This window comes from Bacillus sp. NTK034 (assembly GCF_017303275.1).
In the GTDB taxonomy this organism is placed as follows: domain Bacteria; phylum Bacillota; class Bacilli; order Bacillales; family Cytobacillaceae; genus Cytobacillus.
In genome coordinates this window covers 1-57,671 of sequence record NZ_JAFKOJ010000009.1, presented here as the reverse complement: position 1 = coordinate 57,671, position 57,671 = coordinate 1, and the positions used below count along the sequence as shown (strand labels likewise).

The 57,671-nt window shown below is 39.9% G+C and carries 48 protein-coding genes and 2 pseudogenes (1 of these 50 running past the window's edge); 9 read left to right on the top strand and 41 right to left on the bottom strand.

All coding sequences use genetic code 11. From position 1 onward, the window contains the following. Both JI665_RS21815 and JI665_RS21810 read left to right on the top strand, forming a co-directional pair. Positions 1-68 carry the end of an ABC transporter ATP-binding protein gene (locus tag JI665_RS21815; protein WP_206844099.1) on the top strand. The gene continues 739 nt to the left of window position 1, outside the view, so 68 of the gene's 807 nt are visible here — the last part of the coding sequence; the start codon falls outside the window, past its left edge; its stop codon occupies positions 66-68. 17 nt (positions 69-85) lie between these two features. After that, complete coding sequence (locus JI665_RS21810; protein ID WP_206844096.1) at positions 86-910, top strand: ABC transporter permease; 825 nt, start codon at positions 86-88, stop codon at positions 908-910. Between the two features lie 95 nt (positions 911-1,005). Here JI665_RS21810 and JI665_RS21805 read toward each other — a convergent pair. Next, positions 1,006-1,236: pseudogene (locus JI665_RS21805) on the bottom strand (protoheme IX farnesyltransferase); the annotation flags it as partial. Positions 1,237-1,310: 74 nt separating this feature from the next. On the opposite strand from JI665_RS21805, the gene JI665_RS21800 reads away from it, so the two are divergent. Next, positions 1,311-2,252: a branched-chain amino acid transaminase gene (locus JI665_RS21800; protein ID WP_244671279.1), complete on the top strand. Its 942-nt coding sequence runs from the start codon at positions 1,311-1,313 to the stop codon at positions 2,250-2,252. A gap of 277 nt (positions 2,253-2,529) precedes the next feature. Here JI665_RS21800 and cyoE read toward each other — a convergent pair whose 3' ends face one another. The 11 genes from cyoE to JI665_RS21745 all read right to left on the bottom strand — a co-directional run bounded on the left by cyoE (position 2,530) and on the right by JI665_RS21745 (position 12,238). Next, on the bottom strand, positions 2,530-3,447 hold the full coding sequence (cyoE, locus tag JI665_RS21795) for a heme o synthase (RefSeq protein ID WP_206844094.1): 918 nt from the start codon (positions 3,445-3,447) through the stop codon (positions 2,530-2,532). A gap of 257 nt (positions 3,448-3,704) precedes the next feature. After that, positions 3,705-4,445, bottom strand: coding sequence for a hypothetical protein (locus JI665_RS21790; protein WP_206844092.1), 741 nt, complete (start codon positions 4,443-4,445; stop codon positions 3,705-3,707). A 197-nt stretch (positions 4,446-4,642) separates the two neighbouring features. Next, the gene (locus JI665_RS21785) at positions 4,643-4,960 is read right to left on the bottom strand and encodes a hypothetical protein (protein WP_206844090.1); all 318 of its coding nucleotides are present in this window, start codon (positions 4,958-4,960) and stop codon (positions 4,643-4,645) included. A gap of 148 nt (positions 4,961-5,108) precedes the next feature. Next, positions 5,109-5,318, bottom strand: a complete 210-nt coding sequence (locus tag JI665_RS21780) for a hypothetical protein (RefSeq protein WP_206844087.1) — start codon at positions 5,316-5,318, stop codon at positions 5,109-5,111. Positions 5,319-5,445: 127 nt separating this feature from the next. Beyond that, positions 5,446-6,093: a malonate decarboxylase holo-ACP synthase gene (locus JI665_RS21775; RefSeq protein ID WP_206844085.1), complete on the bottom strand. Its 648-nt coding sequence runs from the start codon at positions 6,091-6,093 to the stop codon at positions 5,446-5,448. After that, a complete protein-coding gene (mdcD, locus tag JI665_RS21770; RefSeq protein WP_206844083.1) occupies positions 6,087-7,778 on the bottom strand; it encodes a biotin-independent malonate decarboxylase subunit beta in 1,692 nt (563 codons plus the stop codon). Before mdcD ends, JI665_RS21775 begins: the two co-directional genes overlap by 7 nt. Continuing rightward, on the bottom strand, positions 7,756-8,067 hold the full coding sequence (locus JI665_RS21765; protein WP_009333922.1) for a malonate decarboxylase subunit delta: 312 nt from the start codon (positions 8,065-8,067) through the stop codon (positions 7,756-7,758). The genes mdcD and JI665_RS21765 overlap by 23 nt, the downstream gene beginning before the upstream one ends. 18 nt (positions 8,068-8,085) lie before the next feature. Continuing rightward, positions 8,086-8,955, bottom strand: a complete 870-nt coding sequence (locus JI665_RS21760; protein WP_206844081.1) for a triphosphoribosyl-dephospho-CoA synthase — start codon at positions 8,953-8,955, stop codon at positions 8,086-8,088. A 19-nt stretch (positions 8,956-8,974) separates the two neighbouring features. Beyond that, positions 8,975-10,621 carry a malonate decarboxylase subunit alpha gene (gene mdcA, locus JI665_RS21755; protein WP_206844078.1) on the bottom strand — a complete coding sequence of 549 codons (1,647 nt, stop codon included), beginning with the start codon at positions 10,619-10,621 and terminating at the stop codon, positions 8,975-8,977. A gap of 28 nt (positions 10,622-10,649) precedes the next feature. Beyond that, positions 10,650-11,576 carry a malonate decarboxylase subunit epsilon gene (gene mdcH, locus JI665_RS21750; RefSeq protein ID WP_206844076.1) on the bottom strand — a complete coding sequence of 309 codons (927 nt, stop codon included), beginning with the start codon at positions 11,574-11,576 and terminating at the stop codon, positions 10,650-10,652. Then, entirely contained in the window at positions 11,573-12,238 is a 666-nt protein-coding gene (locus JI665_RS21745) for a GntR family transcriptional regulator (protein ID WP_206844074.1), read from the bottom strand. The genes mdcH and JI665_RS21745 overlap by 4 nt, the downstream gene beginning before the upstream one ends. Before the next feature lie 287 nt (positions 12,239-12,525). Between JI665_RS21745 and madL the strand changes: the two genes are divergently transcribed. Together madL and madM are read left to right on the top strand one after the other, a co-directional pair. Continuing rightward, positions 12,526-12,939: a malonate transporter subunit MadL gene (gene madL / locus JI665_RS21740; protein ID WP_206844073.1), complete on the top strand. Its 414-nt coding sequence runs from the start codon at positions 12,526-12,528 to the stop codon at positions 12,937-12,939. After that, on the top strand, positions 12,920-13,684 hold the full coding sequence (madM, locus tag JI665_RS21735; protein ID WP_206844071.1) for a malonate transporter subunit MadM: 765 nt from the start codon (positions 12,920-12,922) through the stop codon (positions 13,682-13,684). The genes madL and madM overlap by 20 nt, the downstream gene beginning before the upstream one ends. A 92-nt stretch (positions 13,685-13,776) precedes the next feature. On the opposite strand, the gene JI665_RS21730 is transcribed toward madM, so the two are convergent. The 7 genes from JI665_RS21730 to JI665_RS21700 form a co-directional block, all read right to left on the bottom strand. Further along, entirely contained in the window at positions 13,777-14,340 is a 564-nt protein-coding gene (locus JI665_RS21730; RefSeq protein ID WP_206844069.1) for a competence protein ComK, read from the bottom strand. Between the two features lie 152 nt (positions 14,341-14,492). Then, entirely contained in the window at positions 14,493-15,527 is a 1,035-nt protein-coding gene (locus JI665_RS21725) for a DNA sulfur modification protein DndB (RefSeq protein WP_206844067.1), read from the bottom strand. Next, complete coding sequence (locus JI665_RS21720; RefSeq protein ID WP_206844065.1) at positions 15,524-16,618, bottom strand: DNA sulfur modification protein DndB; 1,095 nt, start codon at positions 16,616-16,618, stop codon at positions 15,524-15,526. Before JI665_RS21720 ends, JI665_RS21725 begins: the two co-directional genes overlap by 4 nt. Before the next feature lie 645 nt (positions 16,619-17,263). Continuing rightward, positions 17,264-18,946 (bottom strand): M28 family peptidase, encoded by a 1,683-nt coding sequence (locus JI665_RS21715; protein ID WP_206844062.1) that lies wholly within the window; start codon positions 18,944-18,946, stop codon positions 17,264-17,266. 190 nt (positions 18,947-19,136) lie between these two features. After that, a complete protein-coding gene (locus tag JI665_RS21710) occupies positions 19,137-20,561 on the bottom strand; it encodes a YfcC family protein (RefSeq protein ID WP_244671278.1) in 1,425 nt (474 codons plus the stop codon). Positions 20,562-20,578: 17 nt separating this feature from the next. Then, positions 20,579-21,787 carry a M20 family metallopeptidase gene (locus JI665_RS21705; protein ID WP_206844059.1) on the bottom strand — a complete coding sequence of 403 codons (1,209 nt, stop codon included), beginning with the start codon at positions 21,785-21,787 and terminating at the stop codon, positions 20,579-20,581. A 183-nt stretch (positions 21,788-21,970) separates the two neighbouring features. Then, positions 21,971-22,882 carry a LysR family transcriptional regulator gene (locus tag JI665_RS21700; RefSeq protein ID WP_206844057.1) on the bottom strand — a complete coding sequence of 304 codons (912 nt, stop codon included), beginning with the start codon at positions 22,880-22,882 and terminating at the stop codon, positions 21,971-21,973. 419 nt (positions 22,883-23,301) lie between these two features. Here JI665_RS21700 and JI665_RS21695 point away from each other — a divergent pair, with 419 nt between their 5' ends. Further along, a complete protein-coding gene (locus JI665_RS21695) occupies positions 23,302-23,769 on the top strand; it encodes a hypothetical protein (protein ID WP_206844054.1) in 468 nt (155 codons plus the stop codon). A 46-nt stretch (positions 23,770-23,815) separates the two neighbouring features. On the opposite strand, the gene JI665_RS21690 is transcribed toward JI665_RS21695, so the two are convergent. The 9 genes from JI665_RS21690 to JI665_RS21650 form a co-directional block, all read right to left on the bottom strand. Next, the gene (locus JI665_RS21690) at positions 23,816-24,937 is read right to left on the bottom strand and encodes a hypothetical protein (RefSeq protein ID WP_206844052.1); all 1,122 of its coding nucleotides are present in this window, start codon (positions 24,935-24,937) and stop codon (positions 23,816-23,818) included. A gap of 17 nt (positions 24,938-24,954) precedes the next feature. After that, on the bottom strand, positions 24,955-25,977 hold the full coding sequence (locus JI665_RS21685) for a Nif3-like dinuclear metal center hexameric protein (protein WP_206844049.1): 1,023 nt from the start codon (positions 25,975-25,977) through the stop codon (positions 24,955-24,957). A gap of 419 nt (positions 25,978-26,396) precedes the next feature. Continuing rightward, positions 26,397-26,759: a Na-translocating system protein MpsC family protein gene (locus JI665_RS21680; protein ID WP_206844046.1), complete on the bottom strand. Its 363-nt coding sequence runs from the start codon at positions 26,757-26,759 to the stop codon at positions 26,397-26,399. Between the two features lie 144 nt (positions 26,760-26,903). Beyond that, the gene (locus JI665_RS21675) at positions 26,904-28,109 is read right to left on the bottom strand and encodes a metal-dependent hydrolase family protein (RefSeq protein WP_206844043.1); all 1,206 of its coding nucleotides are present in this window, start codon (positions 28,107-28,109) and stop codon (positions 26,904-26,906) included. 70 nt (positions 28,110-28,179) lie between these two features. Continuing rightward, a complete protein-coding gene (locus tag JI665_RS21670; RefSeq protein ID WP_206844040.1) occupies positions 28,180-29,310 on the bottom strand; it encodes a M24 family metallopeptidase in 1,131 nt (376 codons plus the stop codon). A 26-nt stretch (positions 29,311-29,336) separates the two neighbouring features. Continuing rightward, on the bottom strand, positions 29,337-30,752 hold the full coding sequence (locus JI665_RS21665; RefSeq protein WP_312886277.1) for a sodium:solute symporter family protein: 1,416 nt from the start codon (positions 30,750-30,752) through the stop codon (positions 29,337-29,339). A gap of 161 nt (positions 30,753-30,913) precedes the next feature. After that, positions 30,914-32,098 carry a metal-dependent hydrolase family protein gene (locus JI665_RS21660; RefSeq protein ID WP_206844034.1) on the bottom strand — a complete coding sequence of 395 codons (1,185 nt, stop codon included), beginning with the start codon at positions 32,096-32,098 and terminating at the stop codon, positions 30,914-30,916. Positions 32,099-32,209: 111 nt separating this feature from the next. Next, on the bottom strand, positions 32,210-33,787 hold the full coding sequence (locus JI665_RS21655; RefSeq protein ID WP_206844030.1) for a PucR family transcriptional regulator: 1,578 nt from the start codon (positions 33,785-33,787) through the stop codon (positions 32,210-32,212). Positions 33,788-33,970: 183 nt separating this feature from the next. Then, positions 33,971-34,567: a LysE family transporter gene (locus tag JI665_RS21650; protein ID WP_206844028.1), complete on the bottom strand. Its 597-nt coding sequence runs from the start codon at positions 34,565-34,567 to the stop codon at positions 33,971-33,973. Between the two features lie 112 nt (positions 34,568-34,679). Between JI665_RS21650 and JI665_RS21645 the strand changes: the two genes are divergently transcribed. Together JI665_RS21645 and JI665_RS21640 are read left to right on the top strand one after the other, a co-directional pair. Beyond that, positions 34,680-35,237, top strand: coding sequence for a helix-turn-helix domain-containing protein (locus JI665_RS21645; RefSeq protein ID WP_206844026.1), 558 nt, complete (start codon positions 34,680-34,682; stop codon positions 35,235-35,237). A gap of 351 nt (positions 35,238-35,588) precedes the next feature. Continuing rightward, the gene (locus JI665_RS21640) at positions 35,589-36,059 is read left to right on the top strand and encodes a DinB family protein (RefSeq protein WP_206844024.1); all 471 of its coding nucleotides are present in this window, start codon (positions 35,589-35,591) and stop codon (positions 36,057-36,059) included. Between the two features lie 96 nt (positions 36,060-36,155). Here the strand turns inward: JI665_RS21640 and JI665_RS21635 are convergent. From JI665_RS21635 to dcm, 9 genes and pseudogenes are all read right to left on the bottom strand, one after another. Further along, positions 36,156-36,623: pseudogene (locus JI665_RS21635) on the bottom strand (DinB family protein); the annotation flags it as partial. A gap of 173 nt (positions 36,624-36,796) precedes the next feature. Then, positions 36,797-37,696, bottom strand: coding sequence for a formyltetrahydrofolate deformylase (purU, locus tag JI665_RS21630; RefSeq protein WP_206844019.1), 900 nt, complete (start codon positions 37,694-37,696; stop codon positions 36,797-36,799). Between the two features lie 419 nt (positions 37,697-38,115). Continuing rightward, a complete protein-coding gene (locus JI665_RS21625; RefSeq protein ID WP_206844016.1) occupies positions 38,116-39,219 on the bottom strand; it encodes an ABC transporter permease in 1,104 nt (367 codons plus the stop codon). After that, positions 39,219-40,484: an ABC transporter permease gene (locus tag JI665_RS21620; protein ID WP_206844015.1), complete on the bottom strand. Its 1,266-nt coding sequence runs from the start codon at positions 40,482-40,484 to the stop codon at positions 39,219-39,221. Before JI665_RS21620 ends, JI665_RS21625 begins: the two co-directional genes overlap by 1 nt. 13 nt (positions 40,485-40,497) lie before the next feature. Then, positions 40,498-41,430 (bottom strand): ABC transporter ATP-binding protein, encoded by a 933-nt coding sequence (locus JI665_RS21615; RefSeq protein ID WP_206844011.1) that lies wholly within the window; start codon positions 41,428-41,430, stop codon positions 40,498-40,500. A gap of 117 nt (positions 41,431-41,547) precedes the next feature. Then, complete coding sequence (locus tag JI665_RS21610) at positions 41,548-42,180, bottom strand: response regulator transcription factor (protein ID WP_206844009.1); 633 nt, start codon at positions 42,178-42,180, stop codon at positions 41,548-41,550. A 214-nt stretch (positions 42,181-42,394) separates the two neighbouring features. Beyond that, positions 42,395-43,516, bottom strand: coding sequence for a sensor histidine kinase (locus JI665_RS21605; protein WP_206844007.1), 1,122 nt, complete (start codon positions 43,514-43,516; stop codon positions 42,395-42,397). 76 nt (positions 43,517-43,592) lie between these two features. Further along, complete coding sequence (locus JI665_RS21600) at positions 43,593-43,883, bottom strand: hypothetical protein (protein WP_206844005.1); 291 nt, start codon at positions 43,881-43,883, stop codon at positions 43,593-43,595. A 204-nt stretch (positions 43,884-44,087) separates the two neighbouring features. Beyond that, complete coding sequence (dcm, locus tag JI665_RS21595; RefSeq protein ID WP_206844003.1) at positions 44,088-45,344, bottom strand: DNA (cytosine-5-)-methyltransferase; 1,257 nt, start codon at positions 45,342-45,344, stop codon at positions 44,088-44,090. Positions 45,345-45,811: 467 nt separating this feature from the next. Between dcm and JI665_RS21590 the strand changes: the two genes are divergently transcribed. Continuing rightward, positions 45,812-47,446 (top strand): Sau3AI family type II restriction endonuclease, encoded by a 1,635-nt coding sequence (locus tag JI665_RS21590; protein WP_206844002.1) that lies wholly within the window; start codon positions 45,812-45,814, stop codon positions 47,444-47,446. A 368-nt stretch (positions 47,447-47,814) separates the two neighbouring features. Here the strand turns inward: JI665_RS21590 and dptH are convergent, their stop codons facing one another. The 4 genes from dptH to JI665_RS21570 all read right to left on the bottom strand — a co-directional run bounded on the left by dptH (position 47,815) and on the right by JI665_RS21570 (position 57,298). Beyond that, positions 47,815-53,130, bottom strand: a complete 5,316-nt coding sequence (gene dptH, locus JI665_RS21585; protein ID WP_206844000.1) for a DNA phosphorothioation-dependent restriction protein DptH — start codon at positions 53,128-53,130, stop codon at positions 47,815-47,817. Beyond that, entirely contained in the window at positions 53,111-54,487 is a 1,377-nt protein-coding gene (dptG, locus tag JI665_RS21580; protein ID WP_206843996.1) for a DNA phosphorothioation-dependent restriction protein DptG, read from the bottom strand. The genes dptH and dptG overlap by 20 nt, the downstream gene beginning before the upstream one ends. Position 54,488: 1 nt before the next feature. Continuing rightward, positions 54,489-56,669, bottom strand: coding sequence for a DNA phosphorothioation-dependent restriction protein DptF (dptF, locus tag JI665_RS21575; protein ID WP_206843994.1), 2,181 nt, complete (start codon positions 56,667-56,669; stop codon positions 54,489-54,491). A gap of 404 nt (positions 56,670-57,073) precedes the next feature. Next, positions 57,074-57,298: a hypothetical protein gene (locus JI665_RS21570; RefSeq protein WP_206843992.1), complete on the bottom strand. Its 225-nt coding sequence runs from the start codon at positions 57,296-57,298 to the stop codon at positions 57,074-57,076. Positions 57,299-57,671 lie beyond the last annotated feature (373 nt).

Genomic DNA, 57,671 nt, shown 5'->3' with positions numbered 1-57,671 from the left:
TTTTAAAGCAAATAGATTATATTTGGTCTTTGATAGAAAAAGAATCTACTAAACAAGGTTTTCATTAAAGGGAAAGGAGCGGGCCATGGCAAACACTGAAATTACTCAGGAAACAAGGAAGCTCATAAAGGAAAAGCCAAAAGTTTTAAGAAAGAAAGACTTTACTATCGTGATAAGTGTCTTCTCGGTTGCTTTATTTATATTAGGGTGGGAATTAGTTTCGAAAAAAGAATGGATTGATCCACTGTTTGTCAGTTCTCCTTCCGAGATATTTCAAGCTGCTGTTGTAATGGTGCAGGAACCTGCATTTTGGAGCAATATGGGCGTAAGCGGCTATGAGTTTGCAATAGGCTTTGTTTTCGCCGTCCTTATCGGGATACCTATTGGTGTACTTTCGGGCTGGAATAAAATTTTTAATGCCATTGTAAACCCTTTTATTTCCGGATTATACGTTACACCAAAAGTAGCTTTATTACCTGTAATCGTTATTGCATTAGGAAGTGGGGTTGAATCCAAAATGCTGATTGTCTTTTTGATGGCATTCTTCCCAATTGTTTTAAATGCACAAAAAGCAATGCAAACACTGGATCAAAACTTGATAAAAGCCGCTCGCACCTTTACAGCCAGCGAGTTTCAAGTTTTTAAAACGATTGCTTTGCCTTCGACTGTTCCGTTTTTATTAGCAGGTATCCGTTTGGGTATTGGTCAAGGTTTGATCGGGGTAGTAGTCGGTGAATTATTTGCTTCATCTGCAGGTATTGGTTTTCAATTAACCATTGATGGCCAGAATTTACAAACAGCCAGAATGTTCGTTGGGATATTTGTTATTACGATAACTGGTCTTATCCTTTCTGGATTAGTTGGATTATTAGAGAAACATTTTTCTTCATGGCGGCCGCAAAATGATTAACTCTGAGTAATAAACTATGCCCCTCTCAAATTTGAGAAGGGCTTTTTAGTGACTTAATTACAATATAAATCTACTATATCCGCAGCTTGATGCTTTTACAAATCAAAAATAATCCCCATCATTGAGTAAATAATAACCGTCGAAAACAGGACTGTCATATGAACAAGCTAAAAGATAAACAGTGATTTTGCCCATTTTTCCGGGTCCATCCGTTTATAGCCGTACACACTGAGCGCCAGCCAGGCAATTCCCAAAAGCAGGGCCACCAGCATAAGGCCAATGCTTAAGGAGCCTAACAGGAAACTGATTCCGATCAAAACATTCAATCTGGATATAGGGTCTCTTATCCCCTTTTGCATATTGGTTTGTTAGGAATAATCCTGACTGACCAAATATATAAATGAAGAAAATATATTATTATTGGTGGGATAATAAAATGAGGTATGTTTTTGACCAGGGGGAAATTCTAGATGAATCTAAGGTTTCAGTTAGCATAAGAAATAAAGGTCTAAATTATGGATTAGGATGCTTCGAGGGAATTAGGGCTTACTGGAATGAATATCAAAAACAATTATTCATTTTTCGAATTTGGGATCATTATAAACGCTTAAATGAATCTGGAAATTCTCTACATATACAAGTTCCTTATACACCAATACAATTAATTAAATGGACAATCCAGTTATTAAGACAAAATAATGTCCGGGAGGATGTATATATACGGCCTATGTGCTTTAAGGGGGCAAATACACTGCGTCCTGATTTAACAGATCCTTTTAATAGGGTTACAATTTATTGCACAGCATTTGAATATAAACCTAAGCCGGCCTTAAAGGTTTGTGTTTCTTCATGGAGCCGTACAGGTAATAATATGATTCCGCCTCAGGCAAAATCAACGGGAAATTATTTGAATTCTGGATTGGCAACTACGGATGCACTTTTAAATGGTTTTGATGAAGCTATATTTTTAACGGATGAAGGAAATGTAAGTGAGGGGCCAGGAGAAAATATTTTCATCGTGAAAAATAACAGGTTAATTACCCCGCCAATATCCGATAATATACTCGCAGGGATTACGCGAGATACTGTCATTCAAATTGCTAAAAATCACTTATTTCTCTCAGTTTCTGAACACAGTCTGTCAAGAACGGAACTATACTCTGCTGATGAAGTGTTTTTCACTGGCACAGCAATAGAAATCAAACCTATAATTAATATTGATCATAGGAAAATAGGAAAAGGGATTGAAGGGGATTTGACTAAAAAAATTCGCTTTCATTATGAAAATATTGTGAGAGGAAACAATCCCCATTATTTAAGCTATTGTACACCGGTGTATTAACACTTAAAATCTTTAGTATTTCGCTTAATTTTATTAGAATATCATTTAAGTAATGGATATTTTGGAAGTTCCCTTCTCGTCAAAATAAGGGTGCAAACCTTTCTTAAGCTTGATTCATTAGATAGTCCTGTTTTATAAGTCACCCTTTCTCCCCTGATAAAACCACAAGAAAAAGCGTTAATCTTAACGATTAACGCTTTTCAATAATCTAAATCCATTCAATTGACAACCTTTTCTATGGAGTCTATAGCCATTATTCCCCATAAAAATCTAAAAGTTATAAATCAAAAATAATCCCCATAATCGAGTAAATAATAACCGTTGAAAACAGGACTGTCATATGAACAAGCGAAAAGATAAACAGTGATTTTGCCCATTTTTCCGGGTCCATCCGTTTATAGCCGTACACACTGAGCGCCAGCCAGGCAATTCCCAAAAGCAGGGCCACCAGCATAAGGCCAATACTTAAGGAGCCTAACAGAAAACTGATTCCGATTAAAATGATTAAATATATATTCGTCTGGATATATGTTCTTCTGACACCCTTTACAACGGGCAGCATCGGAACGTTTGCCGCTTTATATTCATCATGCTTCCGAATGGCAATCGCATAGAAGTGCGGCATTTGCCAAATGACCGTGATGATAAATAGGCCAAGGATCGCAGGATGCGTGATATCCGGATGGATGGCAGCCCAGCCAATCAGCGGCGGCATCGCACCGGAAATGCTTCCGATCTCCGTATTGTAAATGGTTCTTCGCTTGCTCCACATCGTATATGGGACCACATAAAAAAATAGCCCCAAAAACCCGAGGAAGCCCGCTAAAGGAGTCGTGAAGGCAAGAGCGAGAATTCCAAAAACAGACATGAAGGCACCAAGCCACAAAACCTGTTTTGGCTTGATTTCCCCTGTGACAGTTGGTCTGCTTTGGGTCCGCTTCATAATCGAATCGATGTCACGGTCATATAAATTATTAAAAGCCCCGGCTGCCCCCATTACCAGGCTTGAGCCAATAAAGGCCAGTAAAATCTCAGGCAGCTTCTCCAGAAGGCCGAAGTCGTAGGTATATAAGGCCAATGTTAATCCTGCAAACATCGGGATCAGGTTAGATTTGATAATCCCTGTCTTGACTGTTAGTGCGAGGATCTTTGATAAAGGCCGTCCCTGCATTTTAAGGGTTGCTTCCTCTTTCATGATCGATCTATTCCCCTTTTATTGATTATCTCTCATCTCTATCTAAAAAAATACTAATTAGATTAACAGTATACACTTATTATAACAGGAGTTGCCACTTAATGATTTCTGAAAAATCACAGTGCTGAGTCCTGATGGCAAATTGAAAAGAGAACCTTGCTCAGATGCATAGTTCTCTTTGTCCATTCTACCATTATTCACATTGTAAAGGGGATTATAATCGTGACATCTTTGTATCGCTTTACTGGATACGCAGTCTAAAAAATAATTCCCCCCTCGCCTGCTGCAATTTCTTCACGTTCTGCCTTCTGCATATAACTTTCTTTTTCAAAGGTATGGATATACCTGCTTAATTTATAATAGCCAATATCATTGACCGTATAGAAAACAACTGTCGGATTTCCATTTTGATAGAAGAAATGAGGATGCAGGATATCGGGAATTTCATTCAGTTCATCCCATGGGTGAATGAAATTCAAGTAATCTTCAATGCTGGAATCTGTATCTGCATCGTCTATTTCAGAAAGCATTTCTACCTTGTAATCATCCGTAAACGGCAATATCCGATCCTGTCCCCAGGAACAGCCATGCCACATTGCCCCAAATTCATGAAGCTCATGCCATGCAATCGCCGCCTGCAGATAAGATAATGGAGACCTGTCACCATCAATCGCACCCATAAAATCATCCAGGGCCATTTCAGGCTTAGGAGGACCAAGAAACATTTCATCTAAACGGTCACAGTTGTCAGGATGAGGAAATTCCTCTGAAGCTGGGATCGCCCAGACAATGCCATTGCCATTTCCTCCGCTGAAATATTGATAGCCTCTTAGCTTGTATTCTTTCTTTATCTTTAATTGAGAGAAGCCATGAATAATATACTCTGGATTTTCAGCCGAAATGCTCCAGCCGTCTGTTGGTTCAATTCGGTCATCTGCAGAATTCACAAGCAGATTAGGTTTAGCCGCTGAGGCTGTGAAAATGGTGAGGTTTTTCATGTGTTATTATCTCCCTTTAATTTGTGATGTTATCCTCTTTGTTCTTAATTATATTACGTAGGCCTATTAAATTTTCAGATGGGTGGATGTAAAACTAAAACACCTTACCTTTTGTCCTAAACGGTACATGAAGGTCAGGTGTTTATTTTGGAAAAAATATTTTTGATGAAGAAGCGAAGAAGAATTTATGGAGAGGTTCATTGATTGTTCAATTTATAAATCTGCCTGGAGTGTTCAGAAATCTTTTGGTCATAATATGCAAGGTCATGCTTCGTAGCCACGGATGCATTAATATCAGTAATCTGTTCAATTGCCTGGTCAGCCTTTGCATCAATAACAGACAATTTTTCATTCGCTTCGGTTATGTTCACATTTGTAGCAGCTACACTGCGAATCAATTGCTGTATTAGGTCTTCATGCCTTTTAAGGTCTGCTGTAAGCCTTTTGTCCATAGAGATAACTTTATTATCTAATGATTCAAGCTTATTCAGGATTAAATTAAGCGTTTTATCCAATTCTATCACCTCCTTTAAGACAAATTATATCAGGTTTACTGGAAATGTGTCGAAGCTTCTCATGAATACCTGATTCTAAATTGGTGTCTCCAGGATTTTAATTGGGGAGGTGATATGCTGACTGGGTACAAATAATCGTATTCATTATTTAAAAATTAGTGGAAGCATATAATTCAGATGACCGCGCAGAGGTTAGCAGGAAATACTCGTAATCTTCAACCTTAAGCTCTTCCCTGTTAATCCTGGTTTCTTCCTTCACCTTTCCCTCTCCAGCAGACTCCATACCCGGCCTTATAAATCTGTTTGTCAAGAAGAGGGTGATGAGAAGGGCAAAAATGATCAGCAAATTTCTTTTCATAATTGTTTAGACCCCTTGCATGTTAAATTTTTACTTTTGATTAATTCGCACATCCCTTTAAAACAGCTATCCGGCAGTTAAAGAAATTGAAGGATTGCTAAAGCTCTAAAAAACCCCTCTTAATTTACTAAGAAGGGTTTTTCAACAGTTCCATTGGGTTATTCAATTCACTTTTCCAAGGGTTTTCACAGAGTATTGGTCCAAATTTTGTTTTTACCAGCATGGTGGCCGAACCATTTGCATATTCCAATAAAGAAAACGAACCTGCGGGCGTTTCAGCCTGTATATCAACTCTTGAAGGGCAGCTCTTCATTGCATTCATTATTTCTGCTGCTGTATGAATAGGGATCGGATCAGGAGCATGCAGGATAATATCAAGATCGCTCTCCGCTGTTACAGTCACATTTCCGGTGGCCAGTTCAAACCCGGCACTTCCCCCTGGCCCCCATACAAGCTTATGTTTTGCCAATATCTCACTTGCTATTGTAAGAGATACGAATACAGGTGATGGCTTCTTATCCCAAAGAGTGCTTTCGATTAAATCCTGAGGCTTGATTTGGTAAATCAACGCATCATCTGGTATAAAGGCACCGAATCTTTCATTCCTTGCCCTCCCCCTAATCCCAACAGCGATCTGCTCTTTCGGAGCATGCGCCCTCCGGACAACCACATATGGTGCCACGTTCAGTGCTTGAATCGCCCAGTCCGGTATTGGTGAGTGGCTTATGAGATGCTTTGCGTCAATCTTCAATAAGTCATGCGGCTCGATCACCATTGGTCCGCCAGCATCTTTCTGACTAAAATGGAAGCGGATCTTCCTCCTTCTTTGGCATAATCCGAGGAAAGCCTGCCGCTCAAATCACGCGGACTATTTTTTATATCCTCAATGGCTGCCTGAATCCTGTTAAAGATTACATCACGGTCAGCTTCCCCTGGTGCGTCAGCATTTATATCGGAAATTAGTTCATGGAGCGCGCCCAATTTTTCAAATGACCGGATATCATAAGCCATTGACGGCACTTTTTTGGTTGCTTCTTCAAGCTCTTCAATGGTTCTCTGCGTGATTCTTGCAGCTGATTTCTTGGACATCACATGGACATTGACGCCTTCATCATCCAAGGCGATTAATCGGTTCGCCTGCAATCCATGAGATAAAAAGGCACCTGAAATAGCCTTTCCTGGAATAAAAGCAATGACCGGATGGCCGGCCAATCTTGCTGTTGCATAGGCATCAACAGCTGCAGCACATGCCTGATGGATTCCCAAAAGCTCTTCACGGTACCCATAAGCCTGGCTTGGAACATCAACGACCGCTACAATTGCTCGTTTTTCTTCTTTATATTTATCTTCTTCGATCGCGTCACGGACATGCTTGGCGATCATCCATCCCTGCTCCAGGCCAAATTCACCAGAGCGGGCTCGAGGGAATCGGCTTGATTCATCCGGGACAACTGCCAGGAAACGAACTGATTCATTGTTGATTTTTGAATCGGAACATAAAACCGAAGGAACTGCACTGATGTTTTTGCTGCCGGCAGACAAAAGGTTAAACCATCTATGTCCCCTGCTTTTGATTTTTACAACATGATTCTTATTTTCTCTATCATAATCCTCTAAATGATAATAGTCAGATTCTGCCCACAAATCCTTCACTTTCTGAGGAGTGAGCACGGCTGAAGTATTGATAGAGCGAAGAAAAGAAAGATATTTTTCAACCTGTGAGCTTCTTGGCTTTTCCACAGGTCCCCGCAGGATCTCAGACAATATTGCTTTTCTGAAAGAGGCGATGTCATCCTCGGCCTCAATATCGGCAAATCCGGAAGCCACCCTTTGTCTGCCTCCAATCGTGCTCCAAATCTGCTGGCGGTCAGTTGAATCAAACTCCTGTATCCCCGCTTCCTGCTCGATTACCTCTGGCCCATTTAATCCAAGCCGTCCTTCACGGGTAATGATTAACGTGCTGCATAATCCTGCGTTAATGGACATCCCGCCAAACGCGCCAATTTTCCCGGGAATGACTCCAATAACAGGCACGTATTCCCTTAATGCCACGATCGCCGCGCCTATTTCGACAATGGATAAAAGGCCATAGTTGGCTTCCTGGAGTCTGACACCCCCTGTATCAAAGATAAAAATGGGGTAGATGGTATGACCGGACTTATTTTCATCAAGTGCCCTTTCTAAAGCACCAGCTATCTTCGCACCGGAAACTTCTCCAATACCGCCTCCCTGAAAGCTGCTTTCTATGGAAATGACGAGTGCTGGCTTTCCCTCAATCTTACCTTTGCCGATCACAACCCCATCATCACTTTGGGGAACAATTCCCTGAGGTTCCAGATGTGGGGATTCAAGACCTTCAAATGGTCCCACTAGCTCCCTGAATGTGCCTTCATCCATAAGCACTCTTGCCCGCTCTCTGCCTCCGCACTCTACAAAGCTATTTTTTAATGTATCCAGCATTTCTGCCCACCTCCAATGCCTGTGAGAGCCTCAATGAGACAACGCCCGGAGTTGCCCCAAAATCATTGATTTTAATGTTTGCTGAAATAGCATGATGGCTGAAAAACCGTTCTAATACCTTTTCCCATATTTGATTGAAGCCGGTTGTACCAGTACGGACTGTTACATCTGCATATCCCTGGTCGGATGGCTCCATTAAAATCTCCAGGTCGCCTGATCCTACAACTCCCACATGGGCATTTGATTCAAGCATTTGAGTTGCTGGAAAGCGAAAGTTCAATTTCTCCATTCGGCAGCTCTCCTTCTGCTAAATTTGTAAAGCTTCTAATCTCTTAGACTCTCTTTTCGAATTCTGATCCAGATAATCCAGGAATATGGCAGCGGCAAGCAAATCAGCGCTTCCGCCTGGTGATACATTCATGCTGCATAACAATTGATCCAATTGTTCCAACAGCTGCCATCCTTTGTCGGCAGAAATCCCTCCTGCCATTACTATTTCCTTTGCATAAGCTTTTGTGATTTCGAGGGCTTCCGCGCCTCCCCTATGCAAAATACATGTGTCATTTAGCTCTGCCATCAGTCCGATAAGTACGTTTAGCCTGCAAAAATCCTCTTTCAGACCTCTTTCTCTTGATTCAGCAAGAGCTGGCAGCGCTATCTGTCTGATATGGGGAAAACCTTGCTCGGCCTCTCCCCTTGCTCCGCCCACTCCATACCTTGCTTTAACCCGGCTGCCATTTGTTTTATCAGGTAGCAGGTTACGATCTTCATATAGAGCAATCTTTCCTGCCTGAACAGCTACCTCTTTGCCTGGGCTTTCTCCCAGGTCCATTGCAGCACTTGAAACCAGGAGGCCTAATGCCCATATTGCTCCTTTATGGGTATTTACGCCACCCGTGGCCAGGAACATCTCCTGTTCACCCCGCCTGCCAATCATGGCGATCTCTTCGCGCAGCTCCTGAGAAGGGGTCCGATTAAAGCTTGTTTCAGCTATTTTCCTGAATGTATCTTCAAGTGCAATAGCTGACCGGATCAATGTGCTTAAAGACATATCTCTATGCGAGCCTGAGCTTTTCTTATCAACCAGTCCTGGTTTTGGCGTGAGCTCAGCCTCTTCAATGAGTGATTGTACGGCCAGCTTTCCAAGATATAGGCTGTAAGATTCTAAGTCTTTCATTGTTCCCTTCAGCCTCCTTTTACCAGCTTCTGAATTTGGCAGGCGGTTCATATAACCCTTCCGACCATTCCACAAGCTCCTCTACATTTTTGGCAGCCAGCAGGGATCGTTTTGCATCGGTTCTTCTAATGCCGAGATCCTCAGGAAGAGCGATTAACCCTTCTCTTCTTAATTTTTCCGTCGCCTTTATATCATGCTTCAGGCCAATTGGGGTCACACCGGCAATGGCTGCGATGGCCTGTCTCCGCTCCTCCATGCTGTCCGTTTTATATAGATAGGCAATGCCCTCTTCGGTGACTATATGTGTCACATCCTGCCCATAAATCATGACAGGTGCTGTTTCAAGGCCTATATCTGCTTTAGCGCCAACAGCATCCAGCGATTCAACAAATACAGGTTTATTTCCGTTTTGGAAGGTTTCTACTACCTGAACAACCAATTTTCTTCCGCGTGCAAGCGGGTCATTGTCCGTCATCATGTCAAGCCATGCCTGAGAAGAATGGCGCCTTCCTCCCGGATCATGTCCCATGTTCGGCGCTCCCCCAAATCCGGCGAGGCGCCCTCTCGTTACGGTTGAAGAATTCCCTGCTTCGTCAATCTGCAGGCTGGAGCCTACAAATAGATCAACTGCATACTGTCCTGCAAGCTGGCAAAGTGTCCGGTTTGAGCGCAAGCTTCCATCATGCCCGGTAAAAAACACATCACGCCGGGCAGCAACGTATTTTTCCATGCCTACTTCTCCGCCAAAACAATGGACACTCTCTACCCATCCGCTTTCAATAGCAGGGATGAGTGTAGGATGAGGATTCAATGCCCAGTGCCTGCAAATTTTCCCCTTCAGGCCTAAGGATTCACCGTAGGTAGGGAGAAGCAGTTCAATCGCGGCAGTATTATAGCCAATCCCGTGATTCAGAGATTTTACTCCGTGCTTTTCATAGATTCCCCTTATGACCATCATGGCCTGCAGAATCTGAATATCAGTAATATGGCGAGGGTCCCGTGTAAATAGCGGCTCAAGCTGATAAGGCTTGTCAGCAACAACGACAAAATCAATCCAGGAGCCTGGAATGTCTACGCGAGGCAATTCATCAGTCAGTTCATTCACCTGTGCAATGACAATTCCGCTGCTGAAGCCTGCTGCTTCAACAAGAGTCGGTGTTTCCTCCGTATTGGGACCTGTATATAAGTTGCCTTCTGAATCAGCTTTATCCGCAGCGACTAAAGCCACTGAAGGAATCAAATCAATGAAGAGTCTTCCATATAACTCTACATATGTATGAATCTCTCCCATTGTCAGCTTCCCATCTTCAAGCATTTGCGCCATCCTGAGACTTTGCGGGCCGGCATATGAGAAGTCCACTTTGCTGGCAATGCCGTACTCAAATATATCGAGATGTTCAGGTCGGGAAATGCTGGACATGATCATATGCAAATCGAATAATTTTTTCGGGTCAGCCTGAGCAAGAGCAGCTGAAAGAAAGGATGCCTGTTTTTGATTGTTTCCTTCAAGCACCACCCGATCCCCCGGCATAATCAGTGTTTCGAGAGCCTCGACAATTTGGCTGGTTGGAATAATTCGATTGCTGGTGATGCCCTTCATTCCCTCTAATCGTTTTTGCTTGGCTTCAAGACGTGTATTCCACGATCGCTGTTTGGCAGCCTGCATGATAAATTCCCCTCTCTATAAAAATATTTTAAGAACAAAATCTCTTTGCCAGGAAAAGACAATTATCTAACCCGTTTTCATCCACTGAGACTGATCGGGCACCAGGCAGTGTTCTTTTATTTAAAGTGGTCAGGACATTCCCTGGAGGCATTTCAATTAAAAGCCTTGTGCCATGCTCACAAAGCAAGGAGCTGATTTCATACCAGCGGACTGGATTCGAAACATTATAAGCGAGGTCTTCTCGAATTTGCTCCGAATCCCGTAATAGCCTTGCTGTCCGATTTGCGGCATATGGGATAAACGGGGCCCGGATAGGGACAGAAGCAAGCTTTTCATATAAGGAATCACCGACTGAATTCAACAAAGGACAATGTGATGGCACACTTACATTCAGAAGCTCGGCCGTTCTTGCACCGCGTTGACCGGCTTGATCAAGAACCTTTTTGATGGCTGGAATGGAGCCGGAAATGGTTACTTGATCTGCTGCATTAATATTCGAGGGATATACCGGGTTCTCTACTGAAGAAATGGCTGCAGCGATTTCCTTTACAGTAATGGCATCAAAACCTGTAATCACTCCCATCCCATAGCCCGATGGAAAAGCATGTTCCATCAGCTCTCCTCTTAGCTTTACAATCTCCAAAGCATCGGTAAAATCCATCGCCCCGCACATAACGGCAGCTCCAAAGGCTCCGGCTGAATGGCCTGCAGCAAAATCCGGCTTCACCCCTTCTGCTTTAAATGCTTTTGATACAGCCACTGACGCAATAAGCAAAGACAATTGAACTGAAACAGTGGACTTTAAGGCTTTGGCAGTATCAAGATCCAAGACATTTTCACCGATTACTTCTCTTGCTTCCTGCAGTACTTCAAGAGCGGCTGGATGTTCCGGCAGACTGTGCAGCATACCATTTTTTTGGGAGCCCTGGCCGGGAAATACGAATGCAAGCTTCATTTCTTTTCCTCCCGCTTGCCCATCTTTCGTTTCATGCTGGCTATTACATCCTGATTATGCCTTGTAAGCAAATCTGCTGCCTCTGCTATTTTCTCCTCCTTTAAAAGACCAATTAACAATTCATGTTCACGCACTGACTTTTCAATATTCCCCTGGCTGGCAAATGAAAGGCTCTGTATTCTCAGTAATGGCCATCCAAGCCGGGAATACATGGTCTTAATCGTTTCACTTTGACTCATTTCTACAAGAGCAGTATGAAACGAGTGGTTCAGCTGCGTGTATTGATGAACATTCGTAACATCGGCCATCTGGTCAAAAAGTTCTTTCATTTTTTTCAGCCTATCCTGATCGATTCCGTTTCTGCTTATTCTATCCATAGCCATTGACTCCAGCATGATCCGAATTTCCAGCAAATCATAAATTTCATTTTCCGTATATTCCTTAACAATGGCTCCTTTTCGGGGTATCCTTTCCACGAGCCCTTCAATCGAAAGCAAGTAAATGGCCTCTCTAACTGGTGCACGGCTTGTTCCATACTCTTCAGCATAAATATGCTCAATCAATTTATCACCAGGAACCAGCTCTCCCTTTATAATTTGGTCGGTGATATGCTCTGCTATATGATTTGATAATGCATTTTGATTAAATTTATCCGCTTTCATGACACTGTCTCCTTCAGTGTAAAAATGTTTGGTCGACTGTCGATTTTAATTATAACGTTACATTTTCAATAATTCAATATTTTAAGAAAATTGTAAAAATTAATTGACTTATTCTTTTCATTCGTTTTATTATGAGTTCTAGGAATACAGTCGACTGTAGATTACAAAAATGCAAACGCTTTCTTTACTTCAAACAATTTATACGACCCCTAAGTCCAGTCATATTATTGGTCTCATTTGCCGTTCTGTTCCTTAGCCCAAAGCAAAAAATTAAAAGGAGAGATGAAATGGTTATTTACGGGGTTGCTTTGTTATCTATCTGCTTATTATCGGGTGTATTTTTCGGAGATCTTCTTGGAAATTTTCTTGGGATCGACGCAAATGTCGGCGGTGTAGGCATTGCTATGCTGATGTTAATACTTCTGGTTGAGTACTTAAAGAAGAAAGATAGATTAAAGACTCCGACCCAGGAAGGGGTATCGTTCTGGAGTGCCATGTATATTCCCATCGTTATCGCAATGTCGGCACAGCAAAATGTGGTCGCAGCTCTGGATGGAGGACCTCTTGCCCTAACCGCGGGAGTAGCTGCAGTCGTCATCAGTTGGGCTGTTGTACCTCTTTTAAGCAAAGGCGGCAATGCAAACGAAACGCTGGAAAGTGAAATGACTGGAGGGGATCAGCGTGTTAGAAACATTAGGTAATGCTCTTACAGACAATGGTCTCATCGTTGCTTTTACTGTCGTAGGGCTGACAATGCTAGTTTCTTATTACCTCTCTGATAAACTAACAAAAGGCAGAATACACGGTTCAGCAATCGCCATAGCTCTTGGATTGGTGCTCGCCTATATTGGCGGAGTGGTAACCGGCGGTGAAAAAGGCCTTTCGGACATCGGCATTTTCGCTGGAATCGGATTGATGGGCGGAGGCATGCTCCGTGACTTTGCCATTGTGGCCACTGCCTTTGGCGCCAATTTCAGTGAAATCAAAAAAGCCGGTGTAAATGGCGTTGTTTCCCTCTTTTTGGGTGTTGTACTCTCCTTTGTAATCGGAGTCGGAATTGCCCTGGCATTTGGATATACTGACGCGGTCAGCCTTACAACAATTGGTGCAGGAACTGCAACGTACATAGTTGGGCCAGTAACAGGAACGGCGATTGGAGCCAGCTCTGAAGTGATCACTCTCAGTATCGCAGCGGGTTTAGTAAAATCCATTCTTACGATGATTGGAACTCCTTTTGTCGCAAAGTATATTGGCCTTAATAACCCTCGCACGGCCATGGTTTACGGAGGTCTAATGGGAACGACAAGCGGAGTAGCCGGCGGACTGGCTGCAACTGATCCAAAACTGGTCCCTTATGGAGCGGTTACGGCAACCTTTTACACGGGACTGGGCTGTCTGATGGCACCATCTGTTTTATTTTTAATGACAAAAGCTGTGTTCGGTTAAGTTGCATCAAATCAGAAAAAGCGGCATTGTGCCGCTTTTTCTGCTGTTATGGGCGCCTGCCCCCAGTTTATCGGAACAGGCTCCTGCTTCTACTAATCTTTCTTCCTTGTGATAATATAATTCCGCTTTCCTTTCTCAACCGAGTAGGTATCCCTGGTCCTTTCCATAATAAAACTGAAGGTGTTTACCCTGCGCTTGGATATTCTTGATTCCAGCTTCTCTGTCCGATCATATTTGTAAGAAAGATCCTTTTCAGCAGCGTTCAGCTTAAAACAATGTCCGCCGCTTACATAAACGTTAGAAAGATCCTTATCTTCAGGCATGATAGCTTCTACATGATGGAGAGCAAACCACACACACTCCTCCTGCCCCGGCGAAGTATGTGGAAACCAATACATGTCGACCTCTCCTGGAATTCGTACAGGCACAGCCTTACATTGGCCAAGTATGGCTCTCGAACCGCTGATGGCACCATTGAGGTCAAAACCATAATATTTAATGCTTTCATCAATAATCTCGATTGGTTTCACATCTACCTTAAACGTATAGTCACCCTCCAAAATCAGACTGTGGCATTCCCCATTATCATTAAACTCCGCTCTGATCGATTTCGTTTCAGGCACAATAATATAACTGCATATTTGTGTTGCTTCCATCGTTAGTAACAGCCTCCCTTTAATTTAACTATTTAAAAAATGAAATTTAAGGAGTATACTAACTTATGAGTTGGTATACTCCTTCTCACTGAGACTCTCAGGCTATCGTCTTCCCGGACCCGCCTGAGGGTTTTTTTTTGCTTACAAATTACTCACCTCCTTTGAGACTCCAGCCAATTTGCCATTTCGGTTATATTTCTTTTATTATTTTCCAGGTAAAAGAATTCCCCTCTTACAGTTCCTTCAAATTTCCGCCACTCCGGATTCCTGCTGCTCCAATTCATTCCCTTTATACTATCCATTCTCTGAGTTAGGCTTTGTTTTTTGGCAGCAATTGATTGATTCTCCAGGTCTTTAATTGCGTATAGAGCTATGGCCTGAATAAGGGGAAAGCTCGCCAGCATGGTTTCATGATAGTTTCCGATTTGATTAGGGTGATGAAAGGTGAAGAGTTTTTCGAGCCATAGATTCACAAAATCCATATTTGCTTCATCTTCTGCCCCTCCCTTCTCCTTCCATTCTTCCGATCTGCTTAACAGCTTCCCTGCCAGAAAAGTAGCCACAAGCAAGCGGAGCTGAGATAGTGAAAGGAACTTTTTATTCGCTGGCCGGATGACAGCCCTTTTTTCCGTTTCCACTCCTGCTTCATTTAACTGGGCATTGGATCTAAGAATTCGATTGGTAATCCCATTTAAGATATTTCTGGAATCATAGGAGATTCGCTTGGACAATGCCACCTGTTTCCCTTTAGTGTTTAAATCTATAAAAAGCTGATTCTCCTCATCTTTAGAGAGTCCTTCAAGAACCTGAATAGCAAAATCTGTTTTCTCCAATAAATTTTGAAGGTGATAAGCATTCCTGACTTCATCATCCTTCTCACTTTTCATGCTCATAAAAATTTGATCTTCCAGCTGCAGCAAAGCTTTCATCCGGTGTGAACCATCTACAATGTTAAGTTTGTTAGGAATTTGTTTTTCTACCATTCCTGCTTCCACTGTCGCAACAAGCGGCGGCAGATATATTTCTCCCCCGGCTGCATTCAAGAAGATATACTTTTTAATCCGTCTGACTTGAAGCTGGTTCGTATCTCTCAGAATAAGCCGTCCACCTTTATGCATTTTGAACAGTTCAGAAACACGCAGTGTTATAAAAGTCTGCCTCTTTGTAAAGATGTCATTAACAATCACGGCATTATCCCTCCCTGTTCAATTTTCTTTTTGAACTCCAATGAGGTTTGCTGAATTTTTCTTGATGAAGAGTGCCCTTTAATTCTGGAAGTCCCGGATTCGAACAGATGCCGGAACATCTGATCATTGTGCTTCCAGCTGCACTCATATTTTAGGTTTTTCAGCTGTTGTATGGCTTCTTTGTAGGATATGTTATGAGTTCTGGTCAGCTGGTTGGCACAATAGGCAAGAGCAATTTGTACCCCTGAGTAACCGCTTACAAACCTAACCCTGTTAGCGCTTTTCTTAGGGAAAATTTGCTGCCATGTTCGAAAAAATTCTATCGCGATCTCTTCTGCTTCCATAGGGTTGCATCTATAATAAGGGGAACCTTTTTTTACAGTTAAAATACCTTCAAATAAGGCTATGATGCACCTCTTCATGGTGGCTAATGATGTAAGTGCCGAGTTGTGAATGGATATTCTGGATAGGTTTTGTTCAATTTCAAAGATAGTCTGCAGCTGACTTGCTACGTTTCTTGTCAGTTCAGTGTATTGATCCCGCTGGTCATAAAGGATGATTTGCCCTATATGAGCTTCTCTTCTTTCTGTATTGATATCAGTAAATAATTGCCTCTCCTCAGACGTTGTCAAATCCAGGAATACCTGCATGGCAACGGGATATTCTTTCAGTTTTTCAATATATGTCTGAAGCAGTACTGCTTCATCAAGCCTGCCTGTTTCTTCAGCTGATTCTTTCCTGGATTTCAGATGGCTAATAGCAGATGAAAAACTGGCGCTCCGATGCTGTCCATCAATGATGTAAAGCTTGCTGCCGGGAGTCAGTTCCCATCCATCATCAGCTTCTTTAATCGCACCTCTGGCAGAAAAAACAAATGGTGAAAAGTAAAAATCCTTGCCTTCTTCCAGCGATTGGATAATAAACTCTCTTATCTCTACCCGCCTTTTTGGATCCAGCTTTCTCTGAACTTCTTCGTCCACTTCGAAAATCGCTTCCAAAGTCGCATACCTCAACTGAGTGACCAGTACCTTTTTACCAAACTGAACGCACGAGGATCCCATTATTCTGGTTAATACGCCAATATTTGTCATATATCTCACCCCGAGGTCTATTATAGGCTTATTGTCTGATTATTGTAAATTCCATTTTCCTCGTTATCTTGGTGTTGTTGCTTCTTAGGCTTGATTTTCTAGACTCAGCCTGATTTCATACTATTGACAGAGGCTTTAAGAGAAAATATAATATGTTTTTCAAATTATTAAACTGAAAAGAGGTCTAATTTTTGTGATCTATGTCACAAACAACACCTCAGCTCCTCCTTTTCATCCGTTGTCAGAAAAGTCATTCATAAAAAACAGAAAATATTCTCTTAATTTCGAACATTTTGTGACTGTTCCCTTTGAGACTGTTACAGAATGAAAAAGAAACAGGTTTGTCTGTTTCAAGGTATAAATGATATGTTAAATTCAAAAAAAATGCGTGCCTATCTTTTAACCAGGCACACCATTTCATCTACTATTAGGAGTCTTCCCCGTTTCTATCAGCCACCATATTGCCAGTTGAGTCAGTGATTGTTATAAATTTGTTATTGCAGTTAAATGCAAATGTATTCTGTACTCCCTATCTGGTCATTGGCATTCGGCTGTTCGATCCATTTTTCGGAAAACAACTGACTGCTATTCGATAAACCCGGATCGGTAACAGTGATGTACTGTCCAATTTGGAATCCCCCATGGTTAAATATACAAATCAATCTCCCTGCAAATCCCTTTAACTTCCTGTACAAAACGATTTCGCTGCCGAACAAAATAAGTACAAGCAAATAAAAATATTTCTGGTGTGGTATTTTTATGATAAACTCCTTTAACTTTTGCCAAACCCGGATAGGGATGAAAAGGGAAGGTGTTGTCATATTCATATCTGCTAGAGTATGAAAACATCAACCGATTTAACGTACCAGATACCTTTTTCAGCAATTCATTTAACCGTTTTTCATTATGATTCTCCTTTTCATGTAGTTTCTTGACCTTACTCATTAACACTTCTAGAGACCCATAAATTGGGGTGAAATCAAATTCTTTGTCGCTCAGTGAATCAATTTGCTCCAGGGTATTTCTGCTAGAACTCAAAAATTCATCAAGCCGGATTGGCAATACTCCACAGTTTGAAAGTATATTAACAAGACTGCTATGAATTTTCGTATCCCGTACCAGCAAGTCAAAATCAACTTTGTCAAACAAATCTTTCTCTGTATGCCACCACCAATTGCCCCCTGGTGTTTGATAGATTTTATTCTCACTGGCAGGTTCATACTTAAACATAATGTGAATGGGGATATTAGGTCCCCAAAAGGACTGGTCTGCACCACGCGGAAGATAGGTTAATTGTTCTGGTTTATTCCCTGTATAAGTTTTGATAATTTCTTCAAGCAGGTTCTTGTCTTCCATGGAAGTGGATCTTGGAAAAATCACCTCATTTCCTTTTGAACCTGGAAAGTCCACATTAATATGAGCAACACACCTTTCATTTAGGTCCTCCCAGAAATGATCACAGTACCATGCCGATCCAGCATATCTGCCATTGGAGTGGCCAGGCCACCAGGCAAATTTTATTCCTCTCTTTAACCTGGAATTACTAATACTGAACAGTCTGGCAAGTTCGAGTAATAAGGCATTTCCTACAGCATTATCAGTGGCTCCTTTATGCCAGGAATCATAATGGCTAGAAATTAAAAGAAACTCTTCCTCTTCGCCCTTTATGGTGCCAACTGGTAAACTAACAGTCTTAATACCTTCTTTTAAACCTGTTTTTATGGTTACGTTAATTTCTTTGTCAGCCAATTCCTCTAAGAGCCTAATACCGTCATGATAATTGACTCCGACAACTGGAAGCTTTGTTAGTTGGTCCATATTTTCAATCGTGGGAGTCCCCCAAATGGTCCCTACGGTTTCTTCATGAATGGCCTCTTCTTCTGATGGCCAAATATGTATTAAACCTAAAGCTCCAGCCTTTTCAATTTGCATAACATAATCCTCAAGGTAGTTCCAGCTAATAACTATTTTTCCTTTGAAATCTACAATACATGATTCTCCTTTTCTATCACTTGATTTATCATACACAAGCTTAGAAGTTATGCCATTAGGGCAATTCCTGCTAAAGGATCTGGCCTTGGCCCTTAATGTATAAGGAATTTGCGAATTCACCAATACTTCACCATAATGTGGATCACTGAAATATCCATCAAACTGATAACGTTCATAGGAGACTCCATATTGTTTAAGTTGATTGATAATGTAGGTAACCGCTTCTTCTGCCTCGGGTTCACCGGAAAGCCGTTCCAGCTCAGAAAGGAATTTTACATGTTTCTCCAATTCACTTTTATCAACTAGATGAGATACATTCATACCCGGTTTTTCCAATCTTCTCACTCCTGCCCATTCAGTAATAAAAACAACAAAACTCCTGCAAAAGCTATTTTTCGCAGGAGGAATATAAAGTCTTGATAGGTAACTTAGGGATAAGGAAGCTGAACGTGAATATTAACCAGACAATTGTAACTTAAACATTCTACTGTTAAGATGTCGATTGCCTGATACCAGCTCCGTGCCTTTAATAACTTATTCCATGAGCAATTAATACAAATACAGCTCCGATGGAAAACCAGATTAGGAAAAGCGGCCACATGAATCGGATCCAGCGGTTATATTTGATTTTTGAGACCGCCAAGCTTCCCATTAACATGGCAGATGTCGGCAGCATGATATTGGATAGTCCATCACCCAGTTGAAAGATAAGGACCGTTGTTTGTCTTGTAATATTGATAAGGTCTGATAAAGGAACTAAGACAGGCATGGTTGTAGCCGCTTGACCTGTTCCTGAGGTAATAAAGATATTTAATATATTTTGAAACGTGTACATCCCAAGAACTTGAACAGATGCTGGCAGTTGACCGATCGTTGAGGCAAGTCCGTTCACCACAGAATCAATGACATAACCTTGCTCTAAAACAACGACAACCCCTTTTGCGATACCTACAATAAACGCACCGAATGTAATGGCACTTGCACCTTTAACAAACTCTCCTGCAATTTTACTAGGTCCGTATTTTGAAAGAAAACCAACAATAATTCCTAGACTCAAGAAAAATGCCGCTAATTCTTCCATCCACCATCCCTGGCTGGAAACACCCCAAATTAGAACACCAAACCCTGCTATTACTGAGAGTATTGTTAAAATATGAGTCACTTTTACTGCTGGTAAAGCTGATAAATCTATTTCACCGCGATTTTCCTCTATTTCTAAATCATAAACAAGACTTGTAGTCGGATCCTTTTTAACCTTTTTTGCATAACGAATGATATACAAACTCGTTGAAAATAACAATGCCACTAATAGAATGGCACGAAGCCACATACCCGAAAACATAGGAAGTTCCGCAATGGCTTGGGCTATCCCTACATTAAATGGATTCAATAATCCTGCTGTAAAACCTGAAGCAGCTCCTAGCATAACCATCGCTGTTCCAGTAATGGCATCATATCCCAGCGATCTAGCAATTACAATTCCGATCGGTACAAAAGCCATAACCTCCGCAGACATCCCCATTGTAAATCCACCAACAGAGAAAAGAATAAGGAATATTGGAATAATAATTAGACCTTTATTCACAAAAGCCTTTCCTACCCGAGCTGCGACAGCTTCTATCGTTCCTGTTGAATTAATAATTTGAAATACCCCGCCAATTATAAAAATAAAGAATACAACATCTGCAGCACCTACTAAACCATGAACAATCGCTAAGGGTATATCTAAGATACTAACCGGGCTTTGCTCAACAGATTTAAAGGTATTTTCAACAACAAGCGTTTGACCAGTTGCTTCATCCTTGACCCGCTCAAATTCCCCAGCTGGCAGCAGGTATGTTAATAAGGCTGCAAAGAATATAAAGAAAATAATGATGACAAACGTGTGAGGCATTTTAAAAAAATTCCTTTTTTTCACTTGATTAGTTTCCATTCCAGGAATAGGCTTCATTTATCAAATCCCCTTTCTTATATTTTAGATAATTTAGCATCCTTATTCTTTTTCCATTTATCAAATTCGTTTCTGATTTCTTGTAATTTTGCAGGATTAAGACAAATATCATACGCTGTCATAGCTAACGCTTTTGCTGCCTTATTTAAGCCGGACATCCCATATTCTGATGCTGCGGCTTCCACAAATTCAGGAGTGTGTGTTGCAGCAGTATCCGTTATTTTTATATAAGGATGAATCGTTGCCGTTACTTGTCCAACATTACCAATGTCAGAGGAGCCAATTCCTCCCTTTTCAGGAGGATCGCTTACCAATTCACCTAGCTCTTCAAGATTTTTCTTAAAAATAGAAGCCAATGCCTTGTTGTTATTTCTTTCTGCATAAATTAAACCCTCAGAAATCTCTAATCTAGCCCCAACAGCTTCGGTTGAATATCGTGCAGCCGCACAAACTTTTTCTCTAACAACATGTAACGACTCGACGTTTTCAGCTCTTAATAAAAACTCTGCTTCACAATACGCTGGCACAACATTTGTTGCTTCACCTCCCTTGGTAATAATTCCATGTATTCTAACGTCATCCTTAAAAAATTGACGTAAGGAATTAACCGCAACAAAGGTATGGATAACTGCATCCAGTGCACTGATCCCTTTTTCAGGAGAAGCAGAGGCGTGTGCTGCTTTCCCATAGAATTTAAAAGTAACGTCAACACATGCGAGTCCCCCTCGTAATACCATTGTCTTACCGTGAGGGTGGCACATCATCGCTACATCGACATCATCAAATATCCCATGTTCGACCATTAGAATTTTCCCCCCTCCTTCTTCTTCAGCAGGTGTTCCGATGACAATAATTTTCCCATTAAGATTTGGGTGTGCGTCCTTTAGGGCTAACGCAGCCCCCACTGCAGCAGTACCGATAATATTATGGCCGCATCCATGTCCCAGCCCGGCTAATGCATCATATTCTGCTAAAATAGCAATGGTTGGTCCTCCTTTTTGCCCCTCCCATGTTGCTCGAAAGGAAGTTTCCAAGTTGGCAAGTCCTCTTTCGATAGAAAAACCCGATTTTTCCAGTGGTTCAACTAACCAATTCATTGCTTTATATTCTTGAAAACTAGTCTCTGGATTTGAATGAATTTTTAATGATAATTCCCGAAGCTCTGTATCTCTCTCATCTATTGCATGCAAGATTGCATTCTTACCTTTGACCGAAATATCATTCATAAAGTACACCCCTCAATTTTTTCAGAATATTATAACTTATATTTTTTAATGTTACACACAGACATACTATAAGTAAAATTAATCTTTTTTTAGATTACCCAAAAAATTTTTTTGGATAGTAGTGAGTACTTTATATCTTATTTCAAAAAGAAAAGACTAGAAGAGCAACACAAGCTGTGCCTTCTAGTCTTTTTTGATATAATATACGGCTTTAATGGATTCAACAAATTTGAAGATAGCCGCTAGCTGCAGAGAGGATTCACGGTACAGAAGCCAGGTTCGTTTCTTCATCTTTTGCCCATTTTTATAAGCTAAATCATAACAGAAGAGATGATCATGATCATGATTATGGATAAATGCTTGAGGAACAATGGAAAAGCCCAGCCCCATCTTAACCATTTCTTTACATGTCTCATAGCTATCTACCAGCATAGTTGTATTTGGAGATGTTTCATACCGTTCATTCCACCAGCTCGATATATTTTCCACATCAGACAGTTCCTTGGAATTCTTGTACTTAATTAATACGAAAGGTTCTTTTCGGTTGATAAATGGAAGAGAGGGAAGGTCCTCTATATTGATTTCCTGCTTTGTTATTAAACAAATACTTTCTTCATCTAAAAGATAAGACTTATCAGACCAATTATAGTCTCCCCTAACAATCGCGACATCGATTTCGCCATCATTCAGTAAGCCCATCATCTCTTTACTGAATCCTGAATCGACGTTTAAATGAACATTCGGATAATTCGCTGTATATTCTTTTAAAATGGGCGGCAAGTTATATTGGCAAAAATGACTGCTGACCCCAATTCTCAAATTACCTTTTACTTCATCCCCCATATTCAATAAGTAATCCTTTGCTTCTCTAAAGTCCGAAAGATATTTATTTGCATAGGAAACTAAATACTCCCCTGCCGGTGTGAATTTTACCCTTTTTCCATTTTTGGATATTATCTCTACCTGGAATTCCCTCTCCAACTGTCTTAATCGATACGTAAGAGCAGGCTGTGTCATATATACTCGCTCTGCTGCCTTTGTCAGATTCAATTCTTCATAAAGATATTGTAAAATTAGACAATCCTTTTCTTGCATTTCCTCCCCCTCTTTAATAAACATAAGATTCTTTTTTCATTTATACTTTTTTGGATAATCGACATAAATAAATTCACTTGCTTAAGAGCTCAATATCGTTAGAAACATTATAAACTATTATTATACTAACCAGTAAGATTACATTCTAACTTAATAAATTATTGATTTTAGCTTTCTTAGTTTCTATTTGCCCACTAATTTGCTATCATTCACCTGCCGCTCTCAATCTCGTTCATTAACTAACGATGCGGTTTTCTTTTTTGAAATTCAATTCTTTAAAAATGGCGCGCCCTATAAAGAGCACGCCATTTTCATTCAGATTTATCCACCTTTTGTAGATAGTATTTTTACCAACCCAGTATCCTTTGGATTTTTAGAGCATAAACATCAGTATCCAGTAACAGAAAAGAGGGGTAGCCATGTCCTTTATCGGATTTGAACTGATAGCCAAAAGAGCATGGACGATTTTGCCTGGCCACACTTTCTCAATGTCCATTCTATGGAACAAAAAAAAGATCCCTTCCTCTATTGGAAGAGACATCTATCATGAACCTGGACTGATTCTCCCTGATAAAAGAATTGCAGCTACAGGAAGGATTCATCATCTGTCTGATCATACAATAAATCACTATGAACCCATACAAACAGCACCATGTAAGCTTATTCGCCGGACTGACTTCCCTCTGGATGATCTTAAAATTGAACTACTTGCACCGAAGAAGAAAGGGATTATGGAACCATTTCATCAAACGGCCGTTCTTTTCTTATGGAACGAGGAAAACAATCTTTTAAGCAAAACAGAGCTCGATCTGGATCCCCAATCAATTGAAAGGAACCCTCCAGATCAATATTTTATCGATCTATCTTTTTTACTGGGTAAAATTTAAAATCTTATAAACAATCCTTAAAGCCATTTTTTCACCTTCACTCCCATTAAACTAATATCGGTGTTAAGAAATAAACAATTAAAAATGCTGTCAATATACGCATAACGATTCCTAATACAGCTGCTCCCAATGCTTCTTTTTCACTGAGGTCAGAATTAGCTGCCCATATAACCGGGATTTGACCAAAGATTGTTGACAGGGGTAATCCCGATGACGCCAGCACAAAAGATCCAATCACCAAGCGCGGATCCAACGAACCCGCAACTTCTGATAACTGGGCCATTGCAAGCGCAGGACTAGCCAATATGGAAAGAATACCAGTTTCCGGGTGAATATTTAGAGCTAACAATACTGTTGACAAGCCGGACTCAAATTTTGACCAAATTCCGATGTAGTCCAAAACACCAATAGCAGCAAACACGACAGCGGCAGCCGGTATAATGAGAAGGAATAAAAGCTCTGCTCCCTCCCTGGCTGCATTAAATAGAGTCGGTAAAAAGCCAGTCTTTGGCGTAAATTGAGGCAGCTTTGCAATTTGGACAGCTCTCGTATCCCGGTAAATGGTTTTAAATAGTAGAAACGGAACAACAATGACAGGCATGAAAACAGCCAGCACTACCACTATAAAGGCATTGGCCCCTACAGCCGTTAAAGCAACCATGCCTAACATAAATGTAGCAAAAGACTGCTGGGATTGAACCATGGTTGCTACCGCTATTTTTTGCTCTGCTTTTGTTGCTCCCGAACGGATCAAGATCGGTCCTGCAATTTTTCCGGCTGCATTAATATCCCCAAGAATATTATATATACTTGGAATGATAACCGCTGAATTCACTTTCATCAGCTTTGTAACAGGAATGAATATCCGAATTAACGCATCCGTAAACCCCAGCCTTTCCAGTACCCGGCCTATTATGACACTCACAATAATGGAAACTCCTACCGTGCCGGTTAAAAATATCTCTACGATAACCGGGAAAACTTGATCAACAATGGAAGTAAATAACCCGGCTAATGTTCCTGGAGTGATTAACAATACCAGCAGTGAGATTATGACTAAACCAAGACCTACTACTTCGATTTGTGTCCATTTTCTAGTTAAAGGAATCGGGGCACTATTCTCTTCTATTTCTAAATTTTTTTGTACTAAGGATTTAACCTCGCTCATCTACCTGCACTCCTTTTTTATAGTGTATGGACAGCCGTTTTTTTCAATAGATACCCCTCAGCCATTTCTTCTGCATATTTCTTTAAATGAGGTGATCCCATTTCATTTAAGGATATGCTTGTCACACGTTCCCGGAAAACAACAACTTCAACATCAGGCAGCAGTCTGTCTAAGGCATAAGCTAAAGGCAAACCATTTTCGAGTATTTCTAACACATGGCAGTTGCCAATAATAAAATTAACTCCTAACTCCTTAGCCGTTTCAATCAGGGGATGTCCATCATAAACCCGGCTAATGGAAGCGAGAACCGTGTCAGCCTCAGGGTGTTCTTTGATGACTTGCCGCAAATGATCAGGCGAAAATCCCGTATGCGGGAAAATGTGCACTATATTGTTCACAGGGCTGGTTTCTTCACCAATAACAATTCTCGCGCGCGTCACCGTACTTGTTTCATTCAGAGATGAAGCAGTGCGAAGTTCCTTTTCAGTATGTAATAGATCTTCTTCCTCCTGCAGACCCATATATTTATCTAACCGGGTTAAAATATCTCCGAGAGTGTTCACCTCTGGGAATACTTTTCCTACAAATAAAATATTTCCGTGTATTCCTCCATAAGAAACCTCTGTCCGGTATACCTGATGGCCGTGCAAAAATGGGATGCCAGGGTGCAACCCATGGAAAGCTTCATGTAATTCAAAGGCAGCTACATTATATAAATCCAGATAGTTTTTCAAAATAACACCGCCCGAATTAGCCGCTTCAGCTATCGGATGGTGAGCAACAATGGCATCGACTCCAGTAGCCCCGGCAAGTTCGATGCATCCTTCCGTCATTGTCATTGCGACTGCGATTTTTTTTACTTCTTTTTGCATTTCACCATAGACAAGACCAGGCGTTTCAATGATCTCTTTTCCGGGAATGTTGGAAGACTTCATAATGACAAATGGATGCTCACCTCTCGTAATATCATTTAGAGATTTAATCACTCTTCCTCCTGTAAGGTCATCCAGCGCATTCAATACATCTTCTACTGTTTTCATAATATGTTGCCTCCTTATTATTTTTGGCTCTTTTCGTATAAATTGTTGTTTTTAGCCTATCAATGTTGTCCGTTGATTTCCGCTCCAGGCTGCTCGCTTTCCGCGGGGCGGGCGTTGAGCCTCCTCGGCGCTCCGCGTCTGCGGGGTCTCACCTGTCCCGCTACTCCCGCTGGACATTGAATATGCTTCCTCGAACAAACACCGCACGAAGAAAATGCGAATGCATTTTCGAGGATCTCGCACCTTCCGCTGCAACCAACTCAGCAAATAATATACAAAAATCAACAAACCTTGCGAAAACAGCCTAATTTTTATAAAAAAAACCGTCAGCACAAATCAAACAGACGCTAGTCTGAAAGATTGTACTGACGGTTTTTATGCACTCTTAAGAGTTCAATGGACCAGTCACCATTATTTAGTTACCTGGAAATATAGGCACATGTATCCCGATCCAGGGTAATGATAGTGCCTGAAAGTTCAGTAACGGGATCATAGTCTTTTAAAATAGAAAGTACCTTCATCCCATATTTTTCTTCCAGGACATTCCTTAAATGTTCCTTATAACTGTCTATGATGGCAATGTCTGTCATTCGGGTTACAAAGCGATTAATCTCGTCCAAATGTTTAAGAGATGGAATTCTCTTGTGATAGGCGAAAATTAATATCTTATCCCCCAAAAAGTCGATTCGCTGACTTTTGACACCAATGTTAAACAAAAGAAGGTTGATATTGTTGTAGTCCTTAATTAGTTCCTGTTTAAATGGGCCAGCAGTCCAACTCATTTACTCACACCATCTTTTTGAAATTTCAGAATCATTCGATAAATAGAATTTAACATAGTTAAACCTATCTGTAAAGTGTTTATATTAAAAATATATTTTACTAGATATAATTTGCACCATTAAAACTCTTCCTTCAGAAACTACTCATTCCGCAATCATTTCCAGGTTTTTATTTGTATGCTTCATAAGAGCTTTTCCCCTGATTACAACCATCTCTATACTTTCTAAGTTACTCAGGCACTCATGCGGATTTTCCTTAAGTAAAATCAAATTTGCCCTGTATCCCTCTTTAATTTGCCCAACGTCACGTCCTAAAATTTTCCCGGCATTTACAGTAGCTGTTTTAAGAACCTCTTTCGCATCAGGAATCATTTCATACATGGTATACAATTCATCCAGCAGCGCCCGGTGAGAAGTACATGGGGAACCGGCATCTGATCCGGCCCCAATTAAGATATTCCGGTTAAAATAGGATTTAAATGCATTCCGATGAATGCTGACGATTTCCTCAGCTTTGTCTTTTGCATAAGAAGGAATTCCTTCCTGTGTAGCAATTTGCTTGTAGACGAACAATGTTGGAATCCAGGCGGTATTCCGTTCCTCCATTAAGGCAGCCAGTTCATCATCCAGAAAATGGCCATGCTCAATCGTATCCACACCCGCAAGTATCGAATTATAGATACCATCACGGCCAATCGCATGGGACGCTACTTTGAGTCCAAAACGATGTGCCTCTTTGCAGATGACTTCCTGCTCTTCCAGGCTAAGCTCTGCATTGCCGACCTGTTCCCCTTCTATTCTTCCATAGACCCCTCCAGTAGAACTTACTTTAATCACTTCGGCACCCTTAAAGATTTGTTCTCGCACACCTTTTAGCGCCTCTTCCTTTCCATCGACAAATCTTGCCCAGAACGGATCATGCCCGCCTGTCATGGTTAAGGTTTTTCCGCTTGCAATCACATCAGGACCTGAAATGAGCCCCCTTTTGATCCCTTTTGCCACATGCAGAGCAATGTCATCAATGGAGCCAATGTCCCTGACAGTTGTTATACCGTGCTGGAGATAGGTTTGACAATTGGCAACTGCTCGTATCAGCATCTGCTCATAGCCTTCTGTTTCGGAGGTTTGAACTGGATTCAATGAACCGTCCCACATCATATGAATATGTAAATCTATTAAGCCTGGAGCGAGAAACCCTCCATTTCCATCGATGACCTTTACATTGGCTGGCAGTTGAGACTCAGGGATAATACCCTTGATCAAACCATCTTTTATCCAAAGAGCAAATCCCTTCTTACAATCCAATTCTTCCCCATACAATAGCTGCACATTTGATATCACAACCTCCATCACATGTTCCTCCTATCACTATTAAAAGGAAGAAGTATACTACTTCTCCCCTTCTCATTTGGTATATGAATTAAAAAAGCAGGGACTCCATATCGCGTGGATATTCTGTAATTAATCGGCATCCATCAGATGTGATAAGAACTGTATCAGAGTGTCTAAAACCGCCAACCCCCGGTATATAAATCCCCGGTTCGATCGAGAATGCCATTCCTTCCTCTACCACATCATAATGGTCATAACGCAAAAATGGCTGCTCATGAGCTGATACACCTATTCCGTGTCCGGTACGGTGAATCGCATATTTTTCAAGTCCAGCCTTTTCAAACACTTCACGGGCAACACCATCTACCTCTGAAAATTTCACACCTGGCTTAATAAAATCAATTGCACGCTGCTGCGCTTCTATAGCAGCCTGAAACGCCTTTTCCTGCTGGGATGTTGGCTTTCCGACAATGACGGTTCTCTCTAATTCTGCACGATATCCATTTAGCCCGACCTGTCTGCTGTGAATAATGACATCTCCTGCTTCAATTTTTCTTGTGTTGGAGAAGACGTGCGGCATGATACTTCGTTTTAACCCGGAAGGCGACATAACCACAATATCAATTACGGAATCCGGATATTGGGCAGCAGTTGCTTCAAACAGCGCCGCATTTCCCGCTGCATCTATTTCCATTTCTGTTATTCCCGCTTGAATTTGCGCTAATGACTTGCTTACTGCCAGATTCACTAATTGTCCGGCCTGCTCCAGCATGTGAATTTCTTCTTCATCCTTAATAAATCGCATTTGATAAATGAATTGCCCAACATCAACCACCTGATAGCCTGATTCCTGAAGATAGAGAAGAGCATCACCCGGAATAAACGCTAAATCCACACCAATTTTTGATGAGTCGTGACTTTGTTTTACCAATGCACGTATATGCTCTATATGCGAAGTCTCATCCCTGCCGGCTCCAGGATGCTCATAATAGACCAGGACATCATCTGCATGTGAATGCTCCAGTGCATGGGTTTCTTCAAGGCCAGGAACAATCATGGCAGTCTTTTCCTGTAAATGAAAGATGATGGGCCGTGAATAAATTAAAGCTTTAAAATTCGTTAAATAAAATTGATGGTCCGGATTAAAGACAAATACGGCAGAAATTCCTTGTTCTTTCATATACTCTTTTAATCGATTGATTCGTTTCGCTGAATTCACGATTTCCAACTCCTTTTCAAATCCTTTTAGCTTGTATGATCTGTCGTAAGATCTGCTGAGACATTTTTATTTCTGGTTAATAGGCTGACAATAATGAGTGTTAAAACAGACAATGGCAAGGCAAACAGGACACTATTCCAATCTAAAGGCCGGTCAAGACCGATTTCCCAGATCATAGTTGCAGAACCACCCACAAGCATGGAGCTGATGACGCCTGCTTTTGTCGCATTTTTCCATAATACGGTTGCCAGAATGGCCGGAGTTAAGGACGCACCATACATCGTATAGGAATACATTTGGATCGCCAATACACTTGGGAAGAATTGCCCTAACACATACGCAAGGACCCCTAATACCACGACAATCATACGGTTGTACCACAGAAGTTTACTCTCTGATAGCTTGCTTTTACTTGAGCGCTGGATTAAGTCACTAACGATATTTCCTGATGCTGATAACAGATAAGAAGTAGCTGTTGTGATAATAAAGGCAACGGCTGAACAGAGAATAAGCAATCCGACTACTAAAGGTACACCATCAATCGCGAGCGATAGTATAGCTGTATCAGGCTTGATTTCTGGAAAAAGCACAATGGAGGTAGTTGCTAAGATGATGGTTAAACTTATGACAAACACACTGCCAACAAAAAATCCGATAGTGGATTTCCGGGCTACGTTCGGATCTTTCGCAGCGGAAAATCGCTGATACATGTTTTGATCACCCAGAACGAGTAAAAACAATGGCAGGAAGAAGCCGAGAAGCTGAGGAAATGATAAGCCGCCATTCCAGGTCTTATTCATTTCAGGCAAAGATAGAGATAACCCTTCAAATCCCCCGACAGCATTCAATGCAAAGGGAACCCCGAATAGAAAGCCAATGATAATTAGAATGGCACTTAGTGCATCAGTATAAGCAACTGAAAATAGCCCGCCGCTTACCGTTAAGAAGATAACCAGTGCACACATAATGATGGCTCCAATTTCGAGTGGAATGCCTGTGGTTAATTGCAGCACATAAGCTCCACCTGTAAACTGGTAGGCTGTTATTCCGACAAAGGCAAAGATGATAATAACGGATGATATATAAAGAGCTGTTTTTCCAAAGCGCCGTTCCAAAAGATCCGGTACTGTATAGATTTCAATCTGGCGAATTTTAGAAGCTATAAAATACAAAATGATTGCTCCAACAATTCCGCCTGACAGATTAAAAATAGCGGCAAACGGTCCGTATTGGTAAATAAAGCTTGCTCCGCCGACTACAGTTCCAGACCCGACAAACGTTGCCAAAAGAGTACCCATGACGACGAATAGAGGCAGGCTTCGTCCTGCAACCATGAAATCATCACTGTTTTTCACCGATTTTTTTGCGAAATACACACCAATCAACGCCATGAAAACCAGATAAATAACAACTGCAACTAAATAAATGTTCAATAAGCTCACTCCTTTTACTATTTTTATATAAGGCTGTGTGGAAGCTTAATGCTTATTTAATCTGGAACAGTGATCCATTTTCCTTATTAAATTTTCTTTAGAATTTACCCAAGGGAGACCCCGCACTTGCAGAGCCCCGTTGCAGTATCCGTTTCAGCTTACAGAAGACTTCAGCTGACCAAAACACCATTTTTCATAACCTGCTTGTCTCCCCGCAAACTATTTAAATCATTTAAAGGATTGCTGTCTACAATCAGCAAATCGGCAAACTTTCCTGGAGAAATACTGCCGCGCTGATCTTCAATCCCGAGACATTCAGCGGCAACATTCGTAGATGCTTTGATGACTTCCATTTCCGACATGCCCGCTTCATGCATAATCGCTAATTCATCATAATAATAGCGAGGCGGTGTTAATGGAGAGCCACAATCAGTACCTGTCGCAATCTTTACTCCGATTTGAACTGCCTCCTGCAGCATCAAGAAATGCGGTCCCACTACTTGCTTCGCTTTTTCAAGAGCATATGCGGGAATGTCCGGACTGCTTATAAGCTGCCTCATGACAGCCATTGTCGGCACTAAGAAGGTTCCCTGATTTTTCATGATTTCAAGAGCCTGACGATCTGCGTAAATTCCATGTTCAATTGTGTCAATTCCGACCTCTAAACAGTTCATAATTCCTTCAATCCCATCTGCATGAGCAGATACCTTTTTATTTTTCTTTAGAGCCTCTTCTTTTGCCGCACTCAGTTCTTCTATTGTTAACTGAACGGAACCAGGTTCTTCCCCTTTGGTATAAATACCGCCCGTTGCCATCACCTTCACCAGGTCTGCCCCTTCTTTGAGCACCCTTCTAGTATTCTTGCGGACTTCGTCCGGCCCGTCCGATTCGTAGCCTAAATAATAGACATGTCCTCCTGTCATGCAAATGGGTGCTCCTGAAGCAATAATGGTAGGCCCTGCAAGCAAGCCGGAATCAATGACATTTCTTACATGCAATACGGTTCGATCCGGAGCTCCCAAATCTCTCACTGTAGTGACTCCTAATTTCAGTGTATCTAATGCATGCTTGTAGGCTTCCAAAGCAATCCTGTCATTTTCCTCATTTTTTATGACAGATTGCGGATCTGCACTGCCATTCCAAACGAGATGCACATGACAGTCAATCAATCCCGGAAGTATATGTTTTCCGGTACAATCAATGACCTCAAACCCTTCTGTTTCAGCTGGCTCCCCTTGCTGCACCTCTGAAATTTTCCCATTTTCAATCTTAATGTATGAATTCTCCACCACCTCATCGTTTAGTCCGTCAATAATGCTGCCATTTTTTAAGATCCATTTCGTGTTTGCCGGCATTGTAAAGCCCTCCTATTGTTTGATTATTCAAAATCATAACAATAGAAAGAATATTTATCATTGTATACTACAAACAAAAAAGAGACAGTAATTTGTCTCTTTTAAACAATTCTATTGAAATTGACCTGCCTTCTGTTTATAGCTCTTTATAGAAAATGCCAGCATCAGCATCGAATAATTGGATGGATTTTGAATATCCACCTGTATTAATTCGGTTATTTTCTGCAATCTGTACTTTACCGTATTGGGATGCACAAATAATTCACCGCTCGATTTTTGCAGATTAAAGAAGTGTTTTAAATATGTATATAGCGTTTCGGTTAAGGAAGCATTTTTCTCCTGATCATAGGCAAACAAAGGACCCAGTAATTCTTCATCGAAGTTTTGAAACAAATGATGGGATTGTAGATTGTAGGCTATCTTTTCAATCCCCATCTCATCCCAAAACACCAATTGTGCATCTTGAATTTGGCCATGCAGCAGCCCCACCGATGATTGGTCATACATAGCTTTCATTTTGCTGCAATGATTCACCTCGTCTATCGCACTTACACCAATACGGATTCCTGGATAATCTGTCAGGATTTTTGCTAATCTATCTCTGTCTAAAATTGAATCGATCACCCCGACAATTTTTCTGTTATAAATCCATAATCGGGAGTTTGTTTCATTTTCTATTAAACTCTCAGAAAGCATTTGAAGCTTTAACGGAAGTGTTTCCGGAGAAGAGGACTGCACCTGGAAAATGCATCTTACCTTCTTAAGGTCCATATAAAAATCGGAAAGATTTTTATCAGCGGACTCACCTTGAAAAATACCCTCAAGCATTTCGATATCTTTGCTCTTTTGATAATGAAGCAAGGTATTTTTATTATAGGCTGCTAAGCTTAAGGCACGTATACCATTCTTAATAACCTCTTCTGAAAACTTATCCGCCGTTCCATTTTGACAAATGATCAGATATCCAAGAAAGCTCATCTTAGAAAACAGCGGGGCTACCTTGAAATTTTGATCAGAAAAACCATCCATTTTCACAGCTATATTTGCTTCACGATTGGTGAAGCGCACCTTTAACACATTCTCTTTATGCTGGTTTATGATTAAATTAATCAGGTGCTTAATCTCATCTCTGGTTTGCTCTTTCATTTTCCAATATGCAATCAAATCAAAATACGGGTCTAGCACGCACACAACATTGTTTATATATTCTCCTATTACTTTTACAATTGAATTCAAATCCTTTTCCAGGAGAACAATTTCCATTAATTTTTCATTTAATTTATGGATTTTCGAAGCCTGTTCATTTTCCTTCTGATTTACCAGCTTATTATATTTTTCGTGGATGACATAGTATGGGATCTCTTGGGGGATTTCAAAAAGCGGGAAAGAATGGGTATGGGAATAGTCAATCACTTCCCTTGGAATTGTTTTCAATGCTGCTGTATGAAAACCAATTGCACTTATACCGATTTCCTGCATCCATTCTAAATGGCTAATCATTTGCTTCACATCTTTAAATGCATGAAACGTAGTCATAACAAACCCTTTTTCTTTCATACGGGATGTTTTTTCCGTAAGCTCCATGCTTGTTAAGTAGGCAATCTCTTTATTCATATTTTGACTGCCGCCGCTCACCTGCAAAATATGATCCCTTTCTAACACATCAGCAAAGTCTTTGAGTGTAATCATAAGATTCCCCCCTTTTGATAGAAAACAATAAAACTCATCTATGAATTTCTTATTTTTTTCAATAGTTTGTTAATATTATAAAGGCAACTTATGATAAATAAAATGGATAAAACCTAATGGTGATTTAAACATGTATGGGGTACAGCATTTGGCTGTACCCCATCATTAAGACCGCTCATTCATTCACCGAATGAAGTACCCCACAAGAATCGACCCGGCACTATACACCAGCAGCAAAGCCATTATCACATTAAACTGACTTCTATACTTCGCCAGGAAGGATTGAAAAATCGATCCAAAAACACTCCAGCAAAAGGTGCTCAAGAAACCAACAAATGCAAGGAAAATGGAAAAGGATATCAGGCTCGTATGTGAGGTATAGTATGGAAGGATAAAGGTTGATATAACTGTAACCCCATATAAGATCCCCTTTGGATTAATAAATTGTAAAAGCATCCCGATTAAAAAGCCGTTTTGCTTTCCATCATTATTGTTTTGATTATCCGATTTACTGGTCATGATTTTAAGGGCCAAAAACAGCATATAAATGACTCCAATGATGGTCATGATCAATTCAATCTTTGGAATGAATTGATGAAGCAATAGATTAAAATAGCTGCTAAGTATCATAATGACAAAGAACCCCGCGCTTACCCCCAAACAAAATCGTATCGTATTTCTTAAACCGAACCGGTTAGCGAATACCATGGCCATAATATTGTTTGGACCTGGCGTAAAGCTGGTAACAAAAACATATAAGAAAAAAGATAATAAAGACACAGCTGCCTTCCTCCTTTGCGTGTATGTTATAATGTACAAAAAGACAATATAACGATTTACTACATATTGTATATTACGGACGTTATATTGTACAGATGAAAGGAATGCAGGTATGGAAGAAATTCATTTAATTCTTGCTAAAAACTTAAAAGCATATCGAGAAAATAAAAAATTAAGTTTAGAGAAGGTGGCCGAATTAACGGGAGTTAGTAAAACGATGATCGGCCAAATTGAACGGGGCGAATCAAGCCCGACCATCACAACCATCTGGAAGATTGCAAATGGTCTAAAGATCTCTTTTACCTCACTGATTAATCATCCTCAGCCGGATACTCAAGTTGTTTTAAAGAAGGAAATTCAGACATTATCAGAGGATCATGGCAGGTATCGGGTATATCCTTACTTTCCTTTCGAAAACGATAAACGATTTGAAGTGTACACTGTCGAAATCGACAAAGGAGGATACCTGAGTGCTGAAGCTCATATCGAGGGAACCGAAGAGCTGATTGTTGTCTTTGATGGGGAAATAACCATAAGGGTTAATAACGATGAATATACATTGGAAAGCGGTGACTCCATCAGATTCAAAGCTGATCGGCCCCATACCTATCATAATTCAGGGAAATCTTTGGCACGTGTCAGTATGATTTTATTTTATCCGGCAGAATAAATGCATTGCTATGATTGGCGTAAATTTAACTGAAATCTTAAATTGACAGACCCTTCCGCACAAAAAGCAGCCTCCCGGGGCTGCTTTCCTCGGTTAATGTTCCCCACAGCATATCATCAACCGGTTTGATAAAGAAAAGCTTACTGGTTTGCTTAACGTTGTGTAAGTGACATTATAATTGGTTGGATGTAAGGTCCTGCCATTTACAAAATATAAATTTATTAATTTCAAACTAATCCTTCTCCGTATATAAAAGAAAACAATAATCCATTTTTCAGTCCATTGACACTCCTAATCTTCCCGGATTTTTGGTATATTGACAGATGAGAATATTTGGAAGGGGAGAAAAGAATGAATGAACTAGTGTTTAAACAGTTTGAGAAGACAAGAGGTTATTTTATTAAAAAGATCGAGTCAGTTTCAAAGGATGTAGCAAGGGTACAGCCAGACGGTTTTAACAACACGATCCATTGGCATATTGGCCATGTATTAACGGTCTGTGAACAGTTTATGTTCGGCTTTCCCCGCAAAACGACCCATATCCCTGCAAACTATATTGAATTATTTGGGAACGGTACAAAGCCGGCTGATTGGAAAGGTGATATACCTGAAACAGATGAGCTCATTGTACAGCTGAAGGATCAATTGGTCCGAATCCAGCAAATTCCAGCAGAACGGTTAAATGAAAAGCTGGCTAAACCATTTTTGGGACTTGAAACCTTTGGTGAATTAGCCGAATTTGCGTTGTTTCATGAGGCAAACCATTTGGGGCATATTCAAGCGATGGAACGGGTTATTCATCATACAGGTGTAAAGAACTAAAAAAGGAAAGATTATTTTAATTTTAGTCTTAAAAGTGACAAAGGGTGCCCATTGATATTACGAACAGCACCATTGGGCATCCTTTCTTATCTAAATCTAGTCTCTCGTCCCCAGAACATCTGTATTTGGCGGTTCATACCCCAACTGGCGGGCCATCGCCATAATCTGTCCTTTGTGATGGTATTCGTGAGTGACAGTATGCATGATCAGTTTTCGAGGAGTCATTGAAATCTCCTCAGTTGATTCTCTCCAAGGAATAGGCTGCACGATTGATTGATCCATTTTTTGAGCAAATGACTCAAGAACTTCATACACATAAGCATCTGCTTGTTCAAAAAGTGTCCTGATTTCCTCGATGCCGATTGTCGGAATGTTTTCTCTAGGCGTGATAGGCTTCTTCGTTTTTAATAAAACAAATGATCCTAGCCAGCCATGATAACAATTCGCTACATGAACAAGTGTGTCACGCACACTCTGCCAGCCGAATCCCATTTCACGCGTAAAATCTTTTGGATCCATTTTACTGCAAAAGTCCAAAAGCACTTCCCGATTCTCTTTGACCCATTCGTATTCCTTCCGCTCCTTTGTATCCGTCCTCTTTTCTTTCTACTCTTTACTTTTCCTGGAACCCTGGACTTTTCGAATATAGATGATCTGTCCAATTTGATAAGTGTTATGTGTGCACAAATTTGATAACGCCCCCCTGAGAGACAGGCACTCATTACCGCTCCTTTTCCTTAAAAAACAATTGTTTTGTTTTCATGAACAATAATCCGGTCTTCTAAATGCCATTTTACCGCTCTGGCAAGAACACTTCGTTCAATAGAACGTCCGCTCTTTTTTAGATCATCTATATGATCCCGGTGGTCAACACGCTTGATATCTTGTTCAATGATTGGTCCTTCGTCAAGATCGTTTGTAACATAATGAGACGTTGCCCCAATTATTTTTACCCCGCGCTGATGGGCCCGATCATATGGCCTCGCACCAACAAATGCAGGAAGGAAAGAGTGATGAATATTAATGATTTTGAATGGATGAGCCCCAACAAAGGCTGGCGTCAAAATTTGCATATATCTTGCTAAGATGATTAAGTCAATATCAAATTCTTTTAAAAGCTGAAGCTGTCTTTCTTCAACTTCCTCTCTATTTTCTTTACTTGCTGGTATGTAAAAGAATGGAATATGCAAGGATTCTGCAATCTGTCTTGCTTCCTCGTGATTGCTCACAATAAGAGCGATGTCGGTAAGCAAATCACCACTTTGCCATTCCCATAACAGCTCACGTAAACAATGAAGTTCTTTTGATACGAAAATAGCTGTCTTCTTCAATTCATAAACAAATGCTAATTTCCATTCCATTGAAAATGTTTCTGCGATTTCCTTAAATTGACTCTTCAACTCTTCTTCCTTCGACTGTAAACCAGGACATTCAAACTCGATCCGTATAAAAAAGGTTCCACCCTCTGGATTTGTCGAGTATTGACTCGATTCAATAATATTAGCATCATGCTGGAACAGAAACTTGGATACAGCAGCCACAATGCCCGGCTGATCAGGACAATTGATAAGCAGCCGCCCCCTGTTTTTTTGACTTTCTCTAAATACTTGAAGTTGATCTTGAATAGATGAATTCATATGAATCTCCTTTTTTAATTTTAATAACTATAATAGACTTATTGTTCTGGATTTAAAAGCATAATTTTTTATAAAGTTATTTATTTGGGTTTAAAAGGAAAGTAATTAACCTTTAATTGATAAAGACGGTTTTCACTTCGTAAGGATATTACACTAGTCAATTACCTAACAGCCTATGACATGAATGGTGGTTTAAACATTTATGGGGTACAGCTTTGAACTGTACCCCATCATTAAGACCACTCAATCATTTACCGAATGAAATACCCCACAAGAATCGACCCGGCACTATATACCAGCAATAAAGCCATTATCACATTAAACTGACTTCTTATAACACTATAGAGCAGTATTACAAAATGGTAGTCGCTGCTACACCCTGGTATATGCAATATATCCAAAATTGATATACTTCCGCCTTATCGCCTGTCGCGTTCTCCTAAATTTATTCCAATCCCCATATACATAACGGCAATCAGTAGCATTAACGAAACCGGCAGCAGAATCTCACTCCAGCCAGCACCAAAAAGAGCAGCATCCATCATCGTTTCAAGTGCATAACCCATAGGGAACAGGTCAGCAATAAAGGTAAATACCGGATTATCCATTACACCCGGCGGCACATACACACCGCTGATAATCGGGATAATCGGAATAACAGATGGATAAACCATATTGAACTTTTCCGGCGTTTTGGTAAAGCCGGCAACCAGCATAGCCAGGCTTACACTGCTTAATGTAAACACGGCGGCTATCGTCAGAATAAGGGAAAGCGGTCCTATTTCATAGTTCATGACATATTCGAATATCAGAAAAACAACGGCCATTTGAAAAAATCCAATGAAAAAGCTATACAGTAAATGACCGGTATACATATTGGTTTTACTTACTGGCGAAAGGTTCAGACGGTTCCATACCCCGCTGACTTTATCCGCATTTATGCCATTAACCTTAAATCCAATGGTGAACATGGCAATAAACAGGGTAAAGCCAAACAGCAGCTGGGTCCCCATATTATGGCTGGTCAATTCTCCGCCATTCACGCTTTTGATGTTAACGGTCAGGGGCGGTTTTTCCAGGTAGCGATCGATTTCTTCTCTTAATTCAGCTGTATCAGCTGAGCCAGTGATCGCCTGAAGCTGTGCTTCCTCCGTAAATACTTTATGGACCTCCTGCTCGATCAGCTGGATGTTGGGCATATCAGAGGCGGTTATTAAGCGATAATCCTGTTCCATTAATAGAATAGCAACATCCCTTTTTCCCTCTCTAACCTGTTCACGTGCTTCCCCTTCTTCTGAAATAACATATTCGGTATTTTCATTATCCTTATTTAATAACGTTACCCATTTTTGTTCAATCTCTTCTGCATTTGGCCCGGAGGCAAACACAGAAACAGTGGTACTCGTCTGCCAGGCCGAGTTTCCGAAAATGAGGGTAGCTAAGATGCTCAGGCCAATAAATGTCAGGATTAGAAGCGGCTTCCGTTTGTCCTTTAGAAATTGAGCGTAAAACACTGGATACATCAGCTTCGCCCCCTTTTTGGAAAGATTGACACACTGATGGCAAAACACATGATAAATACACCCATTAGAAAGAGAATCGGGAATAACAAGTCATTGAAGTGACTATATTGAACCCATTCAATAAGGGCAGTCTGCGTCAGGCCATTCGGTGTCCATTCGCCGATTTTTTGAATAGGCTCCGGAAGTCCTTCCAGCGGAAAGAAGCTGCCGCCCAGAACCCCAAACCCCATAATGATCAGGGTAGATATACCACTTGCTGCGTTAGTGTCGCTTAAATGAAGTGTAAGAGCCGTAAATAAAGCGGAAAGTCCCCCTACTGTTAAAGCAAATGCCATCAGGACTACCATTAACCCCGCCCAAAACGTGAATGATTTATCCGGAAATACATTTAACAGCAATTGAACAACCGTCAGGGTAATCGCAAATTGCAGAATGGCGAGAATAAAAGCTGATACCGTTTTCCCAATTAAGAAGGACAACGGATGGCTATTCGTTAATAAAATCCGATTGAACACCTGCTCCCGCTTTTCTGTCATTGTTTTTAAAGAAACCGTTTGAGCCATAAATAAGGCAAAAAGGGTTCCAATTGCGATCGTGAAGTATTGTGAAATGGTATACGCATCCGCACCATCATCCCCTTCAACCACTTCCTTGCCTCCCTTTGGCAAAATGGGTTCAGCCGTGGCCTGGACTCCTTTACTCCCAAGGGCAAACTGTGTATTTACCGTATTGACAAAGGTATGGACGACCTCTTGAAGGGTGCTGACCTCTGCCGATTCCTCCTCGGCTAAAATCGTTACGGACCCTTGAGATGTTTCTCCTAATAGAACACCGGATAACGATTCAAACGTAAACCCTTCTGGAATTTTAATAATCGCATCCAGTTCCCCGTTTTTCATCTGTTCCGCTGCTTCCTGTTCACTGAAGTCCTTTATAGTCACCCATTCCTTTAAGTCAGAGCTGTTCAGAAAATCATGAATAAGCTTTACAGGACCAAGCTTATCTGCTTCTGCAAGTAGTACACTTTTTTCTTCGGAGGATAATCCCTTCGCTTCCACAGCAGCAGCAAATTGCTCCTTCCCCTTCTTCACATCATCCTCCTGCACCACTGAAATATTTATTTGCATCGCTTTTTCATCCTTAAAAAGGCCTGAAAAGGCAAAATTCAAGATCACAATGATCAGGATGGGGAGCAATAATGCCATTAAGATCTCTTTGCGGTCTCTCCAGAAAACCAGGAGATCTTTTTTAATAAAAGCGCCCATTTTTCACCTCTCCTTAATCCCGCAATGTTTTACCTGTCAGGTGCAGAAAGACGTCCTCCAGGCTTGGAATTTCTACTTGATAATTCATAATTTGAATGCCTTCTTTTTCAGCAGCATGCACAAGGCTGCTTAAAAGATGATGATTCTTTTTCGCCAGAATGCGAAGGCCGTCACTCGTTTGTTCCACTTGAAGGACATCCGGCAGCATTTTAATTTTGTCCGTGAATGCTTCGCTTCTCTTGCTGAGCTGAACCCCGATAGTATCTTCACTGGATAAGATACTCAGCAATTCTTCCTTGCTGCCAGTTGCGATAACTTTTCCATGATCCATAATATAGACCCGATTGCATAATTGCTCGACTTCTTCCATGTAATGGCTCGTATACAGGACGGTAGTGCCCTGGGTTTGATTTAATTCACGAACCGTTTCTAATATATGGTTTCGTGACTGGGGGTCAATGCCGACAGTCGGTTCATCGAGTATGAGGATTTTCGGATTATGCAGCAGCGCGGCAGCGATGTTGATCCTTCGTTTCATTCCGCCGGAAAAGGTTTTAATCAGCTCCTTTTGGCGATCCTTTAAGCCAACCATATCCAAGACTTCCTGAATACGGACTTCCAGGGTTTCTTTCTCCACCCGGTAGGCTTTTCCGAAAAACTTCAGATTTTCATACGCTGATAGCTCCTCGTATAGGGCGATTTCCTGCGGTACTACTCCAAGTACTTTTCTGAGATCAGAAGGGTTTTGGATCGTGCTTTTCCCATCAAGCTTTACATCCCCGGAAGTCGGCTTAATGAGGGATGCAATCATGGAAATTGTTGTTGATTTACCTGCGCCGTTTGGTCCCAGCAGACCGACTGATTCGCCTGTATGCAAGTATAGGTTAATTTCATCCACCACTTTTTTATCTTTAAAGCTTTTCGTCAGTTTTACTGTTTCGAGCATGGTTCCACACTCCTTTATTTAGTTGATACGTTCAGGATATTAAAAAAGAAACAGCATCACTACTGTCTCCCGTCACGAGTTATGTATTTCACCATTACTTTCATCATTTTTTCTGAATTAGACAAGGTTATGGCGGATGGCATAGATGGCGAGCTGTGTCCGGTCTCTTAAATCCAGTTTCGTCAAAATCTGGCTTGTGTTATTTTTTACGGTGCCTGTAGAAATAGCAAGACGTTCTGCGATTTCGTTATTGCTGAGCCCTTCTCCAATGCATTTTAGGATGGCCCGTTCCCTGGGTGTTAGAGAAGGATCGGGTTCCTTGGTGTCCTGCTGTTTCATTAGCTGGGGAACGACTTTTGCAGCTACCCCTTCTTCAATGGATAAACCACCTTTGAGTGCACTACGGATTGAACGGAGCAGTGAATCCGTGTCACCGTTTTTTAGTATGTAGCCGCTCACGCCTATTCGAAGGGCCTCCATGACATAATTATCGTCATCGAAGGTTGTCAGCATTAAGATCTTTGTTTGGGGCCAGCGTGATTGGATGGTCTTTGCCGCTTTTAGTCCATCCATTAAAGGCATGCGAATATCAAGAATGGCAATGTCAAATTGCCTTTTTTCGCAAAGGGCGATGGCTTCTTTGCCGTTATCTGTTTCGCCTGTGACTTTGTACTCCGGTTCGGTTTCAATCATCATTTTTAAGCCTTGTCTTACCATTACCTGGTCTTCTGCCAGGAGTATTCGAATCATGGTTTTCACCTCTATTCTCATAGATTGTCTTTGAATTTTGCCCGTTGATTTCCGCTGCAGGCACTCGCTTTCCGTGGGGCTACCGGGAGCCTCCTCGCCGCTGCGCGTCTGCGGGGTCTCCCCTGGTTCGCTACTCCCACAGGAGTCTCGCACCTTCCGCTTCAATCAACTCAGAGATTATACTTAAATAAGCGTTCAAAAGCCTTTACGAGAACTACCTTATTTTAATGAATCCGGTAACTATGAAATGTCCTTCAGTTTGGTACACCTTCAAACCACCATTATGCTTCTCTAAACGCTGCCTCATTTGGCTTAGTCCGAATCCTTCTTGATAGCCCTCCGTTCCAGTGGCTGGGTTCCGAATTTCGAATCGGAATATGCTGCCGCCTGGTGCTTCGAAGGTGATTTCTGCTTCTTTTGCATCACTATGCTTCATGATATTGGTTAAGGCTTCCTGGACTGATCTGTAGATTACAAAGGATTGTTCACCGGTCAACGGAGCAGAAAAGGCACCGTATTTAACAGAAAAATGAATGTGCATCATATTTTCCAGTTCGAGCCTGCGAATTAACCGCAGGATGCCTGGAAGCCCGCCGGTGTCATTTGCCTTAAGAGATTTTACGGCCCTGCGTGTTTCGTTGAGGCTTTCATTAGCCAGTTCCTTTAATGATTCCACTCTTTCCTGTTCGTTCTCAGAGGTTTGCAGACGAAACATTTCGAGCTGCATGATAAGGGCGGTCAGTTTATGGCCAACTGAATCATGGATTTCATGGGCAATCAGGACACGCTCCTCCTGTCTGGCAAGCTCCTCCTCAGAGACAGCTCTCCGTTTTAAATCGCGAAATTCACTGAAAATAGCTTCGTGGCGTGCTTCCAGATCCATTAGATGATCCTTGGTTTTTTTATAATGAATGAGAGCAATCAAAAGGAAAAGGATATATACAATTATGAAAGTCTGAAGGAACCAGCCCAGATTACTATGTAAAGTGGTGAACCCTAATGCGATTGCACCAATTGCCCCATTCACAATACTGTATCGAAACGGTAGTCGATAAAAGCCCTCAGCAATTAGAAGGGAAAGGATGAGAATAAGAAAGGGATTAAATTGATCATTGTAGGGAAATAGGGTTGCTGCTGCAATAACCGTATTAGTACCTAATATGAAAAATAAAACAATGGGCTTTTTCTCGATCAATGGAACGAGAAAAAATAGCAGGAAATAAAAAGCTACTCCAATTATGTATACTGGTAATTGATTTATAGGAAGGTTAAGATAAGCAATAGCAAAAGGCCAAACAACCATATTTATTAGGATCCAAAGCCAGTAGGATTTCATGGAATGACTCCGTTTCTTGAGGGTTTATAGCTGTTTATTTTATCATTTGTTAACTAAATTAACCATATTTTGTTTCCTACAAGCAACGTGACACTTCATATTTCCCTTCAGAAAAATTGACCTTTGCATGTACCCTGTTATCCTTATTTCCCTTCTCATAGCCGAAAAGAAATATTTCCGTACCATCTGTACGATCTGTGAAATCATGCTCGTTGGTTACAACGTCCCACCCTTTTTGCTCTTTAAAATACTGAACTGCAGTTCCTGTGGACTTTTCTACTATCTCTTGTTTTTCTTCCTTTGACTTATCATTGCACCCCTGCAAAATTAATGCTGTCAAGACCATTAACAGGATTATCCTCAGCATCTACATCCCTCCTACCACTTCGGAACGGAATTAATTTCAGCTCGCTTGAGCGAATCCAACCTCTTTCAAGAATTTAGCATGAATTAGAGAAAGCCTTATGGACAAATTAAAGAAATAAGGGAATTCTTAGGGATAGCAAAATTAATAATAACAGAAAAACCCTTGATGACATCACCAAGGATTTTCTACAGTTACCCAAGCATATTAATGATTAAAAAGACTTAATTGCTGTGGTTTTTCTTTTAAAGATTTTAATTCATCCTGCTCAATTTGCAAGATTCTATTGCCCATTCGCTCTATCAAACCAACAACTAATGCATTTCCCATGCAGAAATATCTCATTCTTTCTGTCATACCTTCTGTCCAATTATCAGGAAAACCATTAAGTCGTTCACATTCCAAAGGTGTCAAAATGCGAAGTCGTCTTGTCTCAGGATCCTCAATAACATGACTGCTTCTGTTAACTGTACCTTCACTTGTCAGCATTGTCCGACCCGGTTTATCAAGTGGTTCAGGAAATGACATGCCACCTTCAGAAAAAATATATTTATGACCAGATGCAGCAGTCCGTTCTATTTTCTTGGCACCTTTTAAATATTTGAACTTTTCGATTGCATTTTCATTAAGATAGTATCTTTCATCAACATTGCATTGAAGAATTTCGCCTAAGGTTTTTGCTTCCTCTACCTTTGGGATAACTTCCTCTGTATATACTACTCCATCCCTCATAATTCCTGAATTATGATATTTCTTTGAGAAACTATCTGATATCTCTAATATATCTTGAGGTAATAAAAAAGAATGAGGTTTATGCTTATTAGAAGATTGGTCAAGTATCGGAAATGGATTGGCAAAAAAACCATCCTCATGTATTATCCGCGAATCATCGATATTGCTTCTCTGTTTAATATAGTTCGTATCATTACTTACAGCAAAAATAAATATTCTACGACGCCTTTGAGCTTGTCCATACTCAGCAGCATTTATTACACGCCATTCCACTGAGTAATTCAAATCACGTAAACTTGCCAACATAATTGAAAAATCTCGGCCTCTTTGTTTAGAAGGTGATTTTAATAATCTATCAACATTTTCAAGGAGAATATATTTTGGTCTAACTTCATTTACCAAACGTATAATTTCCCAAAAAAGCACTCCCTTTTTACCTTGTAACCCTTTCTCTCCGGATAGGCTTCGAGCAACAGAATAATCCTGGCAAGGAAATCCCCCTACTATTAGCTCAATACCCATGCCATTGAATAACTTTTCATCTACTTTCGCTATATCTTCATTTGAATGAACACCATTATCTTTAAATTGTCTTGAATAACAATTAAAAGCATCTTGAGCTTTTTTAGATGGTTCCCATTGATTACCCCAGACTACTTCAAATCCGTTTGTTGCCTGGAGACCTAATCGAAACCCGCCTACACCAGCAAATAATTCCATTACCTTTAACATTCTCGAACATCCTTTCGGTACTAAATATACCTTTAACACATTATAATAAAAACTGAGTAAAAGATCAACCATTTAAACTATAAATTAAATTGTTTTTATATTATAAATATATATTGGATTTCACTTCTATATTATATCACCAAACGAAACATTTGTTCTATTTTTAACTGATATTCTATTAAAAAATGGTTGTCACTTGCTATGAATTAACGGAGAAAGTTCAGGAAAATACTAGGGTACTGAACAAGCATATTAAATCAAAAGCGGGGAATAACAATACTGGTTTAATTCTAAGGAAAAATGTTCTAAACGATACTCTTCGCAATTGTTTAATGGCTAATGAAACACGATATAAAAGTTGCCTAGTTGTTTGAAGTACTATTTTTTTATTACTAGGCTGCCAAAACACCCAAATATTGGTATACTATATATTCAGCATGTGTTTGACTTTGGAGGTGTGAATTATTTTGAGTAGTGTTTATAATACGATGGAGAAAGTACATAAAAGAGCATTGGAAGCTGTAGGGAAAACGCTTGGAGAGATCGATGCGAATAACACTAAGAATGTGAATAATAAATCTTATCCAGGTAATGTAATAGAGCAAGTCTGGTTTGACCATCCTGCAGATAATTATACAGAACCAGATTTTCCAGAAGCCGGTGTAGAATTAAAAGTAACCCCTATCGATCAACAAACAAAAAATGTCAAAAAATTCATTGCTGGGGAAAGACTCGTTTTAAATAAAATTAATTACCAAAATGAATATGGTATATCATTTGAACAAAGTTCATTTTGGAAGAAAAATAAGTTAATTGAATTAATTCAATATTATAGGCGTGATGTTTCATATAAGAAAAAAATTTCTAGCGGAGAAATGACTGAAGATAAGACAAAATATAAAGTATTATATGCAAACCTACTTTCAATGACAGAGTTGAAAGATTTTGGGTTGCCTAAAGATACTGTAATCGAAATACCTAAGAAAGATTTAGAAATCATCAAGCAAGATTGGAATAAAATCTCTGAATATATAAACTCCGGTAAAGCTGACCAATTATCCGAAGGGCTTACAAATTATTTAGGGGCATGTACAAAGTCCACAACCGGTGCTGATTTTACAAAGCAGAAGTATACAGATGTCCCAGCAAAGCCTAGAGCCTATTCATTTAAAGCAAAATTCATCAATGAACTAATAAATAATCATATCGTTGGACCTGACCATACTGAAGCGATTAGTAGTATTGTTAAGGATGTTAGTGAGCTAGAAAAGAAAACTCTAGAGGAAATTATTGTCTCCCGATTTACTCCCTATTATGGAATGAAACAAAGTGAATTGATTAAAAAACTTGGTATCGAAGTCCATAAAAGTCAGTCAAAAAATATTAATATTATGATAATCCGTGGAATTCTTAATTTGCCAACCACCACAGATGAAGTCACATCAGAAGAAATCGAAAAAGCTGACATTAGTTTAAAAACGGTTCCTTTAAGGAAGTCGAAACCAAAAGAACATTTTAAATTCATGGGAATTCCTTCATTTATAGAATTAGTTAATGAATCTTGGGAGGAATCTAAAGTTTATGATTTCTTAGAAAGAAAAAAATTTCTATTTTTAGTTTTTAATGATTTTAATGATAGGAAAAAAAATAGTAATTCCTACGAAACAAACCCTGAGAAAATTATTTTAATAGGAGCCAAATTTTGGCATATGCCAATCCTTGATATAGATGGACCAGTAAAAAGAGTTTGGGAAACTGAGATAGAAAAACTAAAAAGCGGTGTTGAACTAACTTTTACCAAAAATGAGAATGGTGAAATCAAAATAAATAACAATTTCATAAAACCATCTCTTGAAGATATTTTAGCCATACGTCCCGATGCCAGTGTTGCTCAATATAAACCAAAACACTATAAAGACATTTCAGAAAAAGGGGTTTCTAAAAAGAAATTAATGAATAATTCAAGAAAATTACCTCACCCAGCAAAATGGATTAAACGACCAGAGAGTGAAAAAGAAAATTTCACTGATGATTATATGACAAAGCAAGCTTGGTGGTTAAGTAAAGAATATATCTATGAACAAATTAAAGATTTGTTATAGGATTATGCATAAGTAATTTAAAATGCAAACGAAATTGTTTAGTTCCCTTTAAGAAATCATTCGCAGATAACCTTCATGTTACCATGGAAGAGAATGCAGCTTGGAGGAGTATTCCATGAACAATACACCACATCAATATACCTATCAACTTTAATAGTTATAATAAAATAATTGGTTAAAATGATTGAAAAGATTCCTCTTTTAAGTTTCAACAAACAAAAACACTTACAAACATTGAAGTATCAATATTTGTAAGTGTTTTATTCTTTATAAGTATCACTTTTACTAAAGAAACTGGTGTTAAGGTTGGAACAAACATATTTGAATCTTTTGCCACAAAAGTAAAAGTAAATTTAGAGTAGACTTGCCTATCTACTATTCATAGCCGGCACTTTCACAATATTATACGAAGGATTACCTAATCCCTGATCCGCTTGTATAAACTGTCCTAGCACAAGACACTGCCCCTTTTGCAACATGCGTAATTCATCAGGTGTTGCATTGCCAATCCTACTTGCTAGTACACGTACTTCACTTTCTGCTGGATTGAAGTATACCTTTGTTCCCGCATTATCAAGAATGGATAGCTCATCCTTTGAGAAGTTATTAAACGTTTGTGTTGCAAACCATGCAGACCAACCAAACTTCCGGCCTTCACGTAGGATTTTGGCAGATGGGGAGCCATCTGCGAAATCGAGGTTTTGTGCTTCATCCAATATTACTGGTATTGACTTATCCTTTGTTCCATTTTGCGTGTAATACCATAAATCCCAGAGAATAAATTCAGCCATAAGACGTTTGATTTCATCTTGGTCATAACCAGCAAGCTGGATAATTGTAATGTTTCCACCAGGAGCAAAGTATTCGTCCCATTGATTTCGAGATTCATAGTCAAATGGATCAATATCAACGAATTGGACAATTCTAGTCATAATTGACGATAACACAGAGTTGGAGTAGGAGTCCAATTCTTCTAAAATTTCAAGTAAATGCTCCATTTTCATTTTGTCATCGTATAATTCGATGCCACGCTTTACAGCCTCGTAAAGGGCACTTTTTTGCTGCGAACCAAAGCCATTATAGACAGATGAAAAGACATCAACAACTCGACGAGCTACTTCAGTTGGCTTTTCTTTTCCGACGACTCCTGCAACTTCCTTTTCACGACGCAGGAATGGATTGAGCGGAAAACCTTCATGATACACGATTCGTTCCCTTAACTTTTCACCCATATCCGCTAAAAAGACTGGATCTAGCTGTGTTCGCGTATAACTACTGGAGTAATCAATTACTACTGCAGATTGGTTTGCCCTTGATAAATCTCGAAGTAATGACTGAATAAAATAGGTTTTCCCTTGTCCGGAACGTCCTCCGATGATTAGATGTCGATTCGATAATCCTGAATGATCAAATTCCCAGAAGATGTCTTGATTATTTGTTATCCCTATTAGTGGACGTACGCAATTCTTAACACCTGCTGACTTTATAGAAGTAGGTACGGTTGCCCCTTTTCCACCATACTGCGCTCCAACATCTACTGCATATTGTTCATCACTTGCTTTTTTCTGATCATCTACATGAGGAGGTTCCATAATACCTTCTGTTTGTTTCTCAACATCTTCAGAAGTTCGTCCAGCATTAGCTTTTTTATCATCTTCAGAACTTTGGGCATTTTCCGTTCCAGCCGCACTTACCTTACTATTTTCCCCACTTCCAGCTTCATGCTTTTTATACCCATCGGAACCTTCAGCAGCAATGTCATCTGCGCCATCCATTCCAGTTGGAGTTGTATAAATTTTCTCAGGCTGCTCCTTGTAGTTCTGAGCTAATTCATTCATCGGTTTTGCTAATGTATCATACCCGCTTTGTTCAGGAAGCTCCAGTACAATAACACCTTTGCGTCGTTCCTTCACCGGTAATCTTGCACCCTTTTTAAACGAAATAACAAGACCTTGTCCATGTTCAGCACGCAGTGTATCTACAATTTCAAATTCATCATTCAACAACTGATGAATAACATCTGGAGTAAGAGTATAATCCTTTGCAGGCCATATTTTGTTATATTTCAATTTTGAAGCATTATTAATGAAGAGTCTTGTGAAAAAGTTCCGTAGAAAACGAGCATCAAACGTATCCTGTTCTATTAATTGTTCGTTTAAGCGTTGCTTTAATTCTTTTACCTGGTTAATTCCCTTTTCAATCACACTGGAATCGTTCAGACCGATCTTTACTTCTACAGGATACATATGGATTTTCAATCCATCTTCTACTTTTTCTAACCCCACCATTAACAGGTCGTCACTGCAGTTTCCACGTTTTCCAATTGTTTTTCCTGAGAAAAGCCCAGCTTTTTTGCTTAGTTTGACACTACCAGCCACCCGCACAATTTCTTCCATTGACACAGGGACCCAAAGTACGTCTGGATTGTCAAAATGCAGGAGAGCCTGTTTGATTGCAGAAACAACACTCATTTTTTCACGTTTATCATGGGATCGTCCTTGTACAGCGCGAAGAAGCCACTCTCCATTAAACGTATTGAATAATCGAATCACATCTTCAATGTTCTCATCACTTACTGTTACATGTTGGGACTTCAAGAAATCATGAATAACATTAAAATATTGGATTGATTTATCGGTTACTGTAATTGCGTCATAATGATTAGAAGATGAATGTTGATCACTGTAATGAACGATCACAAGATTTTCTGAAGACTCTTGAAAATACTTTAAATCCAGGACAGGATCAATAAAGGTCAACCAGTGAGATTTATTATAAAGTGAGGAGAGATACTCCTCATCCTCTCCACTTATATGCATGGCAAAGGCAATTCCTTTTGTATAAGGATTTTGGCCTTTATCAGTCATGTTAGCGGCTAGTTCGTTCATTTTTACAGCAAACCTCGCTAATAGCGTCTGGTCCGCCTTACTGTCTCCCCCAGTTCCAAAGCCTATCCGATATCCTCCATTCTCACTTTTGGAGGATGTAACAGTTGTAAATAAGCCATTTAGGTTTATGCTACTAGGTGCATCCTTGACTAACTGCTTAACCACTTGCTCTTCTGTTTTCATTTTATAGAAGGTAATATGACTATATTGCACTTTGTCAGTGATATTTCGCTTCGAATAACGCAACACCTGCTGAATTGTACGCAATATATCTTCCGCTAAATAATCCCCCATCGAGAACTTTATTCCAAGTCTATTGGCAATTTCTTCAGCATTCCCCATATCATTGAGTTCATCAAACGCACTATAACCATCAAAATCCTGCCGATAAGAAACCACTTCAATTGGTCGTAATCCGGACAAACTATTTGTTTCCTTGATTTGCTTCTTCAACCAGGCTACGATACCTCGTAACAATTCTTTATCATTAGGGATATTAATGACATTTAATAGGATGGCAGCTTTTGGGTCTAGTGAAAACAGGAAATCATAATGGTCACAAAATTGGTCAAGCTTTTCCTCAACAACCTGGGCCAAATACGTATTTGTTTCTCCCACAGTCACTTCTTCACTTGGTAAAAAGGCATGCCATTCAGGCAGTCGACTATCCGTTGTTGGTTTAAACAATTTCCCTTCATATGAAACAAGATAAGGGAGAGTGTAAACTGCATGAAGCCTATTGAGGATATTGGAATCAATGGCCTCCCCTTTACTCTCTTTCATTATCTGCAATTGATAAGCTACATTCAAGGGTGAGAAAGGTGTCATGAAGATAACCTGTTCATCCCTAGCATTCCCTAAATGAAATAACCCTCTCTCCTCATTCGTCATTATCTGTTGATCACGAATGTTCTCAATCGCTTCAATATAGGATTCTATATATGCTTCTGCCTTTTCCAGAATCGCATCGGTGTAATACAGTAAAGAAGGAATCGTTCCTGCTTGTTCGATTGAATCTAAGAAAGCATCATATGTTTTTTCGACCGCTTCCGGTAGTACTAACTGCTCAGGGATTAATTCATTAAACTTGATGGATGCTTGACGAACCCTCGTTTTTATCCAAGCAAATTCCATGACTAAAAATGGACGATCCTCTGCAAAAGTAACAAATGGTAGATTATCGATTTCGACACGTTTCGCCTCTTGGTCTGTTAAAAAGGAGCTCTGGATACTACGTTTCTTTTCCCATAGCATCCTTCCATTTATAGGTATTGTTTTCAGCACCTCATCAGCGACCTCGATTGGAATTTCAAACCGTGGAGTGACAATTGTAAAGCGAATGTTCTTTTCATCTTCCTGTAATAATCCAGGTGTGGCCTGGACTGTCGCACCATCTTCGACTGAAATTGATTGCCCCTGTACTAATAGATCGATTTCATTGGATCCATTACCAAACACTAAATGCTGGTTATCCAATGTTAAATGTATCGCTCTTTTTGCTTTAGAGGTAGCAACGACTTGAAAGGATTTTCGGAACGCTTCAAAGAATGTATCCTCGCTTGCCAAGACAACAAACGTAAAGGTGTAATTCCCATTTGTGGCATTTTCATGCTTATACACCACTCTCCCAAATGTAGCCCCATCTTGTTCGAGTGTTAACTCGGCGATTACAGAATGACCACTGGTTCTCGCAACCTTTTTACTAGTGGAATTTAAAAACTCTTTCTTGACATGTCGATCAAAAGGTAACGTAATCTCGATTTTTTCCCCTTCTTTATAGGTAGGGTGAAAAATAAGAAAACTCCAATTCCTTCTTCCTGCAGCAGTATCTGATTTCGGTCGTTTCCAGAAAGACATTAATTGTGAATCCATACTCACTTTGACTTTATCAGCATAAAACTCGATTGCGCGCTTTGAATTCGTTGCTTCCTTCCAATCCTCGATATCCGAAAAATCGACTGTATACCAATCTTCTCTGTTAAGTTTCGTCCCACCTTTGTCATAGGCCTCTTCTAGCTTTTCCTTAGGATTACCAAGTGAGCGGATCCTTTCAATTTCCTCATGTTCGCTATTATTCTCTGTTAGCTTTTTATCAATTTTCTTCTCTAATTGCTTCCACTTGGCTGAACCAACAGATTGAACATCCTGTTCCCGTACAAGATCCTCAAGCCCTGAATCATAGAAATATTGAAGTGAACGATAATCGTCATGTTCAAGTGTTCCTTTACTGACAAGGGCTAACACATCCTCGAAATCAAGAAAAGAAGAGTTTTCCAGTTTATGTTCCGATTCTCTTCTATTTAAATAATGACTAGCAATTTTCCGTTCGATTGCATTTAATTCACTGTCTAGCAATAACTGGTCAAGATTTCCTGCTATATGACTAACATGAAGTGGTAAACCTTCCCCTGTTAAATCTCGACTACCACCGCGGATCGAATCATTCAAAGTATTACAGAGAAGAATTAACGAAGTATTCTCCCAATCTCCCTTTTGTTCACTCATTTCATTCCGTAGCGTAACAAGAAAGTCAATATTGGTTTTGTTTGTTGTTGCTATTACATATTTTATTTTCCCAAATTGGAGAGCGTAGGTTTCATATGACTTGGAGCCCTCCTTATGACGGTAGGGGAAGGGTACTTTACTTTCATGATTACCAATGGCTTGATATAAACTCGAAATAATCTCTTCTGTCGGTAAATATAAGAAATAACGATCTGTTTTATTCCTTAAGGCTTCTTTTTCGAAAAATGAAACCAGCTGGTCACCGATATAGTTATAAAATTGATTTAACATATTGTGCATCCCCACTATCACTTTTCTTTTCCATATAATTCAATTTGTCAAGCATCTTCACAACTTCCTCTTTCGAATGGTGATCAAGCCATACACCACGATTTTCAAGTTCTTTCCATAATTGTTTTAATTCAACCCGTTCTTCTGTGATGGATACTGCCACCAGCATTAACAGATGCTCTTGTGACAAGGCTAGAATCGTACCAAGTGACCCGCCATGCTTTCGGAAAAACTTTAAGACAATAGCTTTAAATGCTTTCAGATACCTGGAATTGATCTCATTTGAAATACCTTTTCTCACAGCATGAATCAAATCATCAAACGCCATCTCCAATGTTTTCTCTTCTGAGTATTCCACCACATCAATATTTGTTTTCTCCTGGTATACTTCCTTCAGCCACTTGTAGATTGATTGAGTAAAGTCCCGTTCTGCTTCTGGACCCGCTTCCTCTAGCTGACGGTAGATATCATGATAAAATTGGTTACTCTCATTTGAGAATGTATTCATTCCTAAGATGTTTAACGCATGCTCGTGTGCAAAAAAGCCGTCAATCTCATCCATCAGCATTTTATTCCCTTGCTTATAGCTATCTCGCCACTTTGCAGCTTTTTCCCATTGTAAAATGTAATAGACAGGTAACAGCTCATACTGACTAAAACGTGTCCCTTTATTCGTTTGAAGGATAAGCTGTGACATAGCAGTAAAAGTATAATGAACAAACAACAACGAAATATAATCAACCAGAAAGCTGGGATTCCTTGCCAAATTCTCAAAATCTTTTAAGAATTGTTCCTTTAGTTGAGGAAAGAGACTATCATAGCTTGCAATACTGTTATTCTTTAATCCTGGAGTTGATATAGTAAGGTCCATTATCTCTGATAATAAATTAGAATCATCTTGGTTTTGTAAGATTTCTCGTACTCGCTCTTCATCATTTCGAATGAATGTATCAAAAAGGAAATGAATTAAATCGATTTCTCCCTTTTGCTCATCAGCATTTTCTGTCAGTGGGATACGTTCTAATTGATGAAGATTCGTAATTTTCCCTAGGTGTAGCTCTTTGATTTGTTCCTTTAAGTAATTTTCAAAAAAGGTTTTGTCCGCTTCATCAGAAAATTTTCCGTTTGCAAGTATAACCTCTAAACTCGCATCGCCTGTATCAATAACTACGTTTTTCCCATACACTTTTCGGATGACTCCACCAGCAATGGAAGAAAAGCCTCGCTCGAATTTCGCACGTTCTGGTTCCCTTGTTGGAAGTGGTAAAATACTTGTAACCGCCCTTCTTCTAAAGGTATACTTCCCACTTTTTTCTATAAATTTAATAATCTTATCAAAATCTAATTGATACACCATCTTAATTCACCTTTCCAACTTCATAATTAGCCCTTGAAAAGCGTGGCTTCTTCAACTCACGCATAGTTCCATCGTGTGTATGAACAAGAAGCACATTGTTTTTCTTATCCGCGGATTGTAGGAGTTTATCATGAAATTCCGAGAATTGAAGTGCATCTTGGATATCCTGGCGATTCGGCCGATACCCGCCATTAACCTGTTTAAGCAGAGAATATAATTGATAATCTAATTCAAACAAAAAGGTCTTTCCTCTTTGACTAAAGCCAAGTCTAATTGAGGAAGTAAAACGCTCAACATTATCTTGGTGGGATGCTGAACCAAATACGTTATCATCTACTTCAGGATGAATCGTGATTTCATACGCAGCTCGATACATCTTGTTCGGTGGATCAGCAAAGACATAGCGATCCTTTGGTGACCCCTTCCACGCATAAATTACTTTTTCGATTAACTCAAACAATTGACCTATGTCTTCTTCATCCCCCGTATAGAAGGAATACAGATAGTTTATATACTCTTGATATGCCTCATCATAATCTTTTCTATATAACAAAGCATACTGTCGTACAAACAGGCGAGAAAATTCTGTGTGATTTCCCTTTTGATGCATGCTGTTTACCTGCTTCCAAGCACCAATACTCGTCTTTTCCCCTAGCTCTTCTTTCACATAGTGGAAGGGATTAGACTCAAGCATTAAATTAGCAACTAACCGATCCGTTGCTTCAAGCCTTCTTTTTACAGGATCGACCTCATGTAATGCAGCAAGCAGTGGGGAACGATCAGGGTGGCCATACATTAGATTCGGTAGCATGTCGTTTACTGGTATCTCTGCGTCAGTTGATAGGAATTGATGATTAATTGGTACGATGATATCAAACAGTAAATTGTAAAACGCCCTGGTCGAAATAAATATTTTTTTCTTAATCATTACTTCAATCAGTGACTGAACAATTGACTCTTTTACTTCCTGATGCTGTAGAAAAAAATAATTAGAATGTGCAGCACTTGTTATTTCTTTTTCCTGATCCTGGATCCAGGCTGAGAAAAATGGATTACTATGATCTTGGGCTGTCACCTTTTCAATGAGCTGCAAGAAAAACGGTGACTTCGGTCCTTCCTTCGTTAAAACATAAGGCTGTGTATCTGCAAAATTAAGCAAATAAAAATCACCATCTTGATTGTTTCCTTGCTGACCTTTATCAAAAACGCCACAACTGTCGATAAAATCACATAAAGCTTGGAATTTTCCTTCTTTTCGTTGTTTGCTATAAAAATTATGTAAGACACCAAGATTTATAGCTATAATCACAGGTCTGCTAGCGATTCCGGATTCATTAAATGGGGATAATACTTTTTCAAGAGTTTCCAACGAGTTTTTATCATAATCATACGACTCAGTAGAATCATTATGAATGAAGAATCCCTCCAAAAGGTCACGGTGCTTTTCCTTCATGTATGCTAGCAGGTGACTCTTACCGTCTCCAACACTACCACATAAAAGAAGTAAGCCTGGCTTTTCCTTCTGCTTTAATTCGTTTAAAATCTTTTCGAAATCCATTTGAATTTCCCGCTTCACATGCATATAGCTGCTAAGTCTTCCAAAAGAATCTGCGTTTGCAACCGATTCCTTAGAAGAAGACTGCAAGACTTCTAACATAGATACAAACTTACTCTCTTTAGTTGAAATGGTATTTTCAGTTGATAACCTATTTGATTCACCGTCAATTGTAACAGCTGTTTCTGTTTCACTTATCCTAGTATCAGATGGTACCTCCGTTTTAAATTCATCACTTACTAGTTTTTCTGCAATGAAAAGTAGTTGGGACAATCCCTGTTCGGCTTCTTCTGCTGATAAGCTACTTTTAAACTTCTTCCTGCTTAACGTACAGTATTCCAGGGCACTAGTATATTCTGTTGTTGAAATCGCAAATTTATTTTTTAATAACTTCCACCCGGTTTCAATCATGGATGCCTCAAAATAAGATTCATCCATCTCTTCACTTTTTGCTGCCATCGCCAACTGTTTCATTCGTTGAAGCGAAATAGCAAAAAACACTTGATCCATATAAGCAACAGCAAGTGCTGGATTATTGCTCAACATTGCTTGTATTTCACTATAATCTATTAAACTTTCATTAATCTCTACAAGCCTCGCTAACTTCTCCCACGTTACGTCTTTCACGGTTCTAATCTCCCTTTTTTAACCTCTTTGTATTAATTATATTATTTTTGTATATTATTTACAAATCGACTTATTTCTTTATAGTACTTATATACTTACCATTCTATTGCCTTTTTAGAAGAGCAAATGATTCTTTTTTCCAATAATTACTTTTTGTTTTTTTATTGGAATACATTTTTATGCAAATTAAAAAATAAAAACAAAGGGTCAGTTCTTCTGCATCCTTAACTGAAAGATATAACCGCCATTGTGGTAATCCACTTCCTAGAAGAAGGAATATGGTGATTCATGGAAGTGGAAATCCAGATTTTCTTCTGGCTAATGCTCGTTTTCGCCATCTTTGAACTGGTAGATAAGGGAATTCTCTGCGATACGCACGCATCTAGTGGCCCCTCCGAAACTTTTTAATTCAGTTGGTACATTAAATTAGCTATCGCATTATCAATAGCTACCTTTTTATCATCACCATGGTATCCCGAACCAACTATGCTATCTCCAACTTCTTCAATGTTATCTTGGAATGAAGCAAAGGCTTGTATCCCATTATCAATATAAAAAATTTCTATATAATAAATTTTTTGGTCCTTAATATAATTACGAATGATTTGAGCGGATTTTACAATTATCATTTTTAACACTTCTCCTCTAGTGAAATATGAATATTAAACGCATCTTAGTTGAATTTTCGAAATTCGTTAGTCCTTATATCAATTTTTTAACGAATGTAGGTTAAATTAACCTTTTATTTGCAAAAAATATATCTATTAATATTGTTTTGGAATCCCTTGCCAATTCAATTCCCTATTAACTTCGACTTTTATATAAAATAGCTTCTAATTCAATGGTAACTGAATTAAACAAACTGTAAATAATCTAGAAAATCAAACGATAAATAGAAAAAGTTGTAGACGTCAAGTCGAATTTTACACTTTTTGCTCGTTTCCTTTTTACACTTTTGCCGAAAAAATGCTTTTTCGGTTTTTCATGCGATGACTTTCCTCG

Coding starts and splice junctions, on each gene's coding strand:
- JI665_RS21765 (WP_009333922.1), bottom strand. CDS start 8,067: ATGGAGAAATTGAACTTTCGCTTTCCAGCAACTCAAATGCTTGAATCA.
- dcm (WP_206844003.1), bottom strand. CDS start 45,344: ATGTTAAAGGTAATGGAATTATTTGCTGGTGTAGGCGGGTTTCGATTA.
- JI665_RS21640 (WP_206844024.1), top strand. CDS start 35,589: ATGAATGAACTAGTGTTTAAACAGTTTGAGAAGACAAGAGGTTATTTT.
- JI665_RS21685 (WP_206844049.1), bottom strand. CDS start 25,977: ATGAAAACAGTAGAAGATGTATTGAATGCGCTGGATGACCTTACAGGA.
- JI665_RS21775 (WP_206844085.1), bottom strand. CDS start 6,093: ATGGTGATCGAGCCGCATGACTTATTGAAGATTGACGCAAAGCATCTC.
- JI665_RS21610 (WP_206844009.1), bottom strand. CDS start 42,180: ATGATTCGAATACTCCTGGCAGAAGACCAGGTAATGGTAAGACAAGGC.
- mdcH (WP_206844076.1), bottom strand. CDS start 11,576: ATGAAGCTTGCATTCGTATTTCCCGGCCAGGGCTCCCAAAAAAATGGT.
- JI665_RS21600 (WP_206844005.1), bottom strand. CDS start 43,883: ATGCTGAGGATAATCCTGTTAATGGTCTTGACAGCATTAATTTTGCAG.
- JI665_RS21620 (WP_206844015.1), bottom strand. CDS start 40,484: ATGGGCGCTTTTATTAAAAAAGATCTCCTGGTTTTCTGGAGAGACCGC.
- JI665_RS21700 (WP_206844057.1), bottom strand. CDS start 22,882: ATGCAAGAAAAGGATTGTCTAATTTTACAATATCTTTATGAAGAATTG.
- JI665_RS21810 (WP_206844096.1), top strand. CDS start 86: ATGGCAAACACTGAAATTACTCAGGAAACAAGGAAGCTCATAAAGGAA.
- JI665_RS21780 (WP_206844087.1), bottom strand. CDS start 5,318: ATGAAAAGAAATTTGCTGATCATTTTTGCCCTTCTCATCACCCTCTTC.
- JI665_RS21790 (WP_206844092.1), bottom strand. CDS start 4,445: ATGAAAAACCTCACCATTTTCACAGCCTCAGCGGCTAAACCTAATCTG.
- JI665_RS21675 (WP_206844043.1), bottom strand. CDS start 28,109: ATGGAGGTTGTGATATCAAATGTGCAGCTATTGTATGGGGAAGAATTG.
- JI665_RS21655 (WP_206844030.1), bottom strand. CDS start 33,787: ATGATTACACTCAAAGACTTTGCTGATGTGTTAGAAAGGGATCATATT.
- JI665_RS21710 (WP_244671278.1), bottom strand. CDS start 20,561: ATGAAGCCTATTCCTGGAATGGAAACTAATCAAGTGAAAAAAAGGAAT.
- JI665_RS21720 (WP_206844065.1), bottom strand. CDS start 16,618: ATGACAAATATTGGCGTATTAACCAGAATAATGGGATCCTCGTGCGTT.
- cyoE (WP_206844094.1), bottom strand. CDS start 3,447: ATGAAAGAGGAAGCAACCCTTAAAATGCAGGGACGGCCTTTATCAAAG.
- JI665_RS21605 (WP_206844007.1), bottom strand. CDS start 43,516: ATGAAATCCTACTGGCTTTGGATCCTAATAAATATGGTTGTTTGGCCT.
- madL (WP_206844073.1), top strand. CDS start 12,526: ATGGTTATTTACGGGGTTGCTTTGTTATCTATCTGCTTATTATCGGGT.
- JI665_RS21625 (WP_206844016.1), bottom strand. CDS start 39,219: ATGTATCCAGTGTTTTACGCTCAATTTCTAAAGGACAAACGGAAGCCG.
- JI665_RS21800 (WP_244671279.1), top strand. CDS start 1,311: ATGAAGAAAATATATTATTATTGGTGGGATAATAAAATGAGGTATGTT.
- JI665_RS21745 (WP_206844074.1), bottom strand. CDS start 12,238: ATGAAAGCGGATAAATTTAATCAAAATGCATTATCAAATCATATAGCA.
- JI665_RS21645 (WP_206844026.1), top strand. CDS start 34,680: ATGGAAGAAATTCATTTAATTCTTGCTAAAAACTTAAAAGCATATCGA.
- dptH (WP_206844000.1), bottom strand. CDS start 53,130: ATGTTAAATCAATTTTATAACTATATCGGTGACCAGCTGGTTTCATTT.
- JI665_RS21730 (WP_206844069.1), bottom strand. CDS start 14,340: ATGGAAGCAACACAAATATGCAGTTATATTATTGTGCCTGAAACGAAA.
- JI665_RS21660 (WP_206844034.1), bottom strand. CDS start 32,098: ATGCCGGCAAACACGAAATGGATCTTAAAAAATGGCAGCATTATTGAC.
- JI665_RS21695 (WP_206844054.1), top strand. CDS start 23,302: ATGTCCTTTATCGGATTTGAACTGATAGCCAAAAGAGCATGGACGATT.
- JI665_RS21570 (WP_206843992.1), bottom strand. CDS start 57,298: ATGATAATTGTAAAATCCGCTCAAATCATTCGTAATTATATTAAGGAC.
- mdcA (WP_206844078.1), bottom strand. CDS start 10,621: ATGCAGGCTGCCAAACAGCGATCGTGGAATACACGTCTTGAAGCCAAG.
- JI665_RS21705 (WP_206844059.1), bottom strand. CDS start 21,787: ATGAATGATATTTCGGTCAAAGGTAAGAATGCAATCTTGCATGCAATA.
- JI665_RS21615 (WP_206844011.1), bottom strand. CDS start 41,430: ATGCTCGAAACAGTAAAACTGACGAAAAGCTTTAAAGATAAAAAAGTG.
- JI665_RS21690 (WP_206844052.1), bottom strand. CDS start 24,937: ATGAGCGAGGTTAAATCCTTAGTACAAAAAAATTTAGAAATAGAAGAG.
- JI665_RS21680 (WP_206844046.1), bottom strand. CDS start 26,759: ATGAGTTGGACTGCTGGCCCATTTAAACAGGAACTAATTAAGGACTAC.
- JI665_RS21760 (WP_206844081.1), bottom strand. CDS start 8,955: ATGAAAGACTTAGAATCTTACAGCCTATATCTTGGAAAGCTGGCCGTA.
- dptG (WP_206843996.1), bottom strand. CDS start 54,487: ATGGTGTATCAATTAGATTTTGATAAGATTATTAAATTTATAGAAAAA.
- mdcD (WP_206844083.1), bottom strand. CDS start 7,778: ATGCTGGATACATTAAAAAATAGCTTTGTAGAGTGCGGAGGCAGAGAG.
- purU (WP_206844019.1), bottom strand. CDS start 37,696: ATGAATTCATCTATTCAAGATCAACTTCAAGTATTTAGAGAAAGTCAA.